This window comes from Streptomyces sp. NPDC047079 (genome assembly GCF_040643755.1).
Taxonomy (GTDB): domain Bacteria; phylum Actinomycetota; class Actinomycetes; order Streptomycetales; family Streptomycetaceae; genus Streptomyces.
Window position 1 is genome coordinate 1 of the sequence record NZ_JBEYUZ010000035.1, and the last position, 41,649, is coordinate 41,649.

35 protein-coding genes and 1 pseudogene are annotated in these 41,649 nt (G+C 71.3%); 10 read left to right on the forward strand and 26 right to left on the reverse strand.

Annotation, left to right across the window (positions count from 1 at the left end):
• From ABZ823_RS28045 to ABZ823_RS28120, 16 genes are all read right to left on the reverse strand, one after another.
• The coding region (locus ABZ823_RS28045; protein ID WP_361665644.1) for a flavodoxin-dependent (E)-4-hydroxy-3-methylbut-2-enyl-diphosphate synthase at positions 1-368 on the reverse strand (368 nt) is incomplete at its 3' end.
• A 4-nt stretch (positions 369-372) separates the two neighbouring features.
• The gene (gene hpnH, locus ABZ823_RS28050; protein ID WP_361665645.1) at positions 373-1,404 is read right to left on the reverse strand and encodes an adenosyl-hopene transferase HpnH; all 1,032 of its coding nucleotides are present in this window, start codon (positions 1,402-1,404) and stop codon (positions 373-375) included.
• Positions 1,405-1,409: 5 nt separating this feature from the next.
• Positions 1,410-2,051 (reverse strand): 1-hydroxy-2-methyl-2-butenyl 4-diphosphate reductase, encoded by a 642-nt coding sequence (locus ABZ823_RS28055; RefSeq protein ID WP_361665646.1) that lies wholly within the window; start codon positions 2,049-2,051, stop codon positions 1,410-1,412.
• Positions 2,051-4,051, reverse strand: coding sequence for a squalene--hopene cyclase (shc, locus tag ABZ823_RS28060; RefSeq protein WP_361665647.1), 2,001 nt, complete (start codon positions 4,049-4,051; stop codon positions 2,051-2,053). Before shc ends, ABZ823_RS28055 begins: the two co-directional genes overlap by 1 nt.
• Before the next feature lie 153 nt (positions 4,052-4,204).
• Positions 4,205-5,341 (reverse strand): polyprenyl synthetase family protein, encoded by a 1,137-nt coding sequence (locus ABZ823_RS28065; protein WP_361665675.1) that lies wholly within the window; start codon positions 5,339-5,341, stop codon positions 4,205-4,207.
• A 2-nt stretch (positions 5,342-5,343) separates the two neighbouring features.
• On the reverse strand, positions 5,344-6,789 hold the full coding sequence (gene hpnE / locus ABZ823_RS28070) for a hydroxysqualene dehydroxylase HpnE (RefSeq protein ID WP_361665648.1): 1,446 nt from the start codon (positions 6,787-6,789) through the stop codon (positions 5,344-5,346).
• Positions 6,786-6,926, reverse strand: coding sequence for a DUF6380 family protein (locus ABZ823_RS28075; RefSeq protein WP_361665649.1), 141 nt, complete (start codon positions 6,924-6,926; stop codon positions 6,786-6,788). The genes hpnE and ABZ823_RS28075 overlap by 4 nt, the downstream gene beginning before the upstream one ends.
• Entirely contained in the window at positions 6,926-7,876 is a 951-nt protein-coding gene (hpnD, locus tag ABZ823_RS28080) for a presqualene diphosphate synthase HpnD (RefSeq protein WP_361665650.1), read from the reverse strand. Before hpnD ends, ABZ823_RS28075 begins: the two co-directional genes overlap by 1 nt.
• On the reverse strand, positions 7,873-8,775 hold the full coding sequence (gene hpnC, locus ABZ823_RS28085) for a squalene synthase HpnC (protein WP_361665651.1): 903 nt from the start codon (positions 8,773-8,775) through the stop codon (positions 7,873-7,875). Before hpnC ends, hpnD begins: the two co-directional genes overlap by 4 nt.
• A gap of 363 nt (positions 8,776-9,138) precedes the next feature.
• Positions 9,139-9,927 (reverse strand): ABC transporter ATP-binding protein, encoded by a 789-nt coding sequence (locus ABZ823_RS28090; RefSeq protein WP_361665652.1) that lies wholly within the window; start codon positions 9,925-9,927, stop codon positions 9,139-9,141.
• Positions 9,920-10,849, reverse strand: a complete 930-nt coding sequence (locus tag ABZ823_RS28095; RefSeq protein ID WP_361665653.1) for an ABC transporter permease — start codon at positions 10,847-10,849, stop codon at positions 9,920-9,922. The genes ABZ823_RS28090 and ABZ823_RS28095 overlap by 8 nt, the downstream gene beginning before the upstream one ends.
• 97 nt (positions 10,850-10,946) lie before the next feature.
• The gene (locus ABZ823_RS28100; protein WP_361665676.1) at positions 10,947-11,819 is read right to left on the reverse strand and encodes a glycosyltransferase; all 873 of its coding nucleotides are present in this window, start codon (positions 11,817-11,819) and stop codon (positions 10,947-10,949) included.
• Positions 11,820-11,827: 8 nt separating this feature from the next.
• Positions 11,828-12,607, reverse strand: coding sequence for a CDP-alcohol phosphatidyltransferase family protein (locus tag ABZ823_RS28105; RefSeq protein ID WP_361665654.1), 780 nt, complete (start codon positions 12,605-12,607; stop codon positions 11,828-11,830).
• Positions 12,585-13,646 carry an iron-containing alcohol dehydrogenase family protein gene (locus ABZ823_RS28110; protein ID WP_361665655.1) on the reverse strand — a complete coding sequence of 354 codons (1,062 nt, stop codon included), beginning with the start codon at positions 13,644-13,646 and terminating at the stop codon, positions 12,585-12,587. The genes ABZ823_RS28105 and ABZ823_RS28110 overlap by 23 nt, the downstream gene beginning before the upstream one ends.
• A complete protein-coding gene (locus ABZ823_RS28115) occupies positions 13,634-14,386 on the reverse strand; it encodes a phosphocholine cytidylyltransferase family protein (protein ID WP_361665656.1) in 753 nt (250 codons plus the stop codon). Before ABZ823_RS28115 ends, ABZ823_RS28110 begins: the two co-directional genes overlap by 13 nt.
• Positions 14,383-16,275, reverse strand: coding sequence for a DUF5941 domain-containing protein (locus tag ABZ823_RS28120; RefSeq protein WP_361665677.1), 1,893 nt, complete (start codon positions 16,273-16,275; stop codon positions 14,383-14,385). Before ABZ823_RS28120 ends, ABZ823_RS28115 begins: the two co-directional genes overlap by 4 nt.
• Before the next feature lie 422 nt (positions 16,276-16,697).
• Between ABZ823_RS28120 and ABZ823_RS28125 the strand changes: the two are divergent.
• Positions 16,698-16,889, forward strand: a pseudogene (locus tag ABZ823_RS28125) (NAD-dependent epimerase/dehydratase family protein); the annotation flags it as partial.
• A 429-nt stretch (positions 16,890-17,318) separates the two neighbouring features.
• Complete coding sequence (idi, locus tag ABZ823_RS28130) at positions 17,319-17,912, forward strand: isopentenyl-diphosphate Delta-isomerase (RefSeq protein WP_361665657.1); 594 nt, start codon at positions 17,319-17,321, stop codon at positions 17,910-17,912.
• 162 nt (positions 17,913-18,074) lie between these two features.
• Here idi and ABZ823_RS28135 read toward each other — a convergent pair whose 3' ends face one another.
• Positions 18,075-18,584 carry an ATP-binding protein gene (locus tag ABZ823_RS28135; RefSeq protein WP_361665678.1) on the reverse strand — a complete coding sequence of 170 codons (510 nt, stop codon included), beginning with the start codon at positions 18,582-18,584 and terminating at the stop codon, positions 18,075-18,077.
• A gap of 291 nt (positions 18,585-18,875) precedes the next feature.
• Here ABZ823_RS28135 and ABZ823_RS28140 point away from each other — a divergent pair, with 291 nt between their 5' ends.
• From ABZ823_RS28140 to ABZ823_RS28155, 4 genes are all read left to right on the forward strand, one after another.
• A complete protein-coding gene (locus ABZ823_RS28140) occupies positions 18,876-19,625 on the forward strand; it encodes an enoyl-CoA hydratase/isomerase family protein (RefSeq protein ID WP_361665658.1) in 750 nt (249 codons plus the stop codon).
• A gap of 142 nt (positions 19,626-19,767) precedes the next feature.
• Complete coding sequence (locus ABZ823_RS28145; RefSeq protein WP_361665659.1) at positions 19,768-20,634, forward strand: hypothetical protein; 867 nt, start codon at positions 19,768-19,770, stop codon at positions 20,632-20,634.
• A 57-nt stretch (positions 20,635-20,691) separates the two neighbouring features.
• Positions 20,692-20,829, forward strand: coding sequence for an LPFR motif small protein (locus ABZ823_RS28150; protein ID WP_361665660.1), 138 nt, complete (start codon positions 20,692-20,694; stop codon positions 20,827-20,829).
• Between the two features lie 132 nt (positions 20,830-20,961).
• Entirely contained in the window at positions 20,962-23,385 is a 2,424-nt protein-coding gene (locus tag ABZ823_RS28155; RefSeq protein WP_361665661.1) for a Tex family protein, read from the forward strand.
• Between the two features lie 73 nt (positions 23,386-23,458).
• Here ABZ823_RS28155 and ABZ823_RS28160 read toward each other — a convergent pair whose 3' ends face one another.
• Positions 23,459-25,099 carry an ABC-F family ATP-binding cassette domain-containing protein gene (locus tag ABZ823_RS28160; protein WP_361665662.1) on the reverse strand — a complete coding sequence of 547 codons (1,641 nt, stop codon included), beginning with the start codon at positions 25,097-25,099 and terminating at the stop codon, positions 23,459-23,461.
• 165 nt (positions 25,100-25,264) lie between these two features.
• Positions 25,265-27,220 (reverse strand): Xaa-Pro dipeptidyl-peptidase, encoded by a 1,956-nt coding sequence (locus ABZ823_RS28165; protein WP_361665663.1) that lies wholly within the window; start codon positions 27,218-27,220, stop codon positions 25,265-25,267.
• A gap of 218 nt (positions 27,221-27,438) precedes the next feature.
• Here ABZ823_RS28165 and ABZ823_RS28170 point away from each other — a divergent pair, with 218 nt between their 5' ends.
• Positions 27,439-28,932 (forward strand): M1 family metallopeptidase, encoded by a 1,494-nt coding sequence (locus ABZ823_RS28170; RefSeq protein WP_361665664.1) that lies wholly within the window; start codon positions 27,439-27,441, stop codon positions 28,930-28,932.
• A 106-nt stretch (positions 28,933-29,038) separates the two neighbouring features.
• Here ABZ823_RS28170 and ABZ823_RS28175 read toward each other — a convergent pair whose 3' ends face one another.
• Positions 29,039-30,505, reverse strand: coding sequence for an amino acid permease (locus tag ABZ823_RS28175; RefSeq protein WP_361665665.1), 1,467 nt, complete (start codon positions 30,503-30,505; stop codon positions 29,039-29,041).
• A 255-nt stretch (positions 30,506-30,760) separates the two neighbouring features.
• On the opposite strand from ABZ823_RS28175, the gene ABZ823_RS28180 reads away from it, so the two are divergent.
• Positions 30,761-31,474 (forward strand): MerR family transcriptional regulator, encoded by a 714-nt coding sequence (locus ABZ823_RS28180; RefSeq protein ID WP_361665666.1) that lies wholly within the window; start codon positions 30,761-30,763, stop codon positions 31,472-31,474.
• 65 nt (positions 31,475-31,539) lie between these two features.
• On the opposite strand, the gene ABZ823_RS28185 is transcribed toward ABZ823_RS28180, so the two are convergent.
• The 3 genes from ABZ823_RS28185 to ABZ823_RS28195 all read right to left on the reverse strand — a co-directional run bounded on the left by ABZ823_RS28185 (position 31,540) and on the right by ABZ823_RS28195 (position 36,365).
• Positions 31,540-33,720, reverse strand: coding sequence for a 3-hydroxyacyl-CoA dehydrogenase NAD-binding domain-containing protein (locus tag ABZ823_RS28185; RefSeq protein WP_361665667.1), 2,181 nt, complete (start codon positions 33,718-33,720; stop codon positions 31,540-31,542).
• A gap of 49 nt (positions 33,721-33,769) precedes the next feature.
• The gene (locus ABZ823_RS28190; RefSeq protein ID WP_361665668.1) at positions 33,770-34,984 is read right to left on the reverse strand and encodes an acetyl-CoA C-acetyltransferase; all 1,215 of its coding nucleotides are present in this window, start codon (positions 34,982-34,984) and stop codon (positions 33,770-33,772) included.
• A gap of 241 nt (positions 34,985-35,225) precedes the next feature.
• Positions 35,226-36,365 carry a CaiB/BaiF CoA-transferase family protein gene (locus tag ABZ823_RS28195; RefSeq protein WP_361665669.1) on the reverse strand — a complete coding sequence of 380 codons (1,140 nt, stop codon included), beginning with the start codon at positions 36,363-36,365 and terminating at the stop codon, positions 35,226-35,228.
• Positions 36,366-36,634: 269 nt separating this feature from the next.
• Between ABZ823_RS28195 and ABZ823_RS28200 the strand changes: the two genes are divergently transcribed.
• Positions 36,635-37,810 (forward strand): saccharopine dehydrogenase NADP-binding domain-containing protein, encoded by a 1,176-nt coding sequence (locus ABZ823_RS28200; RefSeq protein WP_361665670.1) that lies wholly within the window; start codon positions 36,635-36,637, stop codon positions 37,808-37,810.
• Here the strand turns inward: ABZ823_RS28200 and ABZ823_RS28205 are convergent.
• The 3 genes from ABZ823_RS28205 to ABZ823_RS28215 are packed head-to-tail and all read right to left on the reverse strand — an operon-like array spanning position 37,755 to position 40,037.
• Positions 37,755-38,540, reverse strand: coding sequence for an endonuclease V (locus ABZ823_RS28205; protein WP_361665671.1), 786 nt, complete (start codon positions 38,538-38,540; stop codon positions 37,755-37,757). The two genes, ABZ823_RS28200 and ABZ823_RS28205, sit on opposite strands and share 56 nt — an antisense overlap.
• Before the next feature lie 33 nt (positions 38,541-38,573).
• Positions 38,574-38,897: a plasmid stabilization protein gene (locus ABZ823_RS28210; RefSeq protein WP_361665672.1), complete on the reverse strand. Its 324-nt coding sequence runs from the start codon at positions 38,895-38,897 to the stop codon at positions 38,574-38,576.
• Between the two features lie 60 nt (positions 38,898-38,957).
• The gene (locus tag ABZ823_RS28215) at positions 38,958-40,037 is read right to left on the reverse strand and encodes a YCF48-related protein (RefSeq protein ID WP_361665673.1); all 1,080 of its coding nucleotides are present in this window, start codon (positions 40,035-40,037) and stop codon (positions 38,958-38,960) included.
• Positions 40,038-40,304: 267 nt separating this feature from the next.
• Here ABZ823_RS28215 and ABZ823_RS28220 point away from each other — a divergent pair, with 267 nt between their 5' ends.
• The gene (locus ABZ823_RS28220; RefSeq protein ID WP_361665674.1) at positions 40,305-40,721 is read left to right on the forward strand and encodes an SsgA family sporulation/cell division regulator; all 417 of its coding nucleotides are present in this window, start codon (positions 40,305-40,307) and stop codon (positions 40,719-40,721) included.
• Positions 40,722-41,649 lie beyond the last annotated feature (928 nt).

Below are 41,649 nucleotides of genomic sequence, written 5' to 3' on the forward strand. Positions count from 1 at the left end.
TTGATGTTGCCCGGGTTGACCCGGACCGCCGCACAGCCCGCCTCGATCGCCGCGAACACATACTTCGGCTGGAAGTGAATGTCCGCGATCACCGGGATCTGCGACTTCCCCGCGATCGTCGCCAGCGCGTCCGCGTCGTCCTGCGTCGGACACGCCACCCGGACGATCTGACAGCCCGACGCGGTCAGCTCCGCGATCTGCTGCAACGTGGCACCGATGTCCGACGTACGCGTCGTCGTCATCGACTGCACCGACACCGGGGCGCCCCCGCCCACCGCCACCGGCCCGACCTGGATCCGCCGCGACACGCGTCGCTCGGCGATCGGCCGGGCCGGTACCTCGGGGACGCCCAAGGAAACGGCCGTCATGGCCTCACCCGTCTTTTCCGGGGTTCTGGGCGACCGTCTCGCGCATGGCCCGCAGGGACTCCTTGAGGGAGCCCATGGTGGCCAGTACCGCGGTCGGCTCGTAGCCGCAGTGCGCCATGCAGTTGGCGCAGCGCGGGTCCTTCCCGCGGCCGTACTTGTCCCAGTCGGTCTTCTCGATCAGCTCCCGGTACGTCGGCACGTACCCGTCGCTCATCAGGTAGCAGGGCCGCTGCCAGCCGAACAGCGAGTAGTTCGGGATCGCCCAGGCCGTGCAGGGGAAGTCGACCTTGCCCTCGAGGAAGTCGAGGAACAGCGGCGAGTGGTTGAGGCGCCAGCGGCGCCGGTTGCCGCCCGCGAACGCCTTCTTGAACAGCTCCCGGGTCTGCTCCACACCCAGGAAGTGCTCCTGGTCGGGCGCCTTCTCGTAGGCGTAGGCGGGCGAGATCATCATCTCGTCCACCTTCAGGTCGTCGTTGAGGAAGTTGAGCACCTCGATGACGGTCTGCGGGGTGTCGGTGTTGAAGAAGGTCGAGTTGGTGGTGACCCGGAAACCACGCCGCTTGGCCTCCTTGATGGCCTCCACCGCCTCGTCGAACACACCCTCCTTGGCCACCGACTCGTCGTGCCGCTCGCGCAGGCCGTCGATGTGCACCGCGAACGCGAAGTACGGCGAAGGCGTGAACTTGTCCATCTTCTTGCGCAGCAGCATGGCGTTGGTGCAGAGGAAGACGTACTTCCTGCGGGCCACCAACTGCCGCACGATCTCGTCGATCTGCGGGTGCATCAGCGGTTCGCCACCGGCGATCGACACCATGGGCGCACCCGACTCCAGTACCGCACCCACCGCCTGCGCCACCGGCATACGCTGCTTCAGCACCCCCGCCGGGTGCTGGATCTTGCCGCAGCCCTCGCACTTCAGATTGCAGGCGAAGAGGGGTTCAAGCTCCACAATCAGCGGGAATTTGTCCCGCTTGCGCAGCTTCTGTTCGAAGAGATAGGTCGCCACCTTGATGGACTGGCGCAGCGGCATGGCCATCTGGCTCACCTCCGGGGGAGCAGCAAGGATCGGTGCCATTCAAAGAAAGCCGGGAGGATGGCACGAAGTACGCGGAAGGCCGATATTCCACCGCGCAAGGTGCCGATCCGGACGAGTTCATGTTCTGGAGCGTCCACGACCACTCGGACGGCCGCAACCGGACGCGGGCCCGTCCGCACGGCGCTGCGGAGCGTGGCCGCGGACTCCATGTCGACCGCGATCGCGCCGGTCGCGAACAGTGCCGACCGCTCCTGACCTCGGACGACGTGGTCCGAACCGGTGAGCGGTCCCGTGTGGACCGTGCGCCCCGGGAGGCAGCGCACGAGTTCCTTGACGAGCAGGTCGGGGTGGACGCAGGCGGTGGTACCGCGCGGGTCCCGGGTCTCCTCGGCGACGACCAGGTCACCGGGGTGCATACCGGGCGCTAGGCCCGCGCAGAAGCCCGTGGCGAGGACGGCCGCCCCGGCGTGGGCCGGCTCGGCGAGCGCCCGGACGACCGAGCGTTCCGCCGCCCGGGGGCCCATACCCGTTCGGAGCAGTGTGACGCGCCCGCCGGCGCCGGTGCGGTCACCGCTGCGCAGGGCGAGGTGCTCGATGCCGAGCGCGCAGGCGATCAGCAGCGGGGCCGAGTCGGGCTTCCGGCTCATCAGCTCCCCTTGGCCCCGGCGAACGGCTCGCCGTGGACATAGCGGCCGAGCGCGGTGAGCGGGAAGACCTGCCGGTAGAGGTGGTAGTTGATGGAGAAGTCCCAGGGGAAGCCGGTGCCGGTGAAGTACGGCTCGTCCCAGGAGCCGTCCTCGTTCTGGGTCCGGGCGAGGAAGTCGATGCCGCGCTCCGTCGCCTTGCCCTCCGCCTCCCCCGCGGCCAGCAGCGCGAGCAGCGCCCAGGCCGTCTGCGAGGCGGTAGAGGCGCCCCGGCCGCTCCACTCCCGGGCGTTGTGATAGGAGCGCAGATCCTCGCCCCAGCCGCCGTCGTCGTTCTGTACGCGCTCCAGCCAGGAGACGGCTCTGCGGATCGCCGGGTGCGCAGCGGGAATGCCTGCGGCCACCAGCGCGGGCACCACCGAGCCGGTGCCGTACACGTAGTTGACGCCCCAGCGCCCGAACCACGAGCCGTCCGGCTCCTGTTCGGCCAGCAGCCACTCGATGCCGCGCCGGGTGCGCGGGTCGTGGGAGAGACCCTCGACCGCGAGCATCTCCACGACGTGCGCGGTGACGTCGGCCGACGGCGGGTCGATGACCTCGCCGAAGTCGCAGAACGGCAGCCGGTTGGGGAACGGGCTGGTGTTGTCGACGTCGAAGGCGCCCCACGCGCCGTTCTTCGACTGCATGCCGAGGTTCCAGCGCACACCGTGCGCGATGGCCTTCTCGACCCGCTCCGGATCGGGATGGCTGACCCGGCGCAGGGCGAGGACGACCTCGGCGGTGTCGTCGATGTCCGGGTAGTTGTCGTTGTGGAACTCGAACGCCCAGCCACCCGGCGGAAGTTGCGGGCGCTGTACGGACCAGTCGCCCGGCCGGACGATCTGCTCGCCGAGCATCCAGTCCGCGGCCTTCACCAGTTGCGGATGGTCGGCGGGCAGGCCCGCGTCGGCGAGCGCGATGGTGGCGAGGCAGGTGTCCCACACCGGGGACTGGCACGCCTCGATCATCCGGGCGCCGTCCTCGCGCCACACCGCGAACCGGTCCAGTGAGGCCATGCCCTCGCGCATCACGGGGTGCTGGAGGTCATAGCCGAGCAGGTGCAGGGCGATGACCGAGTACACGGCGGGCGGCTGGATCCCGCCCCAGCAGCCGTCGTTCTCCTGCCGCTCGATGATCCAGCGGGCCGCGGCGTTCATCGCGGCCCTGCGCAGCCGGCGCGGGGCGACCTTGCGGAACTGGTGCAGCGCCTTGTCGAGCCGCTGGAAGACGCCGTCCCAACTGGCCACGGGTGCCAGGCCCTTGGCCGGGTTGGGGTCGCTCGGGTCGGTGTGCAGTTCGTCCAGCGGGAACGGTGCGGGCCGCACCGGCCGTTTCGCGGAGACGATGGTGAGCGGCACGATCGTCTGGCGGGCCCAGCACCCGAAGTCGTAGATGTTGAGGGGCATCCACTTCGGGAAGTAGATGAGTTCCGGCGGCAGTTCCGGCAGATCCTCCCACTTCCACCAGCCGAAGAGGGCGAGCCAGATCCGGGTGAAGACGCGGGAGGCGGCGATGCCGCCCTGCTCGCGGACCCAGGCGGCGGCCTTCGCCATATGGGGGTCCTCAGGCGCGTCCCCGGCCAGGCGCAGGGCGACGTACGCCTCGATGGTGGTGGACAGTTCGCCGGGTCCGCCGTAGAAGGTGGCCCAGGTGCCGTCCTCGCGCTGCTCGCCGCGGATGAACAGGGCGGCGGCGCGGGTGGTCTTCTCGTCGGAGATTCCAAGGAACTGACGGAGCAGCAGGTCCTCGGCGTCCATCGTGACGTTCGTCTCGAGGTCGCCCTTCCACCAGCCCTCGGCGTCCTGCCGAGCGAGCAGGAAGTCCGTCGCGCGCCGCAGGGCGCGCTCGGCGGCCTTTCGGGTACCTACCGTCCCGGCCGCCTCCGGAAGCGGTACGTCGGTCTCGCTGGCCGAGGCAGCGCGGGGCGGGAGAGCCCCGCTGCTTCCGTCGGTCGTCGCTGTCATGGCTTCCCCTTCGTGCAGTCGTGCGAGTCGTGCTGCTGTGGGTCCGCCGTCGGCCGGTGGCGTGCGCGATGGGGATCCCCCCCGCTCGAGCGATGACGAGAGTGCGGGAGCCACCGGCCGGCGACTAAGCGCGGTGTGTTCGACCGATACCGATCATCTCTTTCGTACGACGACGAAGTCGGCGAGCGCCGTGAACTGCGCGCGCACCTCCTGGGGCATCCGGACCGAGGCCAGCGCCTCGACGGCGATCGCGTGCTGGCGGCGCGCCTCCTGGGCGGTCCAGTCGCGTCCGCCCGCCTCCTCGATGAGCGCGGCGCGCGCGGCGAACTCCTCCTCGGAGAAGTTCTCGAAGTCGCTGCTCTTGGCGTCCTCCGCGAGCAGCCGGCCGAGCCGCTCGGAGGCGGGTCCGTCGGCCGCCAGCGCGGCCACGACCGGCAGGGACTTCTTGCGCTGCCGCAGATCGCTCCAGGTCTGCTTGCCCGTGGTCTCCGGGTCGCCCCAGATGCCGAGGAGGTCGTCGACGGCCTGGAAGGCGAGGCCGAGGTGGTAGCCGTACTTCTCCAGGGTGTCGGCGGTCGCGTCGTCGGCGCCGCCGAGGACGGCGCCGATGGAGGAGGCGCAGGCGAGCAGGGCTCCGGTCTTGTTGCCCTCCATCTCCAGGCACTCCGGGACGCTGACGCGGTCGCGGTGCTCATAGGAGATGTCCTGTGCCTGACCGTCGATCAGGGCGCGGGTGGCGGTGGTCAGACGCCGGGCGGCGCGTCCGGCCTCCACGGTGCCGAGTTCCAGCAGAACCTCGTTGGCCAGGGCGAACAGCGCGTCGCCGACGAGGATCGCCTGGGCCGGGCCGTGCACCTTCCACACGGTGTCACGGTGGCGGCGCTGTTCGTCGCCGTCCATCAGGTCGTCGTGCAGCAGGGAGAAGTTGTGCACCAGCTCCACCGCGACCGCGCCGGGCACGCCCACTTCGGGGGCGCGCCCCGCGGCCCGCGCGGAGAGCAGGGCCAGGGCGGGACGTACGGCCTTGCCGCCGTCGCCGTCCGCGGGGTTGCCCTCGGCGTCGATCCAGCCGAAGTGGTAGGCGGCGACGGTGTCCATGGGCGGTGCCAGGCGGTCCACTGCCTCCCGCAGCACCGGGGCGGCCAGGCTCCGGCAGCGCTCCAGAAGCGCGGACACGTCCACCGCGGTCTCTCGAGCGGCCGTCTCGGCCGGGGGCACAGTGGGCACAGTCTCTCCTCTTGTTGCGATACCGGGGGTGCGGGAACCGGTTCCGTGCGCGGGGACACTCATGGTCATGCCGCCTCCTCGAAGAGGTCGGGGAGGTGGGCGCCGGACCGGCCCAGGGCGCCCAGCGCGGCGCCCGCCGCGCTGACACCACTGCGGACCGCACTCTCCATGGTCGCGGGCCACCCGGTGGCGGTCCACGCTCCGGCCAGGAAGAGGCCGGGGGCCTTGGTGCGGGCGCCGGGCCGCAGTCGCCCGACACCGGGACGGGGAGCGAACGTCGCCGTGCGCTCCCGGGTCACGAAGAAGTCCTTCACCTCGGCACCGCGGGCGGCGGGCAACAGCCGTTCCAGTTCCGGGAGATAGCGTGCGCGCAGCACCGAGACCGGCTCGTCGATCTCGTCCTGGGCGGCCGACTGGGACAGCGCGAGGTACTGGCCCTCGCGCAGCCCGGAGGCCTCGGTGCGGTCGAAGACCCACTGCACGGGGGAGCCGAGCGCCGCGAAGAACGGGCACCCGAGCACCTTGCGGTCGTAGACGACGTGGACGTTGAGGATCGGCGCCGTGCCGATCTCGAGCAACCGCCCGGGTTCGTCGAGGGCCGTGGCGGGCAGCAGATCGTGCGCGTCGCGCTGCGGCACGGCGAGGACCACCGCGTCGGTTTCGATGTGCTCGCCGGGAACCTGAACGCTCCAGCCGCCGTTCTCGTTAGGGGAGATGGAGGTGACGCGTGTACGGACCTCGGTACGAACGCCCGCGGAGTCGAGCGCCTTGCGGGCCAGCCGGTCGTGCAGTTCGCCCAGCGGGACGCGCGCCCAGCCGATGTCGGCCGCGCCCGGGTCGGACAGCAGACCCGTCTTGAACACCATCGCGGCGAGCCCGAGCGAGGCGTCTTCGGCCACCGCGTTGAGGGTGGCGACCCCGACCAGGTCCCACAGTGCCTCGATGGCGCGCGCCGACTGACCGTGTGCGGCCAGCCAGCTGCCGAAGTCCTGGGTGTCGAGCGCGGGGTCGGCGAGGTCCAGTGCCCGCAGGGCCAGTGCGGCACGCCCGACTCTGGCGCGCTCGGCGAGCGAGAGATGGGGATAGGTGGCCAGGCTGCGCCCGAGGTGCAGGGGTACGGGCAGCGCGTCGCGCCGTAGTCTGCCGAGCCGTCGTCCCGGGGGGCCGTTCGCGTCGAGTACGGGCACGTCGAGACGATCCTGCAGGGGTGCCAGAGCGGCCGCGTCGATGCGGTCGAGGAACCAGCGGTAGGCGATGCAGCAGCGCAGATACACGTGCTGGCCGTTGTCGACGGTCAGATCGCCCCGGTGGAACGAGAAGGCGAGACCGCCCAGTCGCGGCCGGCCCTCCAGCAGGGTGACCCGCACTCCGGCGTCGGCGAGCGCCAGCGCGGCCGTGATCCCGGCGAGCCCCCCGCCGACCACCACGGCGGACGCCCCGGCACCGGACGGCGTCCCGAGCTGGGCCGGGTTGTCCGCGGACGGGCCCTCCGGCTGTGTGCCGTCGCTCATGGTCGTTCCTCCCCTGCCGGTCCTCCGTGGTGCTTGAACGATGCACGGCGGACCGTCGCAGTCAGGGACGCCGCGCCGCACCGGAGGGTTGCCTGCCGCTTTTCGCCGGTGGGGACACGGCGGAGGGGTCCGCCCATCAGCCGCGCCTCCTGACCATGCGTCGGGAGACGTTCCGGGCGTCGAGACCCGAGAGGCCGCGCACGGCGACGTACGCCTTCTCACGTCCCGGCAGCGAGACCCGGCCGCGCAGCACGGCCTCGGGCTCGCGCTCGATGCGGTCGAGAAGACGGCGGTAGATCCCGGCCATGGCGGCGACGCAGGCGCCGCTGCGCCGGTCGAGCATGGGCAGCAGCCGGTAGCCCTCGGCGAACAGGGCGCGGGCCCGTCGCACTTCGAAGTGCACGAGGCCGGCGAAGTCGGAGCCCTCGGGCGCGGTCGGTCCGAGGAACCCGGCCGAGCAGCCGAACTTGGCGAGGTCGTCGGCGGGGAGGTAGACGCGTCCGCCCTCGGCGTCCTCACGGATGTCCCGCAGGATGTTGGTGAGTTGCAGTGCGAGCCCGAGCGTGTCGGCGTACTCCGGCGCGCGCTCGGCGCCGCGCGCCCCTGGTTCCGTGCCGAACACGCCGAGCGAGAGGCGGCCGATGGCCCCGGCCACGCAGCGGCAGTAGACCTTCAGATCGTCCCAGGTCTCATAGGTCTCGCCGCGTACGTCCATGACCACGCCGTCGATGAGTTCGTCGAGACCGCCGAGCGGGATCGGGAAGTGAGCGGCGGCGTGGGTGAGGGCGACGGCGACCGGATCGGTGTCGTCCTCGGCCACCTTTCCGTCCCGGACACGGTCGAGCAGCGCCCGGGTCTCCTCGAGCCGTGCGGCCTTGACGTCGGCCTCGAGCGTGCCGTCGCCGATGTCGTCGACCCGCCGGGAGAACGCGTAGAGCGCCGACATCGCGCGGCGCTTGGGCGTCGGCAGGAGCCTGATGCCGTAGGCGAAGTTCCGGGCCTGCTGTCCGGTCACGGTCTCGCAGTAGCTGTACGCGGCGAGTACCGGCGGGGACACATGTTGTTCCGACTCCACGGTCCGAATCACCCCTCTCCTCGCAGAGTCACGCCCACCTCACGCAGCAACCGGAGCTTGCCGGGCTTGGGCGGGCCGGACAGTACGTCGTAATCGGCGGCGGCGATTGCGCCGATCGCCGCCCTTCCTCCCGCCACGAAGCCCGCGAGCAGCAGCCTCAGCCTGCCGTGCACGCTACCCACGAGGGGGGCGCCTTCATTCAAAAGATCGCGTGCGCGTTCCGCCTCGTACGCGACCAGTGCACGCACGGACGCGCTCGTGGCACTCCTGGCGAGGTCCGCCTCCTGTACATGGAAGCGTTTCATGTCCACGGCGGGCAGATAGATCCGGTCACGGCCGACGTCCTCGGCGACGTCCTGGAGGTGCTCGACGATCTGGAGAGCCGTGCAGATCGCGTCGGAGCGGCGGACGCGCTCGGGGGTGGAGGTGCCGGTGACGGCCAGGACGAGCCGCCCGACCGGGTTGGCGGACAGTTCGCAGTAGGCGAGGAGGTCGTCGTACGTCTCGTACCGCCCGACCAGCTGGTCCTGGCGGTTGGCGGCGATGAGGCCGAGGAACGGCTCGGGGGTGAGACCGGCGCGCCGGACCGTGGGCTGGAGGCGGCGCAGAAGGGGATGGCGCGGTGTCGAGTCGAAGACCCGGTGCAGGTCGGCCTCGAAGGCGTCCAGAAGGAGGAGGGGGTCTTCGGCCTCCTCGGCCGACGCGCCGAGGAGACGGGCGTCGGCGCCACCGGGGGCGAGGTCGCCGTCGCCGATGTCGTCGACGAGACGGGCGAAGCCGTAGACGGCCATCAGGTCGGCACGCCAGGCCCGGGGCAGGAAGAACGGCGCCACGGGGAAGTTCTCGTCCGCGGCCTTGTCGAGGGTGGCACGCTCCGGGTCGCCGATGCGCGTCGTCCCGGCTTCGGTCACCGCTCGCCGCCCGGCGCGTAGACGGCACATGCCTGGCGGAGCTGGAGACTTTCCGTAGCCATTGCCGTCACATCTCCCGTTCTACACTGCCGACCCAATACATCCTATTTCGGACACGCCGCCCGGCCGTCCACGCAGCACGGCAGGTAGGGGGGTGTAGGGCATTATCGCCCCAGTTGCCGCGAATCAGCACCGGTACAGCTTACGTTGTACAACTAACGGAGCTCCGGCGGGGTGTCCTGCAGATCACAACAACACACCGATTGGCCTCAAGATTCCTAAGGGCAGCGAGAGTTGGCATTTCCTTTGCAGACGCAGGGCCCGGCGGGAGCGTACCCGCCGGGCCCTCGGTCACGGGGGGAATTACTTGCCCGTGAACTTCTCGTACTCCTTGAGGACCTCTTCGGTGGGGCCGTCCATCCGCAGCTCACCACGCTCCAGCCACAGCACGCGGTCGCAGGTGTCACGGATCGACTTGTTGTTGTGGCTGACCAGAAACACCGTGCCCGCCTCCTTGCGCAGCTCTCTGATGCGGTCCTCGGAGCGCTTCTGGAACTTGCGGTCACCGGTGGCGAGGGCCTCGTCGATCATGAGGACGTCGTGGTCCTTGGCGGCCGCGATGGAGAAGCGCAGCCGCGCCGCCATGCCGGAGGAGTAGGTGCGCATCGGCAGCGTGATGAAGTCGCCCTTCTCGTTGATGCCGGAGAAGTCGACGATCTCCTGGTAGCGCTCCTTGATCTCCTCGCGGGACATACCCATCGCGAGACCGCCCAGGATGACGTTGCGCTCGCCCGTCAGGTCGTTCATCAGGGCCGCGTTCACACCGAGCAGCGAAGGCTGGCCGTCGGTGTAGACCTTGCCCCGCTCGGCGGGCAGCAGTCCGGCGATGGCGCGCAGCAGGGTGGACTTGCCGGAGCCGTTCGAGCCGATCAGCCCGATGGCCTCGCCGCGGTAGGCGACGAAGGAGACACCCCTGACGGCGTGCACCTTGCGCACACCGCGCGCCGTGTCGTCGGAGCCTCGCTTGAGGATGCGGCTGAGGGCGGCGGTCGCGCTGCCCTTGCCGGTCTTGGCGCCGTTGACGCGGTAGACGATGTGCAGGTCGTCCGCGACGACGGTGGGGATCCTCGCCCCGGTGTTCTGCTCAGCCACGGCCGTACCGCTCCTCCGCCTTCCAGAAGTACACGAACCCGCCGGCGAAGACGGCCACGGCCCAGAACAGAGCGATGGCCCAGACGTGCGGCGGGAGGTTCCCGGCACCGTAGTCCTTGATGAGCGCGAAGCGCATCAGGTCCATGTAGACGGCGGCCGGATTGACCTGCAACGCGCGGATCACCCATTCGGGGCGGCCGACGAGCATGTTGTTGATGGAGAACATCACGCCCGACGCGTACATCCAGGTGCGCAGGACGAACGGCATCAGCTGGGCGAGGTCCGGGGTCTGGGCGCCCATCCGCGCCACGATCAGCGCGAGGCCCGTGTTGAAGAGGAACTGGAGCACCAGGACCGGGACGATCAGCAGCCAGGACAGGCTCGGGTAGCTGCCGAAGCCCACGGCCACGGCGAACAGCACGATCATCGAGAAGAGCAGCTGCTGGAGCTGTTGCAGCGCGAACGAGACGGGCAGCGAGGCCCGCGGGAAGTGCAGGGCGCGCACCAGGCCCAGATTGCCGGAGATCGCCCGGACACCGGCCATGATCGAGCTCTGGGTGAAGGTGAAGACGAAGACACCGGTCACCAGGAAGGGGATGTACGTGCCGTGCGACATGCCCCGGCTGGCCTTCAGGATCAGCCCGAAGATCAGGTAGTACACGAACGCGTTCAGCAGTGGTGTGGCGACCTGCCACAACTGGCCGAGCTTGGCCTGGCTGTACTGGGCGGTGAGCTTCGCCTGCGAGAAGGCGAGGATGAAGTGACGCCGCCCCCACAGCTGGCGGACGTAGTCGGCGAGTCCGGGCCGGGCACCGCTCACCGAGAGCCCGTACTTGGCGGCCAGCTCGGCCGCGGTCAGCCCGTCATCGGGCGACGGTCGGTCGCTCACCGCGACACCGCCGTCATGCGTTGTCTCACTCACAGGTTGGTAAACTCTCCGTTTCCGGGACGCGCGGCCTGCCCGCGCACGGTGGGAGCCGGGACTTGGGTCCCCCCGCTGTTTCCGACTATCGAGCTTGTCAGATGACCGGAGGCCGGCCCAGTCGGGTCAGCCGCCACACCGTACGCCACTTCATGGGGCGGCGGGGACCGCATGGAGCCGCCCAGCCCTCCCTGAAGCCGCCGAACCACGCCCTCAGGGCGGCCCGCGAGGGGCGGCGCAGCAATGTCAGCAGCATCCACACGCCCAGATAGACAGGGACGAGAACGACCGGAAGGTTGCGGCGGGCCAGCCAGACCCGGTTGCGGGCGACCATCCGGTGATAGACCGCGTGCCGGGACGGCGCGGTCGTGGGGTGGTACAGGACCATGTCCGAGCGGTAGTCGATCATCCAGCCCGCGTCCAGGGCCCGCCAGGCCAGGTCGGTCTCCTCGTGGGCGTAGAAGAACTCGTCCGGCAGCCCGCCGACCTCGGCGAAAACCTTGGTGCGGACGGCGTTGGCGCCGCCCAGGAAGGTGGTCACCCGGGAGGAGCGCATCGGGTCCGAGGCACGCAGTCGCGGCACGTGGCGGCGCTGGGTCTCACCGGTGTCGGGGTCGGCGATGCGGAAGCTGATGATGCCGAGTTGCGGGTCTTCGGCGAAGGCCTGGCGGCACAGCTCCGCGGTGTCGTTCCGGGCGAGCAGGCCGTCGTCGTCCAGGAAGAGTAGGACGTCCACGTCGGTGCCGCCGGGTCCGAACGCCTCGATGCCGACGTTGCGGCCGCCGGGGATGCCGAGGTTTTCGGGCAGCTCGACGGTGCGGACGCCGTCCGGGACGTCCGGGAGCGGCGAGCCGTTGCCCACCACGACGACCTCGACCGGGCCGCCGTCCTGTTCGGCGACCGAGTCGAGGAGGGCGCGCAGCTCGGCGGGACGGTTGCCCATCGTGATGACGACCGCCCCGACCTTTATGCCGCCGCTCACTTCAGCCTGCTGGAGGCGAGGATGGACACCAGGTGCAGCAGGGTCTGCAGGAGCGCGATGCCCGCCAGCACGGCGACGCCGAGCCGCTCGAGGAACAGGTCGCCCCGGACCGCGTCCACGATCGCCAGGACCAGGATCAGCAGGGACGCCTCGATCCCGAGGACGAGGCGGTGGAACTTCAGCGCCGAGGCCGCCCTGCGGGCCAGCGCCAGGCCGGACGAGCGCGGCTCGGCAGCCGCCTCCTTGACCGGCGGCAGCCCGCCCTGGTGCCGGGCGACACCGACGAGGTCGGTCTCGGCCTTGATCAGGACGGCGCCAAGCGCGGCGAGGGTGCCGAGGAAGGCCCACAGCCAGTCGATCCGCCCGGGACCCCACAGATCGGCGGCGCGCAGGCCGAAGCCCACCAGCACCGCCGCGTCGCACAGGTAGGCGCCGACGCGGTCCAGGTACACCCCGCCGAGCGAGAACTGCTTCTTCCAGCGGGCTATCTCGCCGTCGACGCAGTCGAGCAGCAGGTAGAGCTGGACCATCACCACGCCGAGCACGGCGCCCGCGATGCCCGGCACCAGCAGGGCCGGGGCGGCGAGCATGCCGAAGACGGTCATCAGGTAGGTCAGCTGGTTGGGCGTGACCCTGGTGTTCACCAGGTAGCGGTCGACCCGCAGGGAGACCTCACGCATGTAGAGGCGTCCCGCCCAGTGCTCACCGCTGCGCCGGTCCTTCACCCCTGCCGGGTGCACGACGGGGCGGAGTTCAGCTACCGATGGCCTTGACATAGTCGGCGTACGTGTCCTTGATCTGGTCGGTCTTCAGGTCGAGGTGTTCGAGAATCGTGTAGCGGCCTGGCCGGGTCTGCGGGGCGAACTCCACGGCCCGGACGAACTCGTCCACCGTGAAGCCGATCTCCTCCGGAAGTACGGGCAGCCCGTGCCGGCGCAGCACCTGGGCCATGTACGCCGACTCCTCGTGCGCCCCCCGCAGATACATCGCGAAGGCCGCGCCCAGTCCGCACTGCTCGCCGTGGGCGGCGGCGCGCCGGGGGAACAGCAGGTCGAACGCGTGGTTGATCTCGTGGCACGCGCCGGAGGACGGGCGGGAGTCTCCCGACACCGACATGGCGATCCCGCTGAGGACCAGGGCCTCGGCCAGCACCTGGAGGAAGTCGTTCTCGCCGATGCCGCCGGGGTGGCGCAGCACCGCCTCGCCGGCCTGCCGGGCTATCGCCGCGGCGAGCCCGTCGATCTTCTCCCCATTGACCCGGTTGGCCAGCTCCCAGTCCGCGATCGCGGAGATGTTCGACACGGCGTCGCCGATGCCGGCGCGCACGAAGCGCACCGGGGCCTCGCGGATGACGTCGAGGTCGATGACGACCGCGATCGGGTTGGGCACACCGTAGGAGCCGCGGCCCGCGTCGTTGTCGAGGGTCGCGACCGGCGAGCACAGGCCGTCGTGGGCGAGGTTCGTGGGCACGGCGACCAGCGGCAGGCCGACGCGTGCCGCGGCGAACTTGGCACAGTCGATGATCTTGCCGCCGCCCAGGCCCACGAGCGCGTCGTAGTGGCCCGCCTTCATGTCGCCGGCCAGCCGGACCGCGTCGTCGAGGGTGCCACCGCCGACTTCGTACCAGGTGGCGCCGGGCAGGCTGGGCGCGAGCCGCTCGCGCAGCCGGGCGCCCGAGCCGTCACTGACGGCGATGGCCAGCTTGCCGGAGTGCGAGATGCGCTCGTCGGCGAGCACGCTCGCCAGGTCGTCCAGGGCACCCGGGCGGATGTCGACGACGACCGGCGAGGGAATGAGCCTCGTCAGTACCGGCACGCGATCTCCCGCCCCCGGGCCAGGTCGTCGTGGTTGTCGATCTCGACCCAGGGCACGTCGCCGATCGGGGCCACGTCGATCTTGAAGCCGCGGTTGACCAGCTCCTGGTAGCCGTGCTCGTAGAACTGCTGCGGGTCGGTCTCCCACACCGTCTTCAGCGCGTCGGCCAGTTCCCCGGCCGCCTCGCCCTCGATGAGGGTGACGCCGATGTACTCGCCGGTCGCCTCGGACGGCTCCATGAGCTTGGTGATCTTGCGGACGCCCTTTTCGGGGTCCACGACGACCTTCATCTCCTCGTCGGCGAGCTCTTTCACCGTGTCGAGGGCGAGGATGATCCTCTTGCCGTCGCCGCGGGAGGCGAGCAGCGTCTTCTCGACGGAGACCGGGTGCACGGTGTCGCCGTTGGCGAGGATCACTCCGTCCCTGAGGGCGTCACGGCCGCACCACAGGGAGTAGGCGTTGTTCCACTCCTCGGCCTTGTCGTTGTCGATGAGGGAGAGCTTCAGGCCGTACTTCCGCTCGAGTGCCTCCCGGCGCTCGTACACGGCCTCCTTGCGGTAGCCGACGATGATCGCGGCCTCGGTCAGACCGACCTCGGCGAAGTTGCCGAGGGTGAGGTCCAGCACTGTGAGGCTTTCCTCCATGCCCACGGGCCCTACCGGCACCAGAGCCTTGGGCAGGGTGTCGGTGTAGGGGCGCAGACGCCGTCCGGCGCCGGCCGCCAGCACGAGGCCGATCATGCAGGTTCTCCTTCATCGTGTACGGCGGGTGCGCCGTCCTTGTGGGCGGTCACCCAGAAGCGGATGCTCTCCACGAGCACCACGAGGGCTACGTAGACGGCGAGGACCGTGAGCGCGACCTTGAACTGCGCCGCGGTGAGCAGCGCGGCCAGGATCGTGACCAGCAGCGTCCGGCCTTCCTGCCCCCCGATTGCGCGCACCAGCCGACTCGGCGGCGCGCCGGCGTCGCCGCGGATGCGGTACACCGTGTCGTAGTGATGGTAGGCGACGGCCGCAACCAGCCCGAAAGCTGCCGGAAGCGCTCCGTTCACCCCTGATTTGGCCGCGAGAAGCAGGACGGTGCCGTATTCGGCGGCCCGGAAGAAGGGCGGCACGAGCCAGTCGAGGGAGCCCTTGAGGGGCTGGGCCATCGCGGCGGCGGAGGTGAGGACGTACAGCGCGGCGAAGACGACGGGCAAGGGGCTGCCGTACGGCGCCATGCCCACGCCGGCGACCGCCAGCGCGGCGCCGAGAAGCGCGATGGGGAGACGCGGGACCCGCAGGGGTCGCTTCCGCAGAAGCGGCAGGAGGCCCTCGGCGAGCGGCCCGCTGTCCGCCAGGTCCGCCAGCGACCGCGCCGCCCGGTCGGTCCTTCGGGCCTTGCGCGTCAGCGAGCGCAGGACGCGGCCCGCGGTGGTGTAGGTGGCGGCGAAGGCGCAGCCGATGAGCAGCACCGTGAAGGTGGTCCGGGGGGTGGTGGCCGCGGTCAGGACGGCGATCAGCGCCCAGCGCTCGCCGATCGGCAGAACGATCATCCGGCGCACCCAGACCGTCCAGCCGACGCTGTCGAGGCGGTCCGAGAGGGCGGCGGTGGGGCTGGTGTTGGCGGTCGCGGCCGGATCGCCCACGTTCGCCTCGTTGAAGGCGAAGTCGACGACATGCCGGCAGGTCTGGAGGACCATCGCGCCGAGCGCCAGGGCCCATACGTCGTCGCCGCCACGGGCGGCGCCGAGGGCGAGGCCCGCGTAGTAGGCGTACTCCTTGGCGCGGTCGAAGGTGGCGTCGAGCCAGGCGCCGAGCGTGGAGTACTGCAATGAGTAGCGGGCGAGCTGGCCGTCGGTGCAGTCGAGCACGAAGGACAGGATCAGCAGGATCCCTGCGCCGATGAAGCCGCCACGGGTGCCGGTGGCCGCGCAGCCCGCCGCGATCAGGGCGGTGAGCAGCGAGGCGGTGGTGACCTGGTTGGGGGTAAGCCCCTGGCGGGCGCACCAGCGGGCGAGGTAGCGCGAGTAGGGGCTGATGAAGTGCGTGGTGAAGAAGCCGTCGCGGGCCTTGACGGCGCTGCGCAGGCGTATGGCCTCGTCGTCGACGGCCGAGACCGCCTGGCGTGCCTCGTTGCGGGCCTGGGGGTCCGTGGGGACGGCGGCGACGAGCGCGCCCAGCTCGGGGCGGTGGACCGGGACGCCGTCGGCCTCGAGGGCCTCGGCGAGGCGGCCGGCGAGGCTGTCGGTGACGGTGGGGGCGCCTCCTCGCTCATGGGGCTCCCGCTCGAGCGATGCCAGAAGAGGGGAGGAAGCCGGGAGCGCGGAGTACGCGGCGCCGGTCGCCGCGGAGTTCTCACGGGCGAGGGCGCGGGTCAGTGCCTGCCGGGCGGTGGGCTGCGCGGTCACGGCACCGGGCACGGCGGCGACCGGGAAGCGGGGATCGGTCAGGCCGAGCCGCAGGGCGTGCGGATGACCCACGAAGCGGCTGTCGACGATCGCGACACGCTGGTCGGCCGGCACGGCGGCGAGGAGTGTCTCGGCGTCACCGGTGTCGGTGGCGACCCGCACGTCGAAGCCGAGGGACCGCAGATCGCCCTCGAGCGACGACCCGGGGACCGGCTGTCCGGTGAGGATGGCGGTCGACAGACGAACTCACTCCCTGAGGCCCGACGCGTACGGGCGCCGGTCGTGTGTGTGGTGTGGGGCGCCCGGGGCGGGACCGGGCGGCATGTCGGCAGAGGCTATCGGATACCGGGAAGCCGGTGTTCACCGGCCGTTCATGGACTGATCAACCCGGTCTGCATGTCCTCCGCCCGCGATCATCATCGGGGATCGCAGGGGCACGCAACAAGCCGCTGGGTCATAACGGCGTATTCCCGGCATCACATCCGCATCGCGCCCGTACATGCACCGCATGACGCTTTTGACGGATATGCGGCCGCAGCTCTCGGCCGGACAGGCCGCCACACCTTCACGGACTCCTCACGCGCCGGGCGTCCGGCTCCGGCCCCTCCCGAGGGGACCCACCACCGCCCGTGATTCACCCGGCAGGCATAGGGAGAGGGGCCATGGCATGGCTGATCACCGGCGGGGCCGGGTACATCGGGGCTCACGTGGCGCGGGCGATGGCCGCGGAAGGCGAGCGCGTCCTCGTCCTGGACGACCTCTCCACCGGGGTGCCGACGCGCCTGCCGGAGAATGTTCCGCTGGTGCGGGGCTCCTCGCTGGACGGTGGGCTGCTGAAGCGGGTCCTCGCCGAGCAAGTCGAGGCTCGCCGCCCCGGTGACGCGCCCCGCGCGGTCGCGTCCGCCGCGCTGGCCGAGCGGGAGCTGGGCTGGCGCGCCCGGCGCGGGGTGCGGGAGATGGTGGAGTCGGCCTGGCGGCGCTGGCTGCTGCACCACCCGGAGGCGAGCCACGGCTGAGCTGGACGACAGCCCGCCGCGGGGCGTGCGAGCCGGACGTGCGGCGCACCCCCGGGCGGCGGCCTCCCGGAGCGCCCGGTGGGGGCGATTCCCGCCGCACGGCACTGGGCACGATCAGGTATCCGGCCGCTTCCGGCGTCTGGTCCGCAAGGGCCGTAGGACCCCTTCGGACCGGCCGGTGCGGGACATGCGGGGAGTCATGAAGTGCCGGGAGTGCCGGATTCGTACGGCAGACTTGGGCCTGGACAACCGATGCGAAGGATGGGTATGCCGATCACACCTGCCACCGCGACGCACCGTTCCTCGAACGGCACCGCTGAAGCGATCTTGCTGGAGCTGGTCGACGAGAACGGCACCACGATCGGCACGGCGGAGAAGCTCGCCGCCCATCAACCGCCGGGTCGGCTGCACCGCGCGTTCTCGGTGTTCCTCTTCGACGAGCGCGGCCGGCTGCTGCTGCAACAGCGGGCGCTCGGCAAGTACCACTCCCCCGGTGTCTGGTCGAACACCTGCTGCGGCCACCCGTACCCGGGCGAGGCGCCGTTCGCGGCGGCGGCCCGGCGCACCGCCGAGGAACTGGGGATCTCCCCGTCGCTGCTGGCCGAGGCGGGCACGGTCCGCTACAACCACCCGGACCCGGACTCCGGCCTGGTGGAGCAGGAGTACAACCACCTCTTCGTCGGGCTCGTGCAGTCCCCCGTGGACCCGGATCCGGAGGAGGTCGGGGCGACGGCCTTCGTGACCGCCGAGGAGCTTGCCGAGCGGCACGCCAAGGACCCGTTCTCGTCGTGGTTCATGACGGTCCTGGACGCGGCACGACCGGCGATCAGGGAGCTGACGGGGCCGTCCGCGGGCTGGTGACCCGCCTTCGCGGGCTGACGCGAGGATCCCACGGACCGTGCCCCGGGGCGCCCGTCCGGCCCTGCGGGCCGGACGGGCCGGGCGGAGCCGTGGCGGTTCCCGGGCCGGGCGGAGCCGTGGCGGTTCCCGGGCCGGGCGGAGCCGTGGCGGTGGGAAGCCGGCTCACAGGAACCCTGTGGGTTTGAGGGGAAGCGCGGCCCAGATCACCTTGCCGCCGCTCGCGGTGTGTTCGACGTCGCACACTCCGCCGGCCTCCCTGGTCACCTCGCGGACCAGGAGCAGTCCGCGGCCGCCGGTCTGCCCGTGATCGGCCTCCAGCGCGCTCGGGCGGTAGGGGTGGTCGTCCTCCACGGACACCCGCACCCACTCCGGGCCCACGGCGACCTCGACGGCGAGTATCGGCGACAGCAGCGCCGCGTGCCGTACCGCGTTGGTGACCAGTTCGGAGACGATCAGCAGCAGCGAGTGCACGGTGTCGTCCGAGACGGGCACGCCCTGGCGGGCGAGCAGATCCCGGACGGCGTGCCTCGCCTGCGGCACCGAGGCCTCCACGGCGGCGGCCGTGAACCGCCAGACCCCCTCGTACGGCAGCGGCGCCGGGGGCCGTGGACCGTCCGGCTCGTTCCCGCCGCGTTCAGGGCGCGGGTCGGCCCCCCGCCCTCTGTTCTCCATTGCCCGGTCGCCACCCTCGCGCTCGATTGTCACCACGCGTCGAGTGTTGGGAATGCGCTGGTCCGTCCCGAATGACTGAACACAAGTCGGCTGGTATCGACGACATTTTGACCGTTGGCGTATGACACCGTCGATTGCATGACCGCTCCTGTCCGGCCTCGCGCCGACTTCGGAACTCTTCGGGTTGTACGGGTTCCGGGAGACGGACTCCTGCCGGCCGAGGCCGCGATGCCCGCTCTCCGCGGACCCTTCCTGATCGGGCGTCCGGGGCGGGCGGATAGCATCCGGCCCATGGAGCCGCAGCTGCTGCACCGCGTCACCGACGGGGTCGCGACCGTCGCCATCCATCATCCGGCCAAGCGGAACGCCATGACGGCCGGCATGTGGGAGGCGCTGCCGCCGCTGCTCGACGGGCTGGCCGCCGATCCGGGCGTGCGGGCGCTGGTGCTCACCGGAGAGGGCGGCACCTTCTGCGCGGGAGCCGACATCTCGACGCTGCGGGGGTCGCCGGAGAGGGCGCAGAGCCTGGCCGTGCTGGCCGAGGAGGCGCTGGCCGCCTTTCCCAAGCCGACGCTGGCGGCGATCCGCGGCCACTGCGTGGGCGGCGGGTCACAGCTCGCGGCGGCCTGCGATCTGCGGTTCGCCGAGGAGGGGGCGCTCTTCGGGGTGACACCGGCCAAGCTGGGCATCGTCTACCCGGCCTCCTCCACCCGGCGGCTGGTGGCGCTGGTGGGCCCGGCCACCGCCAAGTACCTCCTGTTCTCGGGCGAGTTGATCGACTCCGCGCGGGCGCTGCGCACGGGTCTGATCGACGAGGTGCTGCCCGAGGGTGAACTCGCCAAGAGGGTGGCGGAGTTCACGCGCGTCCTGGCCTCGCGCTCGCAGCTGACGCAGGCCGCGGCCAAGGAGTTCGCGAACGGGCGGACGGACCGGGACGCCTACTGGGCCGAGCAGGCGCGCACCGGCGGCGACACCGCGGAGGGCGTCTCGGCGTTCCTGGAGCGCCGGCCGCCCCGGTTCACCTGGTCCACCTCGCGGTGAACGCTTCGCCCGCGCTCCATGGCGGGGGAGGCGGCCGGCGGCCTTGGACCGGCACGCGCCGTCGCGACGGCCGACGCCCGTTCTTCCGCCGTCCCACGCGCCGCCATTCCCTTGCATACCAACCAGTCAGTAACCTCCTGGCATGACTTCTCCTCTGCCGGAGCGCGCCGGACGGCGCTGCCACAACGTGATCAACCCCCTGCACTCGACGCACTACTTCTCACCGGATCTCGAACGAGAAATGACCGCCCTGGGCGTCGACGACCAAAGGGCCGCCTACTTCGCGGTGCGGGCCGCCGCGATGGGACCGGTGGGCGCGGGCGTGGTCACGGCGGCGTTCTCCAACTTCAGCCCAGAGCTGGTGGCACGGCATGTGCCCGCGGTGTGGGAGACGGCGTCACCTCAGGCGGTGCTCGCGGCACGCGCGCGTGCCGTCGACGCGACCCTGCGGCGGCTGCTCGGCGAGGAGGCGGTCACCGGCAAGGAGATGAGCGAGGCGGCGGAGCTGGCGCTGCGCGCCGCCGAGGCGTGCACACCGCACGCGCGCCCCTTGTACGCGGCGCACGCCGACCTTCCGGTGCCGCAGGAGCCGCATCTGGCGTTCTGGCACGCGGCCACGCTGCTGCGCGAGCACCGCGGCGACGGCCACCTCGCGGTGTTGCTGCGCGCAGAGCTCGACCCGCTGGAGGCGCTCGTGACGCACTGCGCCACGGGCAAGGGCATGTCCCCGAGGTGGGTCCTCGCCACGCGCGGCTGGCGCCTGGAGGACTGGGACGCGGCGTGCGGGCGGCTGCGCGAGCGCGGGCTGCTGGACGCGGACGGCGAGTTGACCGAGGCGGGCACCGCACTGCGCGGGGACGTCGAGGCGGAGACCGACCGCCTCGACCGGGCTCCGTACGAGCACCTCGGCGCCTCGGGCGTCGCACGGCTGACGGAGCTGGCGGGCGCCCTGCTGATGCGGGCCCTGGAGGCCGGCGCCTTCCCGGAGGGCATGATCGGCAAGGGATGAGGTTCCCGGACGTCACCCCCGGCGGACACGCCGGGGGTGCGACGAAAGGGGAAAGCGGTGTTCCGTGCGATTGCAGACGTGCTGCGCCAGATCGGCGGGGCCGTCGCCACGGTGGTGACACTGCCGTTCCGTGCTCTGGCCAGGCTGTTCGGCGGGGCTTCGGCCTCGACGGGACGGGGCGCGCGCCAGGCCTGAGCGGCCCGTTCCACCGGGCGGCGGAGTCCGGAGACCGCCCCGTGGCTCCTCGATCCCTGCCCTGACCCACCGTTGTCGGTGCGACCTGCCACAATTGCCGCGCAACCTCAGTGGAGAAGGCGGTACGGGATCGTGACGACACCCCTCGTAGGGTCCATCGAAGGCAGGATCGCCGAGGAGCTCGGCGTACGGGAGCGGCAGGTGAAGGCCGCGGTCGAGCTGCTCGACGGCGGCTCGACAGTGCCCTTCATCGCCCGCTACCGCAAGGAAGCGACCGAGATGCTCGACGACGCGCAGCTGCGCACGCTCGAGGAGCGGCTGCGCTATCTGCGGGAGCTGGAGGAGCGGCGCGCGGCCATCCTGGAGTCGGTGCGCGAGCAGGGCAAGCTCACCGAGGAGCTCGAGGCGCAGATCCGGGGCGCGGAGACCAAGGCGCGCCTCGAGGACATCTATCTGCCATACAAGCCGAAGCGGCGCACCAAGGCGCAGATCGCACGTGAGGCCGGTCTGGAGCCGCTGGCCGAGGGCCTGCTCGGCGACCCGGCTGTGGAGCCGCTCGCGGCGGCCACCGCCTTCGTCGACGCCGACAAGGGAGTGCCCGACCCGCAGGCCGCGCTCGACGGGGCGCGGGCGATCCTCACCGAGCGGTTCTCGGAGGACGCGGACCTGATCGGCGAGCTGCGCGAGCGCATGTGGGTGCGCGGGCGCCTCGCCGCCAAGGTGCGGGAGGGCAAGGAGGAGGCCGGCGCCAAGTTCGCCGACTACTTCGACTTCGCCGAGCCCTTCACCGAGCTGCCCTCCCACCGCATCCTCGCCATGCTCCGCGGCGAGAAGGAGGAGGTCCTCGACCTTGTCCTGGAGCCCGAGGAGCCTGCTGAAGCGGCTACGGGCCCCTCCTCCTACGAGGCGATCGTGGCGAGCCGCTTCGGTATCGCCGACCAGGGCCGACCGGCCGACAAGTGGCTGACGGACACGGTGCGTTGGGCCTGGCGCACCCGCATCCTGGTGCACCTCGGCATCGACCTGCGCCTGAGGCTCCGTACGGCCGCCGAGGACGAGGCGGTGGCGGTCTTCGCAGCGAACCTGCGGGATCTGCTGCTCGCGGCCCCCGCCGGCACGCGCGCGACGCTCGGCCTGGACCCCGGGTTCCGCACGGGCGTGAAGGTGGCCGTGGTGGACGCGACCGGCAAGGTCGTGGCCACCGATGTGATCTATCCGCACGTCCCGGCCAACAAGTGGGACGAGGCGATCGCCAAGCTGGCCCGTCTGGCCAAGGAGCACGCGGTCGAGCTGGTGGCGATCGGCAACGGCACGGCGTCACGTGAGACCGACAAGCTCGCGGCCGATCTTATCGGCAGGCACCCGGAGCTGAAGCTCACCAAGGTGATGGTCTCCGAGGCGGGCGCCTCGGTGTACTCCGCTTCGGCGTTCGCCTCGCAGGAGCTGCCGGAGCTGGACGTGTCGCTGCGCGGCGCGGTCTCCATCGCCCGTCGTCTCCAGGACCCGCTCGCCGAGCTGGTGAAGATCGACCCCAAGTCCATCGGCGTCGGCCAGTACCAGCACGACCTGTCCGAGGTGAAGCTGTCGCGCTCGCTGGACGCGGTGGTCGAGGACTGTGTGAACGGCGTGGGCGTGGACGTCAACACGGCCTCGGCCCCGCTGCTGGCCCGGGTCTCCGGCATCTCCTCCGGGCTCGCCGAGAACATCGTGGCGCACCGTGACGCCAACGGCCCGTTCACGTCCCGTTCCGAGCTGAAGAAGGTGGCGCGGCTCGGGCCCAAGGCGTACGAGCAGTGCGCGGGCTTCCTGCGGATCCGGGGCGGCGAAGACCCGCTGGACGCCTCCAGCGTGCATCCGGAGGCCTACCCGGTGGTGCGCCGCATGGTGAAGACCACGGGCCAGGAGGTGGCCTCGCTCATCGGCAACACCGGGGTGCTGCGCTCGCTGAAGGCGTCCGAATTCGTGGACGAGACGTTCGGTCTGCCGACCGTGACCGACATCCTGAAGGAACTGGAGAAGCCCGGGCGCGACCCGCGGCCCGCGTTCAAGACGGCCACCTTCAAGGAAGGCGTGGAGAAGATCTCCGACCTGTCCTCGGGGATGGTCCTGGAGGGCGTGGTCACGAATGTCGCGGCCTTCGGCGCCTTTGTGGACGTCGGGGTCCACCAGGACGGGCTGGTGCATGTCTCCGCGATGTCCAAGACGTTCGTCAAGGACCCGCGGGACGTGGTGAAGCCGGGCGACATCGTCAAGGTGAAGGTGCTGGACGTCGACATCCCGCGCAAGCGGATCGCATTGACGCTGCGGCTGGACGACGAGGCCGCTCCGCAGGGACAGCAGGGCGCCGGTGGCCGCGAGCAGCGCGGCGGGCGGCCTCCGCAGCAGCGGCAGGGCCGCCAACAGGGTGGCGGCTCCCGGCAGGGTGGCGGCTCCCGGCAGGGTGGCGGCTCCCGGCAGGGTGGCGGCTCCCGGCAGGCGCCCGCGCCCGTCAACAGCGCGATGGCCGACGCCCTGCGCCGCGCGGGCCTGCTCGACACGAAGAACGGCCGCCGCTGAGCCGTCCGGGCCCGGACCCCCGTCGTGTCACGGAGGTCGGGCCCGTCCCGGCCGTCACACCAGGGTTGCCCTACTAGCGCTCCGTCACCTTGCCGTCCGCCACGTCCAGTCGGCGGGTGACCCTGACCGCGTCCAGCATCCGGCGGTCGTGGGTGACCAGGAGGAGCGTGCCCGTGTAGGAGTCCAGGGCCGCTTCCAGTTGTTCGATGGCGGGCAGGTCCAGGTGGTTGGTGGGCTCGTCCAGGACCAGGAGGTTGACGCCGCGGCCCTGGAGCAGGGCGAGGGCGGCCCTGGTGCGCTCGCCCGGGGAGAGGGTCGCCGCCGGGCGCAGAACATGGTCCGTCTTCAGCCCGAACTTGGCCAGCAGGGTGCGGACCTCGGCCGGTTCCGTGTCCGGGACCGCCGCGCAGAACGCGTCCAGCAGGGTTTCCGGGCCGTGGAAGAGGGCGCGGGCCTGGTCGACCTCACCGACCAGGACGCCCGAGCCCAGCGTTGCCCGGCCCGCGTCGAGGGGCGTGCGGCCCAGCAGCGCGCCGAGCAGCGTCGACTTCCCCGCTCCGTTGGCACCCGTCACCGCCACCCGGTCCGCCCAGTCGATCTGCAGCGACACCGGTCCGAAGGTGAAGTCGCCGCGCCGCACCTCGGCGTCCCGCAGCGTCGCGACGACCGCGCCCGACCTCGGGGCCGACGCGATCTCCATGCGCAGGTCCCACTCCTTGCGGGGTTCCTCGACGACCTCCAGGCGCTCGATCATGCGCTGGGTCTGCCGGGCCTTGGCGGCCTGCTTCTCGCCGGCCTCGCTGCGGAACTTGCGGCCGATCTTGTCGTGGTCGCCGCCCGCCTTGCGGCGCGCGTTCTTCACGCCCTTGTCCATCCAGGCGCGCTGCATCTGGGCCCGCTCCTGGAGGGAGGCCTTCTTGTCGGCGTACTCCTCGTAGTTCTCACGGGCGTGCCGGCGGGCCCACTCCCGCTCCTCCAGATAGGCCTCGTACCCGCCGCCGTACAGGTTGATCCGCCCTTGCGCCAGGTCGAGTTCGAGGACCTTGGTGACCGTGCGGGTGAGGAACTCCCGGTCGTGGCTGACGACCACCGTGCCGGCGCGCAGCCCGCCGACGAAGCGCTCCAGGCGTTCCAGTCCGTCCAGGTCGAGGTCGTTCGTCGGCTCGTCGAGCAGGAACACGTCATAGCGGGACAGCAGAAGCGAGGCGAGGCCCGCGCGGGCCGCCTGGCCGCCGGACAGGGACGTCATGGGCTGGTCCAGGCCGACGCCAAGACCGAGGGAGTCGGCGACCTCCTCGGCGCGCTCGTCGAGGTCCGCGCCGCCGAGGCCGAGCCAGCGCTCCAGGCTCACCGCGTACGCGTCGTCGGCGCCGGGCGCGCCGTCGACGAGCCCCTGGGTGGCCTCGTCCATCCGCCGCTGCGCCTCGGCCACACCTGTGCGGCGCGCCAGGAACTCCCGTACGGTCTCGCCCGGTCTGCGCTCCGGCTCCTGCGGCAGATGGCCGACGGTCGCCGTCGGCGGGGACAGGCGCAGCTCGCCCCGCTCGGGGCTGAGCAGTCCGGCGAGCATCCGCAGCAGGGTGGACTTTCCGGCGCCGTTGGCACCGACGAGACCGATCACATCACCGGGCGCGACGACGAGGTCGAGCCCGGAGAACAGGGAGCGGTCGCCGTGGCCGGCGGCGAGGTCCTTGGCGACGAGGGTGGCAGTCATCAGACCGCCGATCCTAACGAGAGAGCACCGACCCCGACGAGCACGGCAGTGCCTGCCACGGACAGTGAGGTGAGCGCGGCAGGCGGGTTCGGTCGGCGAGCGGGGGCGGCCGGGCCGTCGGGCCCGGCCGCCCCGCGCCCGGTCAGGACGGCGGAGGCGGTGCCGTCACCGGCCCTCCCCCGGCACGCGCCGGACGGTGTGCGGGGCCCGCGCACCGTCGGGCGTGGTCGCCGCCGGTGCGGCGGCCGGGGAGCCGGCGAGGGCGTGCGCGAACGCGGCCGGCCCTCCCACGAGCGGCACATGGGCGGCCGTGCGGGACAGGTCGACGGTCAGGGTGGGGGTGCTCGGCGGAGGGTCGATGAGGTCCTTGTCGGTGCCCGCGACGATGAGCGCGAGCCGGTGGCCCTCGGGGAGGACGTGGTCGCTCGCGGCAAGGTCGAGGGTGATCGTGTACGGCGTGCCCGGGGTGAGGGGGACGCCCTTGCGGTCCGAGGCATAGGTGCCGAGGTCGGCCCAGCCGCGGCTGAACACGGTGGAGGCGACGTCGGTCTTCCTGGCCTGGGTGACCTTGAAGCAGGCGCTGTCACCGGCCGTGCTCGCGCCCCAGCAGCTGCGGTCGGTGAGCGTGGTGATGCCCTCGCCGGAGCCCGCGTAGTCGCGGATGGTGTCGGGGCCGAGGTCGGCCAGCACGGCGGAGAGATGGGCCGTGGAGGTGGACGGGGTGACGGTGAGGGTCACCGTGGAGGAGCCGGACACCCGCAGGTCCCGCGACAGGGGCGGGGTGATGAATCCGGCCTTGCTCGCGGTGGACTCGTCGGCGTGCGCCGCCCAGTCGGTCTCGCTCAGCCGGGGGTCGTCGGTGAAGGACTCGCTGCCCGTGCCGGTACGCAGCCCGAGAGTGCCCACGCCGGTCCGGGTGCCGGGAGCCGGGTGCAGCGTCGTCGTCACCGTGCCTCGGGGCGGCCAGAGCGTGGATGTGACCCACTGGTCGGGGTGGCGCTCGATGTCGGCCATGGGTTCGCGGTCGATGCCGTTGTCGTAGCCGAGGAGTTCGTGGTCGAACCAGCGGTGCAGTGTGTCCACCCATGCGGCGCGCCGGAAGTCGAAGGGGTCGACGTGGCCGGTGCCCGAGAGCCAGATCTTGCGCTGCACGCCGTTCTTGGCGAGCGCGTTCCACCACTGGCCGAAGTGCTTGGTGCGGACATTGAGGTCCTGCATGCCGTGCACGAGGAAGACGCTGGCGCGGACCTTGCCGGCGTCCTTCACGTAGTCTCGTTCGGTCCACAGCGGCGTCCAGTCGCCGGTGCGGGGCGCCCCGTCGACGAGCTGGTGCTGCACGGCGGCGCATCTGGTGCGGGCGTCCGGGCTCTCGACGTACTGGGACAGCCAGTCGGGGCCCGAGTCGTACAGGGGCGCGCCCTTGGCGAAGTAGTAGTCGTACCAGGAGGAGATGGCGCTGATCGGCACGATGGTCTTCAGGCCTTTGACGCCGGTGGCGGCGACGCCGTTGGCGATGGTGCCGTCCCAGCTCTTGCCGATCATGCCGGTCCGTCCGTTGGTCCAGGTGGCCCTGGCGCGTGTGTTCCCGGTGCGGGTGGTGTAGCCCTTGGCCCGGCCGTTCAGCCAGTCGACGACGGCCTTCGCCGACTGGATGTCCAAGCGCCCGCCGACGTCCACACAGCCGTCGGAGCGATTGGTTCCGGCCAGGTCGACGCCGACGAAGGCGTAGCCCCGGGGGACGAAGTAGTTGTCGTAGAAGAGCGGCATCCGGACGACTCGGCCGCTTGCGTCGTAGGTCTTCGTCTGGCTCTCGTTACCGCGCCCGCAGCAGGAGTAGTACGGGCTGGCGTCCATGATCACGGGGATTCTGCGGCCCTGCGCGGCGGGTTCACGCGGGCGGACGATGTCGGCGGCGACCCGGTCGCTCTTCCCGTCGCCGTCGCCGTCGAGGCCGGTGTCCACCCAGACGGCCTCGCGGATGGCGTCGTCGTACGAGTACACGGGCCGGCTCTCCCGGGGGGTGCCGTGGGCGGCCGCCGGGGTGAGGAAGGCGGCCAGCAGGGCGGCCGTGGCCGCCGTCGCGAACGGTCTCCAGATCGTGAAGCGCGTGCGTATCGGCATGCGCGAAGACGCTACAGGGGTCAACTCCCCTTCAGAAGAGGGCAGCTGACGGGAAGAGGGCTGGGTGGTGCGCAATGGCCGGGAACGCACCGTGGGACGGCTTCGCTCATGTCGGCCGGATGGCGATCGTGTGACGGACGGTGCCATGGACATGATCGGGGGCCCAGGGGGTGAATAGGCTCCGAACAGATCCTGTGTCCCTACGACTTGGAGCTCTCGTGCACCGCAGACTCATCGCACCGGGCGCACTCGCGGCGGCCTCCCTGTTGCTGGCGATCCCGGCTTCGGCGGCCGACTACAAGCTCGGCGCTCCGGGGATCGGCGACCCCTATTACCCGTACTACGGCAACGGCGGATACGACGTCTCGCACTACGACCTGCGGCTGAGGTACCAGCCGCAGTCGGACCGGCTGGAGGGCACGGCGACGATCCTCGCACGGACGACGCAGGACCTGTCCCGGTTCGACCTGGACTTCCTGCTCGACGTCAGCGAGGTGCGGGTGAACGGCGCGAAGGCGGCCTTCGCCACCTCCGGGCAGCACGAACTGGTGGTCACCCCGGCCGCCCCGCTGCCGAAGGGCACACCGGTCACGGTCGTGGTCCGCTACAGCGGGGTTCCGTCCACGAAGAGCGCGTACGGCTTCACCACCTGGCACCGCACCCCGGACGGCGCGGTCGCGGCCGACGAGCCCGAGGCGGCGTGGTGGTGGTTCCCGAGCAACGACCACCCGCTGGACAAAGCGACGTACGACGTGTCGGTGGCCGTGCCGGACGGCACCCAGGCGATCTCCAACGGCACGCTGCGGTCGACGAGTTCGCAGCTCGGCTGGACGCGCTACAACTGGAGGTCCAGCAAGCCGCAGGCGACCTATCTGGCCACGCTCGCGATCGGCAGGTTCGACATCACCACCGGGAAGACGTCGGCCGGCGTCCCGGTCGTCAACGCGTACAGCAAGGATCTCGGCGACAACGACGGGGCGGCGCGGGCGAGCCTGGAGCGGACCGGCGAGATCGTCGACTGGCTGACCGGCTACTTCGGGCCGTACCCGTTCGACTCGGTCGGCGGGTACGTGCCGAACACCACCACGGGCTACGCGCTGGAGACGCAGACCCGTGTCTACTACAGCCCGAAGCAGTTCGCGAACGGCTCGAACACATCCGTCGTCGTGCACGAGCTGGCGCACCAGTGGTACGGCGACGACGTGTCGCTCAAGGGCTGGAAGGACATCTGGATCAACGAGGGCTTCGCGCGCTACGCGCAGTGGCTGTGGTCGGAGCACGAGGGCGAGGGCACGGCGCAGGAACTGGCGGACTACGTGTACGCCTCGCACCCGGCCGACGACGCCTTCTGGACGGTCAGGCCCGGTGACCCGGGCCCGGAGAACCAGTTCGACATCGCGGTCTACGACCGTGGCGCGCTGGCCGTCCAGGCCCTGCGCAACGAGGTCGGGGACGACGCGTTCTTCGCCATCCTGAAGGGCTGGCCGAGGGAGCACTCGTACGGCAACGCGTCGGTCTCCGACTTCCAGGCCTACGCGGAGAAGGTGTCCGGCAAGCCGCTGGCCTCGCTCTTCGACACCTGGTTGTTCCAGCCGTCGAAGCCCGCGGCGCCCGCGGCGCGGACCGCGGCCATCGCGAGGACGTCGGCCGCCCCCGTCCAGCCGAGGTCGTGGAAGAAGATCGCGGCGACGAACGACGCGCACCGGCGCTGAGTCGCGGATGTGCCATGGCCCCGGGGCGGGTGCCCCGGGGCCGGCGTCCGGCGCGGAGCCCCCGACGGGGCCGCGTGGGAGATGCGGCCCCGTGTGGCCCCGGCGGCTACTTCCTCAGGTCGGTCAGCTCCTGGTCCGCGGCCGTCGCGATCCTGCGGCGCAGCGCGAACCAGCCGCCCACGAGCAGCGCGGCGATCACCGGGATGAGGAGCAGCGTCTTGCGGCCGACCTCGGGGTCGTTCCACATCAGGCCGAGTACGGCCAGCAGGAAGGCCACCGTCGCAATCTCCGTGACGGGGCTGCCGGGCAGCCGGAAGGACGGCCGGGTGACCAGCCCCGCCTTCGCGCGGCGCACGAAGATCAGGTGGCAGATCATGATGATCACCCAGGTGCTGATGATGCCGAGGGACGCCACGTTCAGCACGATCTCGAAGGCCTGGCTCGGCATGAGGTAGTTCAGGACGACGCCGAGCACGCAGACCGCGCAGGTGAGCAGGATGCCGCCGTACGGGACCTGGCTGCGGTTCATCCGCGCCGTGAACCTGGGCGCCGAACCCGCCATGGCCATGGAGCGCAGGATGCGGCCGGTGGAGTAGAGGCCGGAGTTCAGTGAGGACATCGCGGCGGTCAGGACGACCAGGTTCATCACGTCGCCCGCACCCTGGACGCCGATCTTCGACAGTACGGTGACGAAGGGGCTCTGGTCCGCGGAGTACACCGAGCCCGGCAGCAGCAGCGCGAGCAGGACCACCGAACCGACGTAGAAGAGACCGACCCGCCACATGATCGAGTTCACCGCGCGCGGGACGACCTTCTCCGGCTCGGCGGTCTCGCCCGCGGCCACACCGACCAGCTCGAGCGCCGCGTAGGCGAAGATCACGCCCTGCATCACCAGGACGACGGGCATGAGCCCGTGCGGGAAGACGCCGCCGTGGTCGGCGATCACGCTCAGACCCGGCTTCTCACCCCCGACCCGGTGCTGCGTGGCCAGCAGGAAGATGCCGACGATCATGAAGCTCACCAGCGTGGCGACCTTGATGATCGCGAACCAGAACTCCATCTCGCCGAAGATCTTCACCGAGATCAGGTTCACGGCCAGGACGACCGCGAGGGCGATCAGGGCGAGCACCCACTGCGGGATGGGGGTGAAGAAGCTCCAGTAGTGGGTGTACAGCGCGATGGCGGTGATGTCGGCGATGCCGGTCGTCGACCAGTTGAGGAAGTACATCCAGCCGGCGACGTAGGCGCCCTTCTCGCCGAGGAACTCGCGCGCGTACGACACGAAGGACCCGGACGACGGCCGGTACAGCACCAGCTCGCCGAGGGCACGGACGACGAAGAAGGCGAAGACACCGCACACCAGGTAGGCCAGCGCGAGGGCGGGCCCCGCGTTGTGCAGCCGGCCGCCGGCCCCGAGGAAGAGACCGGTGCCGATCGCTCCACCGATGGCGATCATGTTGACATGGCGGGCCTTGAGGTCCTTGCTGTAACCGGCGTCGCCCGCGTCCGCGGGCGTCCGGGGCGCATCCTGGTGGGATGCAACCGCAACCGTGTGCACGGCGTCCTTGCTCACGAGTGGATCTACTCTCTGGTGCGCCCGGCGCAGGGGTGATGCGCGGGTGTCCGGATGGGACTCGGCCCGGGCCACCGCTGACGCGGCACAGACCAAGGCGCCACTTTCCCTCGCGGGCCGCCCCGTATGCGATGGCGCACGTCACATAGCGGCACTTCTCACATGATCGCCATACTGCCGTCGCCCGGCCGTCACATGGGCGTGGTGGGTCCGCTCCGGTGTCACAGTGGTGGTGGGACAGCGATACTGTTGCACATGACGACCGAGACCGAGGAGCCGACACTCACCGTCGACGAGCTGGCCGCGCGTGCGGGTGTCACGGTCCGCACCGTCCGCTTCTACAGCGCCAAGGGGCTGCTTCCGCCGCCGGCGATCGGCCCCCGGCGGGTGGGCCGCTACGGGCAGGCGCACCTGGCCCGGCTGGCTCTGATCGAGGAACTTCAGCGCCAGGGCATGACACTGGCCGCGATCGAGCGCCATCTGCGGCAGCTGCCGGCGGACGTCAGCGCGCGGGATCTCGCCATCCACCGAGCGGTCGTGGCGTCCTGGGCTCCGGACACGGTCGAGACGATGACGCGGGAGGAGCTTCAGCGGCGGGCGGGGCGGCCCCTCGGCGAGGAGGAACTTCAGCGGCTGGCGGCCATGAGCGTGGCCGTGCCGCACGAGGGGGCGTACCGGGTGGACCCGGGCCTGCTGCGGCTCGGCGTCGAGCTGCTCGACGTGCCCCTCGGTCTTCACACCGTGCTCGCCGCCCGTGGCGTCCTGATCGAGCACTCGCGTGCGGCGGCTCGCGAGCTGTCGCGGCTGCTGCGCGATGCGGTCGCCGAGCGCGACTCCACGGAGGTGAAGTCGCTCTCGGCGCATATGCAGCCGCTGGTGGTGCAGGCCCTGCTCACCACGTTCCAGCGCTCCCTCAAGGAGGAGCTGCGGGAGTGGCTCACGGACGGGCAGCCCCCACGGGAGTCCTGACCGGCGGGTCCCGGCCCAGGCTCCCGGGAGTCCGGACCGGCGGGCCCGGCCCGGACTCCCGTGGTTCAGCGCGCGTCGGTGAACCGCTCCCCCTTCTCCGCCTTCTCCACCAGCAGCGCGGGCGGCGCGAACCGCTCGCCGTACCGCTCGGCCAGTTCCCGGGCGCGCGCCACGAAGCCGGGCAGGCCACCCTCGTAGCCGTTGACGTACTGGAGGACACCGCCCGTCCAGCCGGGGAAGCCGATCCCGAAGATCGAACCGATGTTGGCGTCCGCGACGGACGTGAGCACGCCCTCCTCCAGGAGCCGGACGGTGTCCAGCGCCTCGGAGAACAGCATGCGCTCCTGCATGTCCTCGAACGGGATCGTGTGCCCCGGCCTGGTGAAGTGCTCGCGCAGGCCCGGCCACAGCCGCCCGCGCTTGCCGTCCTCGCCGTACTCGTAGAAGCCGGCGCCGCCGCTGCGGCCGGTGCGCCCGAACTCGTCGACCATGCGGTCGATGACGGCCTCGGCGGGATGCGGGGTCCAGGTGCCGCCGGCCTCCTCCACGGCCCGCTTCGACTCGTTCCGGATCTTGCGCGGCAGGGTGAGCGTCAGCTCGTCCATCAGGGACAGCACCTTGGCCGGGTAGCCGGCCTGCGCGGCCGCCTGCTCGACGGAGGCGGGTTCGATGCCCTCCCCGACCATCGCGACGCCCTCGTTGATGAAGTGGCCGATCACCCGGGAGGTGAAGAAGCCGCGCGAGTCGTTGACGACGATCGGCGTCTTGTTGATCTGCCGGACCAGGTCGAAGGCGCGCGCCAGCGCCTCGTCCCCCGTCCGCCTGCCCTTGATGATCTCGACGAGCGGCATCTTGTCCACGGGTGAGAAGAAGTGCAGCCCGATGAAGTCGGACTGCCGCTCCACGCCCTCGGCGAGTGCGGTGATCGGCAGGGTGGAGGTGTTGGAGCACAGCAGCGCGTCGGGCTCGACGATGTGCTCGATCTCCTGGAACACCTTGTGCTTGAGCGCGGGGTCCTCGAACACGGCCTCGATGACCGCGTCGCAGCCGGCGAGATCGGCGGCTTCGCCGGTGGGCGTGATCCGGGCGAGCAGCGCGTCCGCCTTCGCCTGCGTCGTACGCCCCCTGGCGACCGCCTTCGCACAGAGCTTCCCCGAGTAGCCCTTGCCCTTGACGGCCGCTTCCAGGGAGACGTCCTTGAGCACGACCTCGATGCCGGCGCGGGCGCAGGAATAGGCGATGCCCGCGCCCATCATCCCGGCGCCGAGGACGGCGACCTTGCGGACCTGGCGGGGCTCGATGCCCTTCGGACGGTTGGCGCCGGAGTTGACGGCCTGGAGGTCGAAGAAGAACGCCTGGATCATGTTCTTCGCGGTCTGGCCGGTGACCAGCTCGGTGAAGTAGCGCGCCTCGATGGTCAGGGCGGTCTCGAAGTCGACCTGGGAGCCCTCGACGGCGGCGGCGAGGATGTTGCGCGGGGCCGGGTAGGGGGCGCCGTTCAGCTGCTTCTTCAGATTGGCCGGGAAGGCGGGCAGATTGGCGGCGAACTTCGGGTTGGCCGGCGTACCGCCCGGGATCTTGTAGCCCGGCTTGTCCCAGGGCTGCTGTGACTCGGGGTGGGCGTCGATGAAGGCGCGGGCCTTGTCCAGCATCTCTTCCTGGGTGGCGGCCACCTCGTGGACCAGGCCGTTGTCCAGGGCGCGCCGCGGTGCGTACTGGGTGCCCTGGAGCAGCACCTTCAGCAGCGCGTCGGCGATGCCCATGAGGCGTACGGTGCGGGTGACGCCGCCGCCCGCGGGGAGAAGGCCGAGGGTGACCTCGGGCAGGCCGATCTTGGAGCCGGGGGCGTCCAGGGCGATGCGGTGGTGGGAGGCGAGCGCGATCTCGTATCCGCCGCCCAGGGCGGCACCGTTGATGGCGGCGACGACCGGCTTGCCGAGGGTCTCGATACGGCGCAGGGAGTTCTTGATCGCCATACCGGTCTCGAAGACCTGCTGGGCGTCCTCGGGACCGGCCTTGATCATGTCCTTGAGGTCGCCGCCCGCGAAGAAGGTCTTCTTGGCGGAGGTGTAGATGATGCCGCGGATGGAGTCCTTCTCGGCCTCGGCGCGCTCGGCGACCGCCGCGATGGACTCCTTGAACGCCTGGTTCATGGTGTTCGCGGACTGGTCGGGGTCGTCGAGGACAAGGGTGACGATGCCGGTGTCGTCCTGCTCCCAGCGGATGGTGGTGGGCTCAAGTCTCATCAGGGATGCTCCGTAAGATCCGTTCGATCTGTTCGATCCGTTGGGAAGGTCAGACGCGCTCGACGACGGTGGCGATGCCCATGCCGCCGCCCACGCACAGCGTGGCCAGCCCGTACCGCTTGTCCTGGCGCTCCAGCTCGTCCACCAGCGTGCCGAGGATCATCGCGCCGGTCGCGCCCAGCGGGTGCCCCAGGGCGATGGCGCCGCCGTTGACGTTGATCTTGTCCAGGGACAGGCCCATGTCCTTCGCGAAGCGCAGCACGACGGCGGCGAAGGCCTCGTTGATCTCGACCAGGTCGATGTCGTCGATGGTCAGACCGGCCTTTGCGAGCGCCTTGCGCGTGGCGGGGGCGGGACCGGTGAGCATGATCGTCGGCTCGGAGCCGGACACCGCCGCGGAGACGATCCGGGCCCGCGGCCGCAGCCCGTACCGCTCGCCGACCTCCTTGGAGCCGATGGCGACGAGCGCCGCGCCGTCGACGATGCCGGAGGAGTTGCCCGCGTGGTGGACGTGGTCGATCTGCTCGACCCAGTGGTACTTCTGAAGCGCCACCGCGTCGAAGCCGCCCAGTTCGCCGATGTCCGCGAACGACGGCTTGAGCTTCGCGAGGGAGTCGGCGGTGGTGCCGGGCCGCATGTGCTCGTCCTGGTCGAGGACGACCAGTCCGCTGCGGTCCTTCACGGGAACCACGGACTTCTCGAAGCGGCCGTCCTTCCAGGCGGCCGCGGCCCGCTCCTGGGACAGCGCGGCGTATTCGTCGACGTCCCGCCGGGAGAAGCCCTCGATGGTGGCGATGAGGTCGGCGCCGATGCCCTGGGGCACGAAGTTGGTGGCCATGTTGGTCATCGGGTCGGCGAACCAGGCGCCGCCGTCCGAGGCCATCGGCACCCGCGACATCGACTCGACGCCGCCCGCGAGCACCAGGTCCTCCCAGCCCGAACGGACCTTCACGGCAGCGAGGTTGACGGCTTCGAGCCCGGAGGCGCAGAAGCGGTTCTCCTGGACGCCGGCCACCGTGTCGGGCAGTCCCGCGGCGATCGCGGCGATGCGGGCGATGTCGGAGCCCTGGTCGCCGACCGGGCCGACGACGCCGAGCACGATGTCGTCGATGGCGGCGGGGTCGAGGTCCGGGAAACGCCGCCGGACCTCGTGGATGAGTCCGACCACCAGGTCGATGGGCTTGGTGCCGTGCAGGGCGCCGTTCGCCTTGCCGCGTCCGCGGGGGGTGCGGATCGCGTCGTACACATACGCTTCGGTGCTCACTGGTAAGCCTTTCGGGAGGGTCGGCCGAGCGGGGACCGACCGGGAATCTCCTTCATGATCCCGGTGGTCGCGTCGTGGATGGTCGGGATGCGGCCGTCGGTGAAGGCCCCGGCGCCACGGTGGTCCGTCAGGGAGTGATACCCGCCGCGCGCGTTCCGACGGCGGTCCCTCGTCCGCTGCCGCGGCGCGGTCGACGGCGGACCCGCGGGCGGCCCGGCTCGGCGAGCGCGTTGTGTGGTCGTCATCCGTCGCCGTCCGCCAGGAGTCGGGGTACGTCCCAGTCGCGCGCGACCTCCTCGGTGTCGGCGCCGGGCTGCGCCGGTCCGCCGCGTACCGCCGTATGGGTGAGCGAGAAGCGGGGTGCGGGTGCCGGCTGGGTGATGCCGCCGTGGTCGGTGAAGGTGCCGCGAGCGGCGAGGTGGGGATGCGCCGGGGCCTCGCGGAGTGAGAGGACGGGGGCCACGCACGCGTCGGAGCCTTCGAAGACCGCGGTCCACTCCTCGCGGGTGCGCATCTTGAAACGGGCGGCGACGGCCTCCCGCAGCTCGCCCCAGCGGGCGACGTCCTTGCGGGCCGGCGCCTGGTCCCCGAGGCCCAGCAGGTCCACGAACTCCTCATAGAACTGCTGCTCGAGGGCACCCACCGCCATGTACCGGCCGTCGGCCGTCTCGTAGGTGCCGTAGAAGGGGCAGCCTCCGTCGAGGAGGTTGACGCCGCGGCGGTCCTGCCAGCCACCGGCCGCGAGCATGCCGTGCATCATCGAGGCCAGGTGCGCGGCGCCGTCCACGATGGCCGCGTCCACGACCTGTCCGGTGCCCGTGGCGCGGGCGTGGTGGAGGGCGGCCAGGACGCCGACGACCAGGTAGAGCGAACCGCCCGCGTAGTCGCCGACGAGGTTGGCGGGGATGGCGGGCGGCGCGTCCGGGGCACCGATGAGGCCGAGTGTGCCGGTGACCGCGATGTACGCGATGTCGTGCCCGGCACGGGGGGCCAGCGGGCCCTCCTGGCCCCAGCCGGTCATCCGGCCGTAGACGAGCTTCGGGTTGCGGGCGTGACAGGTCTCGGGGCCGATGCCCAGGCGCTCGGCCACGCCGGGGCGGTAGCCCTCGATGAGGACGTCGGCGCGTTCGACCAGGTCGAGGACGCGCTCGGGGCCGTGCTCGGCCTTGAGGTCGACGGTCACCGAACGCTTGTTGCGGTTGGTGACGTCGAACCGCGCATTGATCGCGAGGTCCGAGCCGTTCGGCCGCTCGACCCGTACGACGTCCGCGCCGAGGTCGGCGAGGAGCATGGCGGCGAACGGGCCGGGCCCGATGCCCGCCAGTTCGACGACACGCACTCCGGCCAGGGGGCCCTGCCCCGGCGACCTTGCCACTGCCATCAGGCCCCCAGCCTTGTGACATCACCGATGTGACACCACCGATGTTAAGAACGTGTTCCACTCCGGGCAATACCTGACCGAGCAAGCGCTTGGTCAAATACGGGCCCAGAGCCTCCGTACCGGTGCCCGGCCGACGCGCGGCTCGGGCGAACCACCTGGTCACGGCCTCGCGCCCACCTCGTCGTCCGACATCTCGCCTCTCACGCTAGCCTCAGCCACCGACAACGGCGCGGGCGGAGAACCGGCAACCGCGTGGGCGGAGAGGTGTCATGGTCAGGCTGAAGATGGAACGCCCGTACGACATCGTGCTGTTCGGGGCGACGGGTTTCGTGGGCGCGCTCACCGCGCGGTACCTCGCCGCGCACGCGCCCGACGGTCTGCGCTGGGCCCTGGCGGGCCGCGGCGCCGGGAAGCTGGAGCGACTGCGGGAGCAGCTGGCCGGGCCCGCCGAGCCCGATGTACTGCGGGCGGACGTCGCGGACCCGGAGTCGCTGCGTGAACTCGCCCGCAACGCGCGCGTACTCGCCACCACGGTCGGGCCCTACCTGCGCTACGGCGAGGACCTGGTGGCCGCCTGCGCCGACGCCGGCACCGACTATCTGGACCTCTCCGGCGAGGCCGAGTTCGTCGACCTCGTCTATGTGCGGCACGACGTACGCGCGCGGGAGACGGGGGCACGACTCGTGCACTCGTGCGGGTTCGACTCCGTTCCGCACGACCTGGGGGTGTACTTCACCGTGCAGCAGCTCCCCGAGGGGGTGCCGCTCAGAGTCGACGGCTACGTCCGCGCTGAGGCGATGTTCTCGGGCGGCACCTTCGCCTCGGCGCTCGGCCAGATGGCGCGCGGGCCGCAGCTGCTGGCGGCGGCCCGGGACCGCGGACGGCACGAGCCCCGCCTGCTGGAGCGGCGGGCCCGGGCTCCTCTCGGCGCTCCGCGGTTCGCGAAGGAGGTCGGCGCGTGGGTGCTGCCGCTGCCCACCATCGACGCCCAGGTGGTGCGCCGGTCGGCGCGGGTGCTGGAGCGGTACGGGCCCGACTTCCGCTACCGGCACTACGCGGCCGTCGAGACCCTGCCCTTCGCCGTTGGCGGGGTGGCAGCCGCGGGCGCGCTGTTCACGGCCGCACAGCTGCCGCCCGCACGACGGTGGCTGGCGGACCGGCTCAGGCCCGGGGACGGGCCGGACCCCGAGAAGCGCGCCAGAAGCTGGTTCACGGTGCGTTTCGTGGGCGAGGGCGGCGGGCAGCGCGTGTTCACGGAGGTCGCGGGCGGTGACCCGGGCTACGACGAGACGGCGAAGATGTTCGCCGAGTCGGCCCTGTCCCTCGCCTTCGACGACCTGCCGCACACGTCCGGCCAGGTGACGACCGCCGAGGCGATGGGCAACGCCCTCATCGAGCGCCTCCGCACGGCGGGCATCGGCTTCCGGGTGGCGGCGCGACGGTAGGGCCCGTGGCCGCTCGGCCACCCGTGGGGCCCGCCCCCGTTCGGTCCACCGTCTCCCTCAGGGCGCGGCGGCACAGCGCGTCCGCGCGCCGGGTGGTCTCGGGGAGGCGGTACTCGGGTGCGAGCGCGAGGGTGTGGGCGCAGGCGTTGTCGAGGCGGACACGGTGTCCCACCGAGACGAACACCGGCTTGACGCCCGCCTGGGTGCGCACGGCCCGGCCGACCTCGTCCGTGCCGGCGAGGAGCGGGCTCGTGCTGCCGCGCGACGCGCCCGGCTCCTCGTATGTGAAGGCGAAGGGGTTCTTGGCCACGCCGATCGTCGGCAGGCCGGTGAGCACGCCGAGGTGACTCGCCAGGCCGAAGCGGCGCGGGTGGGCGAGGCCGTAGCCGTCGCACACGACCAGCCCGGGGTCGCGGTCGAGGGCCTCCAGGGCGGCCAGCACGGTGGGCACCTCCCGGAAGGCGAGCAGGCCCGGCACGTACGGGAAGGAGACCTCGCCGACGGCGATGGCCTCGGCGACCACGGCGAGCGTGGCCGCGTCCAGCACGACGGCCGCCGCCGCGACCACGCCGCGCTCGTCGTCGTAGGCGACGTCGACCCCGGTCACCCGGCCGGTCGCGGGCGGCGGTCCCGGCTCGTCCAGGACCACCCGCCCGCGCAACTCGTCCTGCGCGGCACGGGCTTCTTCCTCGGTGACGGGCCAGCCCGCGGGAATGCGTACGATCGTCATGGCGGTGCCGAGCGTACGGCGCCACGGCACGTGTCACTTGCCCAGGGCGCGCTGTAGCTCGCTCTTGTTCATGTCCGAACGGCCCCGGATGTTGCGCCGCTTGGCCTCCTCGTACAGCTGGTCGTACGTCGGTCCCTGGGAGCCCCGGCCCGAGCGCTGCCCGCCCCGCCTGCCGGACGACATGTCCTGGGTGGACGTTCGGCTCGCGGTCTTGGACTCGCCGGAGCGGGCGCGCTCCTTGTTCACGGTGCGGGCCGCGATCTCCTTGGCGCGCCCCGGGCTCTCCCCCCGGTCGAGCGCGCTGTCCTTGATGTGCTCGTACTGACGTTCCCGCTTGGGGCTGGAGCCGCGTGGCATGACCGGTCCTTCCTCTCGGTGTGGATCACACCCGGGTACCCCTTTTCCCCATGGTCACCGTCAGGGCTCCAGACGGGCCGCCCGCCCCTTCTCGCCCGAGGCCCAGCAGCTCGCGTCCGGGGCGCAGTTCACGGTGTCGTACGAACCCGTGTCGACGGTCCTCCAGGTGCGGCCGCCGTCCATGGTGAGGTCGGTGCCGGTCGGGCCGACGGCGAGCGCGGCCGTGCGGCTGTGGGGGAGCCATGTCACACCGGAGCGGTAGGCGGGCGGAGGCTCTGCGGCGGGCGTCCAGGTGCGGCCGCCGTCGCGGCTCACCGCGGCGGAGCGCGGTGACGGCTGGTCCGCGCGGTAGTCGCCGCCGACCGCCAGGCCGTGCGTGCGGTCGCCGAAGGCGAGCGCGAAGACACCGCGTGCCGGATCGCCCGCCGGCACCGGTGTGTCGGCGGCCGCCCAGGTCGCCCCCCGGTCCGCTGAGTGCATCACGCGCGCGTGCGCGCCGCCGCCCGTGGCGAGCCACACATCGCGCGGCCCCGAGGAGACCAGGCACTGGCCGCCGGCCGCGAAGCCGGCCTCGCCGTCCTGGGCGGCGGGCATGCCGGCGCCGGGCAGGACCGTCCAGGAGCGGCCGCCGTCGCGGGTGGACAGGAGGCGGAAGGTACCGTCGACCGGGTCGCTCACGGCGAGGCCGTGGCGCCGGTCGAAGAAGGTGAGGCAGTCGTAGAAGGCCTTGGCGTCGGTGTTGCGGAACGCCTCGGCCCAGGTCCGCCCGCCGTCGTCCGTGCGCAGCAGACGGGATGCCTCGCCCTCACCGACGGCCAGGACCACCGCGTGCCGCGCGTCGAACGCCTCCACGTCACGGAACTCCAGATCCGCGCCGCCGGGCGGGGAGACGTCCTGCCAGTGCGCGCCGCCGTCCGTGGTGCGCAGCACGGTGCCCTTGGATCCGGCGAGCCAGGCGGTGTCCCGGCTGACCGCCGACAGTCCGCGGAAGCGGACGTCCGTGCCGGTGTCCTTGAGCTGCCAGTGCGGTGCCGGCCGCTGCGTCTCGTGCGCCTGCGCGGGTGCCGCCCACAGGGCGGTGAGCGCCGCCGCGCACACTCCCGCGGCCACCGTCCGGCCCGTACGTCCCCTGTTCCCCATGCCCGTCATGGCGCGCGAAGTTAGCCCACTCCCCCGGTGCCGTCCAGGGCCCCGCACGGGAACCATGCCTGGGCGCCCGGTGTCCTCTCCGATGTCCTGGAAGACCGCGGGACGGAAAGCGATCAGCATCATCCGCCTCAGGGGCATGGTCTCGGTGACAGAGGTCACTCTCCCTTCATGTGCACGGATCGGCCGATTCCATCGTCTCTTCAAGTGCCCGGCCCCATCCGCCCGAAGTCCATCCAGCCGTCACAAGGGAGCAAGGCGTTGTCCACCGTCATCGAGCAGCCCGTGGAGGCCCGTCTCGTCGCCGCCGCGCCGCGGATGCCGAGCATTCCGTCCGTGCTCCACTACGACCGGCGCGACCCGTTCGCCGTCCGCATGACCTTCCCCGCCCCCGCCACCCTGGAGGGCGTAGAGGTCTGCTGGACCTTCGCCCGCGAACTCCTCACGGCCGGCCTGGAGGGCCCCGAGGGACACGGCGACGTGCGTGTGCGACCCTACGGCTACGACCGCACCGTCCTGGAGTTCCACGCGCCGGAGGGCACCGCCGTGGTGCACGTCCACTCGGAGGAGGTCCGGCGCTTCCTGCGGCGGACCACGGAGCTGGTGCCGATCGGTCTCGAGCACCTTCAGGTGGACCTCGACCACGACCTTGCCGAGCTGATGCGGGACGCGTGCTGAACTCCCCCCGTAAGGTTGGCCGTCGGCGCCCCACGGCGAGGGCCGCGGCCGACGCCCCACGGTGAGGGCCGCGGCCGACGCCCCACGGTGAGGGCCGCGGCCGGCGCCTCACGGTGGGAGGCGGCCGGGACTCCCTTGGCGGAAATGACCGGATGACGGGCCTCCCACAGGAGCTGCCGCGGACGGCCCGGGCGCTCCCCCGGGGACTCACGGCCGGCGCGTCCACTGATGGACCGTCTCGTAGCTGACCTCGATACCGCGCTCGAGCATCAGCTCTTCGACGCCCCTCCAAAGATCCGACCAGACAGATGATCATCACACCGGAGACGGCTCCCGCTCAACCTGACTGCGCCGCACGGCTACAGGCATACACCCGCGCCCTGATCCACCGTCATCCCGAAGCGAAGACCTCAGTTGTGACAAGTGACAACCAGGCTGCTTCGACTATTCACGTTCACCAGGTCCCGCTGGTGACAACTCCTGAGCTTCGGTTCGTCCACCCCTCGACTGTGAGCTCCAACTTGCTGCGCCCGGTAGGCCAGTGGGTGTGACAGGCAAGTGAAGCCCCTGGTAGGGGGCTGGAGAAGGTTCAGCGGGTCCGCTTTCACTCGTTAGTGGTATTTTCCGATTACTCAGAGGGCGTGAGGGGAAGTGGAAACTATGCCTCAGAAAGGAGGGAAAGGATATGGTTAAGAAAATCGTGCGCAGGTTCTTTGCGGATCGGCGCTACGGCGCGTACCGCGTCCACTGGTAACTCGCGCCTTCCCCTGGCACTGTAGCGGTGACATCGTACTTGCCGCCCGGTGTGGACGTGGGGGGGGGGGGGGGGGGGGGGGGGCGGGCCGGGGGGGGGGGGGGGGGGGTTGGTTTTTAGAGAATGGGGTTTAGGGAGTGGGGAAAAGCAAAACCACCGCGAGGGGGGGGTGTG

Bases quoted from the DNA above. Each gene is read 5' to 3' on its own strand.
- hpnH (WP_361665645.1), bottom strand. From the start codon at position 1,404: ATGGCCATGCCGCTGCGCCAGTCCATCAAGGTGGCGACCTATCTCTTC.
- ABZ823_RS28055 (WP_361665646.1), bottom strand. From the start codon at position 2,051: ATGAGCCGGAAGCCCGACTCGGCCCCGCTGCTGATCGCCTGCGCGCTC.
- shc (WP_361665647.1), bottom strand. From the start codon at position 4,051: ATGACAGCGACGACCGACGGAAGCAGCGGGGCTCTCCCGCCCCGCGCT.
- ABZ823_RS28065 (WP_361665675.1), bottom strand. From the start codon at position 5,341: ATGAGTGTCCCCGCGCACGGAACCGGTTCCCGCACCCCCGGTATCGCA.
- hpnE (WP_361665648.1), bottom strand. From the start codon at position 6,789: ATGAGCGACGGCACACAGCCGGAGGGCCCGTCCGCGGACAACCCGGCC.
- ABZ823_RS28075 (WP_361665649.1), bottom strand. From the start codon at position 6,926: ATGGGCGGACCCCTCCGCCGTGTCCCCACCGGCGAAAAGCGGCAGGCA.
- ABZ823_RS28105 (WP_361665654.1), bottom strand. From the start codon at position 12,607: ATGTCAAGGCCATCGGTAGCTGAACTCCGCCCCGTCGTGCACCCGGCA.
- ABZ823_RS28115 (WP_361665656.1), bottom strand. From the start codon at position 14,386: ATGATCGGCCTCGTGCTGGCGGCCGGCGCCGGACGGCGTCTGCGCCCC.
- idi (WP_361665657.1), top strand. From the start codon at position 17,319: ATGCCGATCACACCTGCCACCGCGACGCACCGTTCCTCGAACGGCACC.
- ABZ823_RS28135 (WP_361665678.1), bottom strand. From the start codon at position 18,584: ATGGAGAACAGAGGGCGGGGGGCCGACCCGCGCCCTGAACGCGGCGGG.
- ABZ823_RS28140 (WP_361665658.1), top strand. From the start codon at position 18,876: ATGGAGCCGCAGCTGCTGCACCGCGTCACCGACGGGGTCGCGACCGTC.
- ABZ823_RS28145 (WP_361665659.1), top strand. From the start codon at position 19,768: ATGACTTCTCCTCTGCCGGAGCGCGCCGGACGGCGCTGCCACAACGTG.
- ABZ823_RS28160 (WP_361665662.1), bottom strand. From the start codon at position 25,099: ATGACTGCCACCCTCGTCGCCAAGGACCTCGCCGCCGGCCACGGCGAC.
- ABZ823_RS28165 (WP_361665663.1), bottom strand. From the start codon at position 27,220: ATGCCGATACGCACGCGCTTCACGATCTGGAGACCGTTCGCGACGGCG.
- ABZ823_RS28180 (WP_361665666.1), top strand. From the start codon at position 30,761: ATGACGACCGAGACCGAGGAGCCGACACTCACCGTCGACGAGCTGGCC.
- ABZ823_RS28185 (WP_361665667.1), bottom strand. From the start codon at position 33,720: ATGAGACTTGAGCCCACCACCATCCGCTGGGAGCAGGACGACACCGGC.
- ABZ823_RS28195 (WP_361665669.1), bottom strand. From the start codon at position 36,365: ATGGCAGTGGCAAGGTCGCCGGGGCAGGGCCCCCTGGCCGGAGTGCGT.
- ABZ823_RS28200 (WP_361665670.1), top strand. From the start codon at position 36,635: ATGGTCAGGCTGAAGATGGAACGCCCGTACGACATCGTGCTGTTCGGG.
- ABZ823_RS28205 (WP_361665671.1), bottom strand. From the start codon at position 38,540: ATGACGATCGTACGCATTCCCGCGGGCTGGCCCGTCACCGAGGAAGAA.
- ABZ823_RS28210 (WP_361665672.1), bottom strand. From the start codon at position 38,897: ATGCCACGCGGCTCCAGCCCCAAGCGGGAACGTCAGTACGAGCACATC.
- ABZ823_RS28215 (WP_361665673.1), bottom strand. From the start codon at position 40,037: ATGGGGAACAGGGGACGTACGGGCCGGACGGTGGCCGCGGGAGTGTGC.